This window comes from Planktothrix tepida PCC 9214 (assembly GCF_900009145.1).
GTDB lineage: Bacteria > Cyanobacteriota > Cyanobacteriia > Cyanobacteriales > Microcoleaceae > Planktothrix > Planktothrix tepida.
Genome location: NZ_LN889815.1, coordinates 173,014 through 230,684, shown reverse-complemented (window position 1 = coordinate 230,684; position 57,671 = coordinate 173,014). Strand labels below are relative to the sequence as shown.

The following is a 57,671-nucleotide window of genomic DNA, read 5'->3' as shown; positions in this document are numbered from 1 at the left end:
TAATTGTTGTCTTGCCCACACCGCCAGCTTGGTTGAACAGCGAAATCACTTTTGTCTGGGTCATCGGCTATTCTCCACTAGCACGCTCATGTTGCGATTTAAAAAGGAATTTAGAGCTACAGTTAGGATTATACACATATCGATTTAAGATGAATATTTCAGAATATTTTGCTGGAAAAATATAATAAATTCTCCGTGAGTGTTAATAATATCTCATATCCTGGGAGAAGATGTTGAAGCGAATCGAAATTTTTAGATTTATAGTCATTCAGAACATTCTAAAGGCGGGATTTTGGTTAATTTTTTCTTTTTAAGCTAGGGGAAAAGAATGAATTATTCCATCTGCCCTATTTCTGAATTCAACTCGGGTAGGTTTAGTCCTGAAGATGGACTAGGAAAGCTTGTCGTCGTGATAGGTTGAGGGATGAGCCAATTATCGGGAAATATAAGATTTATGCTGACAAGGCAGATGCAGCGATTTTCTCCCCAATCGATCTACCAACTTCAACAAATTGGATTAGCCTTTTTTGAAAAAATTGCAACGGATTCTAATTTGGCTGGAGAAACTCAAGATTTTTATCAAGGATTACTGGTTGGGTTAGATTGGGGTGTTAAACTGATCGATCAAGAGCAGGGGATAGAAACTCTAAAAGACTTAGAGGCTAGAGTTGCAACTTTTATCAACCTAGATAATCCTCCCAGCCAACAGCCGAACCCTTCAACGGCAATTCATCGATTATCCTCAGCGTCTATTGCTCAACTGCAACAAAAAGGACGGTCTACAGATCTTGATGAAAATGTATTAGCTTGTGTTCCTGCTACTGAAACTCAAGATTTCTATCACGGTTGTCTAGCGGCTTTAGATATTTCTATATCTTTATCTAAGGAAAAATATGCTTATGCTCAGATTAGTTTGCTTAAGACCAATGCTGCCCATTTTATCGAGTTATCTTCCCAAAGCGATCGCCAAGTTGCTCGTCCTACCCTTCAAGATCTATCTTTGTCTCAATCTCGAAAACCCAGAAGATTTAGTTCTCTCCTACCAGTTTATCAGTCAGGAGTAGCAACTCCAGTTTCTCCAGAAACTAACTCCGAAGCACTCATTGAGTCGGGAATAAATGACTCAGACTATGCTGAAGACTCCGAGCAAGTTAGATTAGAGGATGATCCCCAAGATTCAAAAGAGGGAGAAGGTTTGATTGAAGTTGGCAGTTCCCCTGAACAACGATTAGAACTGGAAAGATTATTGGCGGATCTTTTATTAAAAGAGCATCATCAATTTAAGGGATTAGAACGGTTAGAGTTTATGGAAGATTGGACAATATTATCGCAGCAAGGAGAATCAATTCGAGTGGTTTCTCAAGTCGATCATCACTTGGTATTCAAGATTAATTTAGAGGGTGAAGTTCAAAATCCTTTATCTAATTTAGATGCAGAAAAGTTAAAGATAAAACTCACTCAGGAAGCACCTGAACTGTTGAGTGAAGTTCAAGTTTTAGGCAATAATTCCAACTCAACTATTGAACCGTTAATGTTTACTTTAGAGCGTGAACAAGTTAAACAAGCTGAATTGATTTTACCAATTGCCCAAAAGGTATTTGAATACAAACTGAACTTAGGGGATGAAGGGGTAGAAGAAACGGATGATTTGACTATTATTTCCGTTGCCGAGGTTTACCAGCTAATTGTCACAAATGTTGAAGGGGTTTCTGTATCTTCTTTGAGAGCATCTGGTAGAGGAGAATTGCTGAGAGTGCGTGGGGAGCATTTAGTTCTAGCTCAAGGAATTCGATTTGAAGATGTTGAATTTTGGCGTCAAATGGCAGACGATTTGAATACTGTTGAATCCCAACCTGCCCAACACTCAAGGGAAATAGAACTTTGAGTTTTGGCGATCGCATGAATCCTTAAGCCTAGAGAGGTTGATATATCCCTCTTCTGTCACTCTCCGAAATCAACAAGTAATAAAAAGTAGAGTTATCCATTGGGAAAATAAGATTGAAATTGATTAATATTCTCAATTAATTTATGAAAACCCACTAATAAATGGCGGTCGGGAAAAATATCTAGCCACGGGACAATCAACCACAATATAATAGTAGGCTGAATTATTAAACGCAGATTATTTAAAACATTTTTCCATCCCTCTTTGTGATTCCATTGTTGATGAGTTGAGCAATCGGTGGTGTTTTTTTTGCTCTCAGATTCTCGGGGACTGCCTTGACTTAAAGACCGGAAAACTTCGGAGTTGAAACTAATCATTAAATACACACAGAAAATGATTTCCCACCATTTTTCTATATCTGGAAAATCCGTCAACCGATAATCAGTCCAACCCAGTTCTTGTTTACATTGTCGAAATCCATATTCCACCCATGTTCTTAACCCGTATAAATTACCTAATGTCTTTTTCATCTGGCTTCTCTTCTCTGTTAAATTTGTCATGACAAACGAAGTTGATGTTTCTGGCATCGTTTCTGGATCTGTGGTAATTTCCCAATAGGTTCTTGTACTTCTTTTCCCAAATATGATTTCTCTAATATATCTGGTTTCTGATTCTTGATTGCTAAAAATCCTCTCAAATTTACACCATTTGTTGGCTCTAACTTTCTGCTCGCTTGACATCCAGACTCCATGATTACTTCTTATTGCTAGTACCCAAGGAATTTGAAATTGATCTAATGTACTGATAAACGAACTACTTTCACCATAAAGGCTATCTGCTAATACCAATTCAATCTGAAATCCCCAATCAACCAATTCTGTTAGAATTTCTGATGCGATTTCAATCTTAGTTTTGTAGACATCTCCTTCTTTTAATGTTCCTTTGGGTTTAAATACTCTAAACACTAAAGGAAAGGTTATATTTTTATAAACACCGTAAGCATTAACTGATACTATTCCCCGATCTGTTTTGCCCACACTTCCCAAGTATTGTCTAGCTATATAGTCGGTTTTTTTTCCCTTTCTCCTATCTCCTGTCTCATCAATTATTACTATAATCTTCTCTCCTTTCAATGCTTTTAGAGTTCGGGCTAATCTTCTTTCCTTTAATTCCCTTGCTGACCAAGGCGAATTGGCTAAGAAATGATGCAGTGATTGTGGCGACCTAATTCCTACTATTTTAGCAATTTCCGGTAAAGATTTTCTCGGAATTGGTGAGATAATTCCTAGATGTAAGTATTTAAAACATTCGTAACTTCTCACTTCTGGGAATAGGTCTTTATAACCTTGACAATATTCATCAATCACTGAAACTGTTGGTTGTGCATCTCGGGCTAAATGTTTGATCATCTGTAATTCTACATCCATTACCCTATCCCCCTTCTAGCTACCCATCTGGTTTATTTTCTAATTTTACTCCTCGGAGACTGACAGAAGAGGGTTAGGTAAGGGGGATTTGATTTTTTCGGATGGGGGAACAATGTTGCGTTTGCAAAGTTTGTATGTGCGCTCAATTCAGGAGTTGTTACCGTCTCAATTGAGAGGTGCAGTTTCTCCTTCTCTAAAGCCTGACAATTCTAAACCCTTATCTTCAAATTCTCAAGCTGAAAATAGAGTTAGTTCTCCTCAAGCTAATTTTAAATCTCCTGCTAATTTGATCAATTGGTTGAAGCACACGCTGTATCCAGATTCGTCCGATTATACGGTTTATCAATTTTTAGATTCTATTGAAATTCAAGAGATTCTTCCCCAATTAGAACATCTGGATTCGGGTTTAATACCCAATGCTTCTGGAATTTTTATTTTACATGATGCGGATTTGTTGGAGATTTTTGAATTTCATACTCGTGAAACCTTACCGAATATGATTCCGAAAGGAGTTTGTGTTTCTCTATTTCGGTGTGCTGAGAATGAAATTGAGGCGTTTCTTCAACAGTTTGAGCAACAAGTTTGGGGAAAATCGACTGAAAGTTTGCCTTCTGTCAGAGATGGAAAGTTATCCCAAGGGTTGAGTGAGTTGACTCGTAAGGATTGGGCAATTTATAATTATGCGGTGAGGATTTGTTTGAAGAATCAAACTCCTTCCATGGCAGATCGGGATTTTTTATCGGGACGGGTTGCCAGTAATTTGACGGATTTATATGACAGTTGGCAGCGATTGGAAGCCAATGGATTAGGGTTAATTGATGGCAAGAGTTTTATTCCTAATTTACCTTCAAGACCGAGGGATTGAAGAATACAGCTATAGCAATTTGCACTTAGGTTGTAATAATTTTAAACGTCTATGAAACAGCCAAAACTATTGACCCTATTGCAAGAGTGCCTATTACCCATTACCCATTACCCATTGCCCATTGTCTATTGCCTATTGCCCATTCCCTATTGCCTATTCCCTATCTGTGAGAAAAGATAACGGATTACTTGGATTAGCAGCGAAACCTAGGATGCCGGGATCTCGATGTTCATAGAGTAATTCCCCTTGATTATTAAAAAGGAAAGTGGCTCCCCGTTGGGTTAGATAAGCTGAATCGGGAACGTAACTTTTCCAGTTTCTCAACACTTCTGCCATATTTCGCAGTCGCAACGTGGCTAACTCAAAGGGGCGCTGAAAGCCTTGCCCTCCTGCTAAGTTGAAGAATGAACCTTTCAATGGGGGTAAAGGAGGAGCTTGAACAATTTCTTCATCCCCAATTAATTGAGGGGCTTTTTTATCACCCCGATATCCCCGGAACACTTCCGCTAGAGTCCCAGGGCTACCCATTCCAGCACACATGAGCATTAAGTTGAGCCAAGCGTTAATACCGGGTGATAGACCGGGGAATTTGAGGGATAAACCTGGATAAAGATTTAGGGTTCGGTGCAGTTCGGCGGTGGGGTCAACAAATAAAGAATCTGGGGGAAATCCTGTATAGTCACAGAATCGCTGTCCTGAAGTGCGGTTGCCAATTCCTATGGCTCGAATTGCGATTCCTTTTGCTTGCAGTAGTTCTGCTTCTCTTTTTAACCACCAAGCATATTCTAAGCTATCGAAATCTCCCAATTGGGGCCAGATTAGCACGAGTTGTCTGGGTGAGGATTCACAACCGCTTAATAGAGAGGTTACGGCTCCATCACTGACCCGTTGCCGTTGAGTTTGACTTAAGAGGGTATAGATATCCATCTCGCCTACCGATTTAATCACCGAATGAGGAGAACAGAAAACGAATACGGTTCTAAAAAGTTCAAACCCGCCTCGTGAATTCTCCTAACTGTTGAATTTTACCGTAATTTATCGATTTCTCTAATTCTTGGCATTCAGGAATCTGTTACTAGGCTCAAACTAACGCGCTAACGCGCCGATTGAGGGTGAAAAGTCAGGAAAAAACAATGAGTGAAACCTTAACCAAATCTGAACAGATTGCTCGTCTTAATGATCAATTGCGCGCTCAGAATTCACAAGTCGGGGCTATTCATTTCTCTCGTAGTGTTGGGCTTCTACCTCCCCAACAGCAACAACAGCTTCTCCAATTGCTGAAAGAGTTTAACTCGTTTTCACCGGATAATGACCCTTACGGGGAACGAGATTTTGTGACTTTAGAATTAGATGGCGAGCGCTACTTTTTCAAAATTGATTATTTTGAGAAATCTGCTTGGCTTAACGGAGAAGAAATTGGCGCCAACACTCCTGAAGATGTTAATACCACTTGGAGAGTTGGAACTTTAATGGAGAGCAACGAGTATTAATTCCTGGTGCCTAGGCCTTAGTCAAGCTCCCTGCTTGGTTTTATCAATCTTTACCAGATCTGTGACTTGAAGAAGATTCTAGCCAGGTTTAGAAGAAGAAATTGGCCAGGTTAAAAGCCAAAAGACTTATTCCATCGTTAAAGCAGAAACAGAGTGAGCGCTAGTTCGGAAGAAGAAAATGACCATAATCCCAAAAAGGGAACCAGAAAGTGGGGATATAAATAGAGTAAAATTAGAAAGAAAATCAAACTGCAAATCAATGCTTACAGAAGAAGAATTTGAGCAAAAGTTGTTGATGATTCATTTGGGTTGCATCAGGATTTGTTTCACTCACCGGAAAAATGCACTTCTTTCTACAGTTTTGGCTCTTGCTTAGATTTTTTCTATGATCTGTTTCATTACTTAAATATTTCTCCTAGCCAGGTTTTCCTTTAGTTTGCCTTCATATCATTTACTAGATTTTTTGGGAACGTAAAGTTGGTTAGCTAGTTTTGGAACGTAAAGTTGGCCACCCTGGCCAATTTCTTCTTCAAGTCACATGATTCGCTCGATTTTTGGCTTAGGCTTCTGTATCTCCTTGGGTTTCTTCGGGTTGGCTTCCTTCTGAACCGCTCATTGATTCAGATTCAACTAGGGCTTCTAACTTCACCAGTAAAGCTTCTACTTTTTTCCATTTCTTGGGGTCTTTCCAAACTTCCGAACGAGATACCTTCCGAACTACATCTTGTAAACGCCCTTTAGGAGAATTAGCAATGCTAAATTGAGTTGGCTTCGTCAGTTGAGCAATTTTTTCTTTAATTTGGTTTAAACTTAGTTTTTGCTCAATCGCTGATTGGAGTATTTCCCCCCGTAGTTTTTCATCTTTAATCCGAGCAATCGCAGTAGCTTTTGTATAAGCGAGTTCTCCATTTTGTAAAGCCTCAAGAATCTCAGAGGGAAGTTTCAATAAGGGCAAGCGACTACTGACAAAGGACTGCCAACTGATCAAATTCAATTCTTCAAATCCCGTTTGAATCGCGTCACTCAATTCACTAACCAAAACGTTTTGGTTAACTGCCCCTTTAGCTACATTATTCATCTGATACAGCGTAGACTTTACCTCTTCGACTGACACTCCTACTCGAACAGCAAGCCAATCCAAGATGCCCAATGTTTCCTCAAAGGGATTAAGGTCTTCCCGATAAAGATTTTCTTCTAAAGAAACCAACAATGCTTCTTCATCCGTAAGGGTTAAAATTCTGACCGGAACTTCACTCAACTGAATCTGTTGAGCCGCACGATAACGGCGCTCCCCCGCTACTAATTCATAACGAGAAGGATTCGATGGCTGCTGGCGAACTAGCAAAGGTTCCCAAATTCCATGCTGTTGAATCGAAGTAGCCAGTTGTTCCAAAGAAATTGGATCAAAATGACGACGGGGCTGATGATAACTAGGCAAGACAATTTGCTCTAAGGCAAGCGTTTGTGAGTCAGAAGCCGATGGTTCCGACTCCGAGCCAAATAGAGCCTCAACTCCTCGAATTTTATAAGGTTCAGTTGGACGTTTATTCATAATCTCCAAGGTTATTTTTTCCGAGAGCGAGATGGAGTCGAGATTGGTGAGTCTAACAAGGATTCTAAGCCAAAAACAATCTCATCAAATACTTTAAGAGATGGATGTTTGCTGTTCAAGCACGCCAGGGGTAAATGCTGTTGAGAGGCATCGGCAAAAGCAACCGACCTAGGAACCGGAGAATAAATTCTCCCTACAGAAGCCAATGAATCACTAATCGAGTGTAAACTCGAAGCAGCTTGTCCAGTGCGACTATCATAAAGGGTAGGGACAAAACCCGCAATTTTTAAATGGGGGTTAGCTCGTTTGCGAACGCGCCCAATAGTACCGAGAAGTAGTTCAGTCCCTTTGAGAGCTTTATATTCGGTTTGAATCGGAATTAAAACATGAGTGGATGCCACTAAAGCAATGTAACTGAGAATTCCTAAGCTGGGCGGACAATCAATTAAAATAAAATCATAGTCTGCTTGCACAGGCTCAAGGGCTACTTTTAACCGAGTATCTCGCATATCGGCTACCACTAACTCCAGTTCAGCCCCACTTAAATTAATATTAGATGGCAGCAAATCCATACGATGCAAAGCATGGTGTAAGGGAAGAGACTCACCTGCCATAATGGCTTCATAAACCGTTTGATCTAGATCCGCCGGTTCTAATCCCATAAATGCAGTTAAGCTACCTTGAGGATCTAAATCAACCAACAAAACTCGATAATCTTTTTGAGCGAGATGATAGCCTAAGTTCATCGTTAACGTTGTTTTGGCTACACCACCCGATTGATTGAATAAAGAAATAACTACACTCATCTTTTATTTGTGAACCTCATCTTTGAACACCTGACTGTTGCTTAGAATGGTGAACCTCCTGAAGTTGTTGCAATCTAGCTTTCACTAAAGGCTGCACTTGGGTTAGAAAATGTTCAACTTCTTGGGGTTGAAGACCATAATGTTGCAATTTTTCCAGGGTATCAGCAATTGGCAGAGGTGTATAACAACCCCCTTCATATTTAGCCCGCATTTTGGGAACAGAGGAATCAGTTTCTCCTCGACTGTAGAGAAGTAGTTCTGAACGAGCCGTATCCCAAACGGCTGTGTTAGACTTGCCAATGGCGATCGCTCCTGTGGGAGTAGGTTTTCCTTCTAAATATAGAAAATTATGAACAATTTCTGCGATCGCTTCAGTGCGTTGAGCTTGCAGAAATTCAAGTTCAGCCTTGTAGGAAGGCGGTAAAGGAACAACAGAAGTTGTAGGCGGAACTGAGTTATGAACTTCTTTCACCATCGATCCTCCAAGCTTAGATACAACAAATGAAGGTAACTTAGGCAAAGATTCAATTCGTTCAAGGTAAGTGTTGGGTTGTCCAGAAGCTTGAAGCAATTCACCACATCGCTCAAGAAGGGGTTCTAAGACAGAGAGAGGTACTAAATCAGGTTTCATAAATACAACTTCATAACCTCGCTGCCGTTCTAACTCAACCCAATCGGGATCAAACGCTTCTTCCCATTGTACTCCTTGTGCAGAAAGCCATTCTTTCGTTGCAGGGATCAGCCGAGCATCTACAGATAACCCCAAAGCAGGTTGTTCTTCCACTTGCCCATTCGCTGTTGTCCATTCATAGTCTTCCTTGAGAAATAAAAGAGGCGGTAATTGGGTGAGCTTGGTGCGAAATCTTCGAGAATCCTGTAATAAGGGAGAATCACTGTTACATTGATCAGCTTCAGGAGCTAACTTTGTCCAAGATTGAGGATAGACAACCGTATCAGGGTCAACGGTAACAGTTGCTGTAGTAACATGACTATTAACCACAGCATTTGGGAATTGTTGACCCTCAACCAATAACCCAGCTTTTGAGAGAACCTGTTTACTTTCTTTTTGAGTCAATACACCCAGAACTTTCCCTCCCTTCATTAAAACAGGTTCAGGCGATCGCTCTTTAAAACCCACCGTTACAGCAACGAATTGATCATTAAATGAGTGTTCCCAAAAAGATTTAGAAAGCTTATTAATCCGAAAAGAATTACCCAAAGCCGTTGTCGCAATTAAGTAAGAACCATAACCTTTCCCTTGACCCTGAAGACTAACTTCAAGGGTTTTACCGTCTACTAACCGTCCTGCCGCCTCAAGAATATGAATAGAGGCTTGATCCAATTCCCCCAAAATTTGATGACCCAGTTTAATAACCGGAGTGGGTTCCGGTTTAATAAACGAAAGTGTTAATGCCGCCGACTCATCCCTAAAGGTTTGGTTAGCAAAGCTATGCTGTTGAACTTTACCAATTTGAATCGGTTGATTAATTCTCGGATCATTGAGTTGAACAGAAAGAGTATGACTGGGATTAGCTTCAATCGAAGCCAGTGCTTGAGTTCCAATCGGTAAATGAGCACTGCGAGATTCCAGGGGAGCAAATTCTTGACCCTCAACAACAACCAACGGACGATTGTATCGGGGATGATCTGAAGGTAAATCTTGACGGACAAGGATTTCTATCGGCAACTTTTGAGTAGAATCCCATACTCTTCCATAATGTTGATTGGATTCGGCTACATGAATTCCTGTTACTGTCAGATTGGTGAATTGTAACTGTTGAAGCTGTTCAATCACTTGCTCAGGGAAAGCTGCAAACGAGAAGTTAGAAATTTTATACTCAGGGCGATTACCCTTTTCACCACTGTCACCCCCTTGATCTTCCCCTCCCCGATTAGTACCCAAGTGCCAACACGCGGCTGCCATCGCTCGTTTTTGCTCTTGAGGGATAGTTTGGTTAAACTCACCCAGAAAGTCATAAGCTTTGCGAAACATCAACTTGACTTGTCTTTGAGATAAAGGCGATGCCACCTCAACAGAAACATTTTTAGTAATTAAACCTTCACCTGACTTAATTCTGGCTAACGATTCTTCATTCAACAAGGATGTAAGAATTTGGCGAGAATGCTCACTGAGAGTTCCCAAAGGTAAAAATTGTGAACTCTCATCTGAAGCAACCTGACTCGACTCTTGGGCTAAAACTTTCCAACGATGTGTTTTTTGATGCAGTCCTTTTTGATTTTCAATAATCTTAATATTCAACTGAGACAATGACGGATCTAATTTTTTAAGTTCACCATTCGCACCAAATAAAGTAGGATGCTTATATTGGGTTAAGTTGCTAACCTCAATTTCTGTTCCTTTCTGAGTTTGGATTCGGAGAATTGGGCCTTTCTCCGTTTTGAACTGAATAATAAAATCTCGATACTGCTCCTTAATGGGGACAGGAGACTCGTGATGATTTTCTTGAGCTATTAGCTGAAGGTAATGCTGACCTACTGTTTGTACATAATTTTGCTTCTGAGACCCTGTACCATACTCTCGAAATAAATCAATTTCAGATTCTAATGCTTCAAGAGCAGTGGCATGATTATTAATCACACCTACAGAAATCCCATCAGCCATAAAAATCGCAATTTCTTCAAAGGACTTATCCGCAGGAAAAGAGGCTTTGGCTTCTTTTTTAATCGGATCATAAGCATTCTCAGGAAGATTACGTCGCCCTACTTCTTCGGTAAAATGGGGATAACGTTTAGCGGTTTCTGTACCAATCGTATCCCCATCAAAGTCTCGTCCTTGTCGTTCGGATTCGGTTTCAGTAGGTACAACTTCATCCGTTGTAATTCCCGCATTTCGTAAAGCTTCAATCCGTTGAGCAATGCGTTCTCTGGTTTCATCATTGACAACCACAACCCCAATAAAAGGTTTACCCTCCGGGTCAAAGGCATCAGCAACATATTTATTTTGGGAAATACACATCCCATTAGAGTTTAAATAAGGCGAACGAAAATTTAACAGTTCCTCTCCTTCAGGGAACCGCAAATCACAAATTTCACCATTGATTAAATCTTTGCTTGGAATAATCATGGCTCGATTAAATTTTAAACTTTTCCCCACAGCCAAATCTCGCCATTGATTTTGCATAAATCGTTCTAACTCATCAACAACTTTTTGAGAAGAAAGCAGTTGACAGTGACCTTCCAAGTCAGCTTTAATCAATCGATACATCAGTGGATCTTGAGATTCTTCAAATTCCAACTCAGAACCCTCTGATTCTTCAGTAATATCATCAAGGCTTTGCTGGCGATTTTTTTGAAATTGCTCATAAGCATTACAGTAGTGCAGCGCAACTTGCCGAGGATCTTTTTGAATCTCCGCTAATTCGAGTGCCTCCTGTTCAATTTGACGTAAAAAATCTTTAATGCCAAAAGGCGCACAATCAAGCGTTTGAGAAATTGCAACAGTTCCCTGTTGGGAACGGTCTTTTTCACCAAGCCAAACCCTCTGATTCGTGTATAGTCCTGGTTGAATCGGGTTATTTTTTTTGTCGCCCCCTTTAAAGGATGAGGTGGGTAAAACTAGATCAATACAAGTCTTGTCCTGGCTAGAACGTGGCAAATTATCAAGATGTTTAGGCGCGAGCGTCCCTTTGCCAAAGCGACCATCAAGTTCTCCCCCTAAACATCCCAGCCGATGCTGAAGAACGTGGGACACAGACCCACTCAGTTCTCTTGCTAATTGGGGAGAAATCTTGCCATGACAGTCTCCAACTAAACGCCATGCCACATCATTAGGAAGAATATTGCCGTTTTCGCCGGTTTCATCATTTATAATTAGAATGTTGAGTGGGCGCAGAATAGCATTTTGGCAAGCACCAATAAAAATACTTCCATAGGCTCCTCGGTCTTTGTGATCGGGACATAAAGCTTCAATTTGGCTTAAATATTCTTGAGGCCCATAAACTAACCGACCTCCACTTGACAATAATAAAATATCACCTTCAGGATGATTATATAAATCCTGAGCCGCACTATTTTCATCAAGATGACCGAAGGAAAAATCATTTTCTGCATTAGGAAAAAAGGCTTCAAGTAAAGTATTATCCAGTTCTTCGGTTAAAATCCCACTTGGGTCAGATGGATTTTTAATCCATTCGTTTAATCTAGTATCAAAGTGTCGAAATTTTAGTGTCATTGTAGGAACCTAACTTATGAGATCTGATTTTTCAAAACCTTTTGAAAGAGAGTTAGCATTAGATCAAAAACTTTCTGAAGATTACATAGAGAGTTTAGTGATGCAAGGCTATTCCTCTAATCAAATTGTTAGACAAGCAGAAGCTTTACGAAATGGAACCCCTTTAGATGAACTTCCTTTAGATCTTGATCCAGATGACTATTATGACTACCTCAGTGGGGGATGGAATGCACAAGAAGAAGAGTGTGAAACTGAACCAGACTGGTTAGAGTATGCGGGTTTTGATCCCAATGCTCCCGATGATTTCTAAGCGTGGTGGCGACCTGCAAAGGTCGCTTAATTTTTGGTAGGAATAGTTGAATAATGGCTTAGTCATCCCCTTGGCAGAATCGACATATCAAAGATACTCTTATGCTCATGTTGAAGCTGAATAGAAGTTGCTGATCCATGACTGGTAAATTAATAAAATATTCTTCCCTTTAAACTGTCATTAAATCTTTCAGTTATCATCTTCCAGCAGTAACATAGCTTTTATTACTTTCTATATAAATTGGGTGTTATTTATCAATTTTATATAGAAAGATAGATGCAAAAAGAAGTGCGGAGTTCAGAGTGCGATGTGCGGGGTGCGGAGTGGAGATATAATACACTTGTTGGCACATATAGCTTTTAACTCTCATGACTCAGTTAGTCATTAAACGTCAAGTTCGGCGGGGTCGGATTTTTGATACCACACCTTTAACCCCAGAAGAGATTAACAACTGGAGACAAGAAGGTGAAGAACTTCACCAATCCTGTTATCCCGTTTTTGAAAAACTCCGTTCTCGATTGATTTCGACTCACTATAACTGGTTCATCGCGATCGCATCTGAGGGAGGATACTATCTGCTCGACCCCAATTTTAAAAATCTTATGCACCGTGTTAAAATTTACTGTCCCAAAGAGAAATTGATGACTTTTAGGATTAATGAAACAGGAATCTGTGGGCAGATATGATTCAGGGAAAATTTGGGGAAGATGGTAATCAAAAGAAAGGGAATCAAGATATTCAAGATTTCTTATCGGGTAAGCCTGACTTACTGCATCGGATTTTTAGACAAGCTAAACAACCGTTAAAAGATGCTACAGCAGTTAATTCAACTCGGTGGTCATTGTTTAATCGGTTGAAAAAAATAGGTTTACCTGTCACAACCGGAAGTGGAGGGTTAACCAAATTCAATCGAACTCGATTAAATCTACCTAAAACCCATTGGTTAGATGCAGCTTGTGTTGGGAAAGTTGAGACTTTAAAGGTTTTAACAAATAAACCTTTATTAATCCAGGCAACAGGGCGTGGCACTCGTCAAATGTGTGGTACTGATAAATACGGATTTCCAACACGACATCGCTCACGGATACAGATTCATAAAGGTTTTCAGACGGGCGATATTGTTAAAGCTATTGTTACTAAAGGCAAGAAAATAGGTTGTTATTTAGGTCGAGTTCTTTGTCGTGCATCTGGCAGTTTTGATATTGCTACACAAAACGGTAGGGTGGCAGGAATAAGTCATAAATATTGTCAATCAATTCACAGAAAAGATGGTTATTCTTATGGATTCCAAAAGAATTAGGGCGGTTAAAACCGCGCTTAGTCGGTTTTCCTCGTCGCTCTAAAGAGACCAGGCTTCCTACCTTTCCATGTTTTTCTAGTGAATTAATCTTTGAAGTTGAATTAATTACAAGTCAGGGCGAAATGATTCCTGTAGAAGTGTTATTAGACACAGGATTTACAACGGGCTATTTAGCAGTTCACCTTCAAGATATTGAAGCTTTAGGGTGGTTCAAAATCTGTTCTAAAGTAGAAATGAGAACGGCTCAAGGAATAGGATACTTTGATATTTATCAAGGTTCGATTATAGTAGATGGACAGGAATTTATGGTTCCGGTTCATGTTGGAGAGGCGCTACCTGATTTGTTAATCGGTGCTCAATGGCTGGATTGGATACGACTGGAAATTAACAAAGCAGAAGGCATTTTAACCTTAGAAGTTAAAACAATTCCTAATTAATTTTGGCTAATCAAGGAATTTTCTTTTTTCCGGTGGAGTCACCCAAAGAAAACAGTAACCACTTACAGCAGTGCGCGACCCCCACTTCAAATGAGCATTTAACTCTTGAGCATCTCGTTCACAAGCTTTTTGTCTAAGGTAATCTCGATTCCACTCCATTAAATTACGAGCAAATTTACCTTCAGAAGACTGGGCCCAACGTAAAACTTCAGCCTCTTGCTGCGTTAACGTTTTGCTGGTGTAGCCACCTTGTAAAAAAGCAGGAACAGTTAACCCCAGAAAAACACCAATGCCAATAGCACCGAGTAATACGCCAGCAGCCGGAACCAAACACGCAAACAAACGCCTGGGAGGGGTTGATTCTGTAGAACGAACTAATTCCTTAGCAGCATCGGCAATTGCTGATTTCTGGCGTTCCACGACTAGCTTCTCCGCTAAATGCAAAGCTCGTTGAATCTCTGCGGCCCACTGTTGAAATAGATGGTCAAAGGAAGCTGGAGCATCCTCCAATAGAAAAGCTAAGTTCCCCGTTAAAATCGCCATAATAATGGCAGGATCATCAGGGCTTAACTCCGTGAGTTGAACATAATCCAATACTTTGCGTTTAAATGCTTCGTCCTTATCTGCTAGCAACCGATCCAAAAGAGTTTGTTGTAGCTCCGAAGCTGCTGTTGTTTGAGATTGATTTATACCCATAATTGTGTACTATCCAATGCAACTGATGCTTTTTTGAGAAAATCGACAATACGTTGCCGTGACCAAATTGGCCAAGCTTTATAACCTTCTGGCGTTAAACCATTTGAAGACGGCTTCACAAGAGTCTGAGCAAACGTTAACTCCTCCCGGTTCAAGCGATTTCGCTCTTGAGTAGACAAAGAAGGTAAGTCAATTTGTAGAACTTTTTTAATGGGTAAACCATGTCTATCTTTGATTTGAACATCATCACAATTAGAGGAGGATGATTCTTGCGGCTGAGTTGTATTTGAATAGCTAAATCTTTTTAAATCCTCACAATCTTCCAGCAACTTCCAATTACTGCTTAATCCATAGTTTCGGACTAAAATATGTTGTACACATCCTCCGAAATAGTTTAAACTTTCTAGGAAAAGATTTAAACTCGGCTGTTCTCCATTGCATAAATACCAGTTATAAATTTGGACATTGACTTCAGGACGAGCATCACCCCTTAAGGAAGCATTTTCTACAATAATAGGTACAAGTGTTCGGTCTATCCATGCTGTCACGAGTTCATGCACCGAACCTGGTAAATTAATCAGGACAGGTAAATTTCTTTCCATAGCCCATTCTAAAATAGCATCAGGTTCATTTTCGGTTTCTCGATTTTCTGAAAAAAATACTCGTTCGGCTTGTTTATAAACATTAGAGACATCAGGATTTGTCCGATCACAATCAACTAAAATAATCGGTTTTCCTTGACTTTCGCAGTAATGAGCTACCGTTTTCACAAAGAAACTTTTCCCATCCTTACTGCGATGACTACTGACAAAATGTAGATTGATTGAAGGAATATCAGACTCTATTTCTGTCAAAGAAGGGTTAGAAATCATCTCTGTATTCTCCAATTTTAAACTATCTGTGTTAACTGAATTAGACAAAGCAGAATTCGATTCAGTGAAACTGTTATCATCTGGTGTACTATCATTGTCCTCGTTTAAAAGAAAGTGATCTTCTTGTTCACTGCTAATATTTTTGTTGTAACTACTTCTTTTTCTAGTCATAGAACACCTCTTAAGTTTCAAGATTTGTCTAAGATTAAGATGCAGACTAACGTTGGGAATAGGGTAACTGATAGGAACCCGTTTTTTCATTTTTAAACATCACAACACCACAGCCATTTTGATGAGAATCACAACTCAAAAAATGCCCAGCTTTTACTTTTGGCGATTTCGAGGGAACTTTTACCATGAACTTGTCACACTGAGGACACTTAATCTCAGTAACTTCGTGAGTTTTGAGTTTAGGAATAGAACGAACAGGTGAACTAGATTGAAATTGGGAAAGTTTAGCGATCGCTTGTTTTAAAGCAGGAGCAAAATACTCCCGATTCCAATCGATTAAATAACGCTCCCAATTCAGTTTTCCAGTGGCTATTGCATCTAAATCCTGCTCCATCTTTGCCGTAAATTCAGCAGTAATTAAATCCGGTAAAACTTTCTCTAAAAAAGCATCCAATTCTAAACCTAATGGAGTGGGTTGTAATTTACTTTTGAAGAGTTGCACATATTCACGTTCCTTCAACGTTTTAATGGTAGGAGAATAGGTACTGGGTCGGCCAATCCCCTTTTTCTCCATCCATTGCACCAGCTTAGGTTCGCTATAACGAGGTGGGGGTTGAGTTTGTTTTTGCTCTGCACCTACTTCTTGTAAAATCAAATTCTGCCCTGATTTAATCGCAGGTAGTTGATGATCCGAACTGATATTATTCCAGTAAACGGTATAACCTGGGAAAACTAAGACTTGACCCCGAGCTTCCCAAAATGCAGAACCCGATTGAGTAACGATGCGAGTTTTAGCCAGTTGAGCCGGACGACATTGAGACGCGACTGCTCGATTCCAAATTAATTCATACAACCGCACCTCATCAGCGCTGAGTTGGTTTGAGAGAGATTCAGCTAATTGCTGAACCTGGGTAGGACGAATTGCTTCATGAGCTTCTTGGGAGTTCTTCTGAGAACGATGCCGAGCTACTTGATCAGGTACATTATCAGGATCGTGCTGCTCTAAATATTGCCGCACGGTTCCACAAAATAGTTCTGATAAGGCTACCGAATCAGTCCGCATATAGGTGATGTAACCCTTTTCATACAAGGATTGAGCCACTTTCATCGTCAATTCTGGAGAAAATCGCAACTTGACTCCGGCAGATTGCTGAAGGCTGGAGGTTGTGAAAGCAGGGGGTGGAGATTGATGAATTGTTTTTTGCTCAACTTGAACGCTTTTGTGGGGATAGGTTTTAGCGATCGCCACTAATCGCTCTTGCTCCTGGGCAGAAGTTACTCGCTCTGATTCTACATAAGGTTCCGGTTCGGTTTTGGCATCATCTGGTGTATCTGCCTTTTCTGCCGTTGTGGGGTTCAAACTACTACGATAAAAAGCTTTAAATCCTTCTGAATAAACAACCCAAATTGACCAATAATCTTGAGGTACAAAATCCCGAATTTCTTGCTCTCGCTGACACAGCAAATGCAGGGTTGAGCTTTGCACTCGCCCCATTGATTTAGCACCATTATTTAGAGCCCAAACCAGATGTTTGCTGCCTTTATAACCCACTAACTTATCCAGACAATCTCTAGCACGACCTGCGGCAATTAAGTTGAGGTCTAGAGTTTTAGGACAGGCGATCGCTGCCCTAACCGCATCCGGCGTAATCTCTGTATAAGTCACTCGGTAAGGCTGTTTTAAGCGCAATTCCTGTTGCAAATGCCAGCCAATGGTTTCCCCTTCTCGATCCGGATCAGTGGCGATATACACCTCTGTGGCTTGTTTAACAGCTTGCCGAAGTTCCTTAAGAATGGCTTGAGTGCGGGAACTTCTCAATTGATAGCGACAATAAATACACTCGCCATCAAGCTCAAACCCTAGAGCATCTTCTCCATCATTAGCTAACTCCCGAATATGCCCCAAACTCGCTTTAACAATCCAACCTGAGCCTAAAATTTGACTTAGTTTTTTGAGTTTTCCTGGAGATTCTATCAGTAAAAGTTTAACCATTTTTCCTCTTTGTATTCAAAAAATTACAACTCTAAATGATTCTGATTTTTGGAGTGCTGAGATTTTGTGGCTAATGATGCAGGATGAGAACGTAACTGTTCTAAAGCCTTCTCAAAGTAATTAAAATCTTTTTCACTCATTTTGCAAAAGATTTGATGTCCTGATTGAGATAAAATTAAATCTCGACCATCTTTAGCCCGAATTTGTACCTCACCATTCAATTGAGCCACCCATTGATAGGAAAATTGGCCATCTAGGGTGACATCTTGACCTTGAGAATGGGCATACTTCAGCAGTTGAAAGGCAATTTTTTTAGCTCGAATATAAGATTCAATTTCTGCTACTGCCTCTTGAGTTCCTAAGCGAGAAAAAGCACCAGTCGGTTCTTCTCCTCGGCGTTGCTGTTGAGCGAACTGTTTCAAATCTTTAGCAGTTTGGGAGTTAATGTTAACCGTGCTAGATTGAATTGAAATCCCTAAAGAATTCATCTGGAATTGCATGATGGCTTGACCTGAAGAGTTACTTAAAGTAAAGTATTTTCCTTCTTTTTGAAGGCGATACTGGTTAAATTGAATTTCTTGATATTCCTTAACCGGAGATTGAGTATAAAACCGATAAAGACTAACGGCAGCTTGATGCTGTTGTCGCCAATGCTTCCATTGTTTCCAAGTTGAGTTAAACGCCAGTTTAGCTTGTTGCCACCTGGAGGGACGGTGAGATTTTGCCAAACGCTGCTGTTGAATTTCGTGGCTGAGGGAACGTAAAGAATGTTGTAAATCGTGAATTTGGTTTTGTTGAGACTCAGCTAATTTTAACAACGTTTGCAGATCTTGTGTGTAAGTAGAAATTAAGCGTTTTGTGGGACTATCAGGGAATTCTTCTAAACTGCGTTGAACACGCTCAAATCCTCGTTCTATTGACGGACTCGACTCTGGTTTTTGAGAAGAAAAATTAGAAGATTTTTCAGCTTTAGATTGTTCATCTGCTTTAGTCAATGAAATTGGAGAAGCTGACCCATTTCTACCTTCAGCCAATTCTTGAGTTAATCTTGACATTTGCTCAGGAGTTCTCGACTTGAAGTTGAGAGGAGGTGTTGAGAGGGGTGGGTCAGTCAAGCCTGCAAATCCTTTCGCTAACTCTTCTACTTGGTCTTTCATGGGATTAGGGCTATTTTTAGATGAGATTGCAGAAGATCCATAAAGCTCATTAATCATCACTTTTCCATCAGCATCCGATTGTAAAATTACACGCCCTTCCAATTCAACTCGTAGGGAAGAAGCACCCTCCACTATACCTCCAGAAGGAGTATTTTTAAGTTGCTCTAGCTGTTGTAGCAAATTCGGATGAAGTAACTGCCCTTCTAACCCAGTTATTTCATTCTTGAACTGGTGGTCTTGATTTCCATAAATTAGTTTTTCTTGCTTAAAAATTGAAAGACCTACAGCACGTTTTTCTTTAAGTTGATTTTCAGTTGTTTCAATCAATTGTTCTAACAAACGTAGAAAAGAACTCTGCAACGCTGTAGCTTCCCCTGGGGAAATTGTACCAATAATTCCTGTCATTTTTAAGCCTCCTTATCTTGCTTTTATAAAGATTTGAGGATTGAGTGCCATTTGAAACAGTCGATCTACCAAAATTTGGTCTTTAGTGTAAAATAAAGCTAATTCTCCATCTAAGTACCAAGCGATAAATTCACTTTCCAGATTTCGAGGACGTTCTTCTTCATAAGGCACACCAAATGCTACTCCAAACAAAACACCAAATTGATCGATCACTTCAATAACATTAGGTAGATAATCCTGTTTGAAAGCAGGTAACTGACTGGCTTTTTCAAGTTCTGTAAACCAAAGAGAATGTTGGGCTAAAAAACTCATGCGAATCTCCTAAAATATCTCGGCTAAATTAACGGTAGAACTGGAGGATGAATTCTCTTGAGGTAATGGAAAAAGTTGTTCAGCTAAAGCTCTTCTTTCCTCAAATTGCCTTCGGCGTTCATCCTCTGCCATTGATGATTTATGGGCAATTAACCGAGAACGAATTAAATCCCATTTCGACTCAGACCATTTCATTTCTTCCTGATCAGATGCCGGAATTTTAATATTTTGATAGAGGGGAATATAAGCCTCCTGACCCCGTTGATAGGCAGGGTTAATAATCACAGCCCGTCCTGTAGACATCTTGGCAAACTGTGCAGGTTCAAGAAGATAGCGTTTTTGATGATGGTCATTGAAACTACGAGAACTGCCTGTCTTCCCCGTACTGCGACTTTTAGAGGTAAATTTAATCTCGGTTTCTCCGAGGAAATCAGCGAATAACTTGGCAGATTCAGGATCTTGAGGATTAAGAATAAACTTAGTTGCTGTTCCTCCTAAGATAGCACGGGATAATTCTTTCCCGTAAGCTTTCTCTAATTGAGCAATATTTTGATATCCTAAAATCCCTACAAATCCATCTTCACGATTTTCATTCAACCAATTGACTAAAGCAGGTAAATAGAGTGTGGGTAATTCATCAAGAGCTACAACTAAGGGATCTGTTCTAGGAGTTGTTCGTGAAACATTACGAGTGATAACCATGTGTAAAATAGCAGCCAATAAAGGGCTAACAATGTCTCGGTTATTGCGGTCAAGTCCAAAAATAATTAGTTGTTTACCCTCCAAATCTAACGGTAGAGTGGTACGACCACAAAACGCTCCTACAAAATCTCTTTTCAGAAAACGTTGAAACATTCGTTGAGCCGTTCCCACAATTCCGGCAACCGTTTTTTCAGAATCTTTAACACTCATCAGTTGAGATAAAGGTCGAGTTGTCCAAACTTTTAATTGACTTTGAGAAGCTATTTGTAATCGGGTAGGAAGGTCAGACAAACTTAAAATAGCCTGAGCCATCATTAAATCACAATATTGATCAGTTTCGGTTAATGACTCAATCGCTTTTGTCACTAATAAAATTCCTTCAACCAAACTATCCCCAGCTTCTTCAAAGAACTTATCACTGCTACCTGTACCGCCACTTCTATCAAAGTTTTTACTAATCACTTGTGCCAATTGACCTGCTGAAATTGCATCTTCTTCATCTCGAATTAAATCTAATGGATTGCACACTTCAGACTCAGGAAAACCAGGCGCAAAAACCCGTACTGTATAGCCCCGTTTGATTGCATAAGCAACGGATCTTTTAGTTTGAGCAGGATACTTGAAATCGTATAAGCATAAGGGAAAACCTTGGTCGAGTGCCGAGCGAATCAAAGGGTCAATAACAGAAAATGTTTTACCGCTTCCGGCTGCACCAATCGCGGCAATGCCCCGTTGCACATCGGGTATCCATAACGTCGGTGAAGGCTTGAGTAAACCTGAACACTTCTGTAAAAAAGATTCTGTTTCCACAGGCATTCCTGCTTTCTGCCATTCTTGTTTTAATTGTTGGTATTGAGAACGAGGAGTCCCAATATAAAGAGCAACACTGTTTCGAGTGGGTTTGAGAATTTGTTTTTTCGCTTGACGGGTAGCGATCGCTTTTTCTTTACCACCGCCCCAATAAGATGTTGCTAGTTTTCCTTTTTTTGAAGCATGACTTGAAATTTGCAACACCGCCACACCCACTAAACAGGCTAAAAGCGTTAAGCCGGATTGCGTTTTGAAATAAGATAATAGTTGTGTTCCCGTATTTTGAATCGTAGGAACTTGAACAGTGATGGGTTGGGAGACTGTTGAGTTATTTTGAAATAAATTAGACATTTTTAACTCCTATGTTCAGTAATCCAGTGATTAAAAAGAGTAAATTCTTCCCTAGAATAGCAATACAGATTTTGCGAGATTAAGGATTGAGAATTACCTCCTTTATTCAAAATAGAAGAGAAAAGTTGATTACTTTGATTTTGAGAAATAGGTTGGGAGATAACCAAACAAGGGTAGCCGGACAACGTTTGAGAAGAAACGCTAAATAAGGGGACGTTTAAAGAAGATAAGGGGGACAACAGTAACCGAAGAACCGATTTTCCAGTGGCAGTATATACAGCAAATAAGCAACCTCCTCTTCCACATAAATCAGGACTGCGAAAATCAAAAACATAAAGTGGTTTTGACTGAGTGGAAATGGGAAGAACTTGGATTTGCTTCAAAGTGGTTGCATTCTCAGCAACAGGATAATTCTGTCTAACGACAAGGCGAAGTAATTCCTGCGGTGCAGCAACAGTTGCTGATTGCCATGTAGCTAAATTAGGCTTTTGAGCATTCATTAATCCCACCAATCCAACACTCAAGCAGATCAAGCCTAAACTCACGCCGATAAGAAGTCGGGTTTTGTTTCGATTCCATCTAAAAATTAATGAGGGTAAAACCATTCTTTGTTCCTTATTCTTTATAGAGAACAGCCCATCATTTCTAGTGTTTGTTGATAATTAGCAGCCGTTTTTGAGCCATAACTTTTGACCGTTAAACGGTTAAAGAGATCGCTGGCACTATCATCAATCGGAATAGCAGGCCCGCCGAAGTGCATTTGAGCCACCCGCTCAATTAACCGATTTCCCTGAAACGGTTGCCCGGTTGTTGGATCAATTTCCTGAGCAGCCCGATTAATCAAAGCGTCGGCATCCTTTTTAAACAACGCCTCTTGTTGAGTCGGAGAAAAATACAACAGCATTTCATCATCATTGACAGAAGCACCCTGATCCAATTTGGAGAGGAATTGTTTGCCACCAGGTTGAGCCGCAATCAAGGTTCTGACATCCGAGCGATAGGACATAAATTGCTTAGAACCTAACCCCCGACCGCAAGAGCCTGCCGCGTCACAGACATAAGCTCCCACGGATGTATAATTACCTTCAATTTCTGAAATCGCGTTGGATAAGGCATCTAGCACAACCCCAGCATCAGTCTTAGAGCAATCCCTTGGAGTCTGAGGCAACAAATAGGATAAAGGATTGCTACCACTGTCGGTTCTGCTAGATTCGGTGTTGAAAGTTGATTGATTGCCCCGATTGAGGGCATTTGTTGGGGTTGAAAGACTAGCACTAACTCCAGGCTCTATCAAACCTAAAAAGATAGGCTGCATTTCTTTAACCTGCATAAAGGGTACAGGGCCAATAAAGTAAGGTGTGCAACCCAACACATCAACGCAAACCCGAAAGAATAGTGCTAAAGTTGCTGTGCCTTCTGGCTCGGAGATATCCCAAACTACAACTTTGAATCCATTCCCAAACGGATGACGTCCTGTGGGTTCCATCCCTCCATTAATGGCTGCTAATGCCCCATGTCCACCGCGAACTTGTTGGGATTTGCCAGAAATCCACTGCTTACCCAATACGGTTGGGTTGCCTGCCAATTCGATGTGGGCGCATCCCGTCTCACAAGAGACGCTAAAACCTTCCACATCTGAACCGCTAATTGTGCGATCACGCTGTTGTTCAGCAGTACCAAAAGCAATGTCTACAGTTCCCACGGCTGTACCCACAGCACTAATCGGATTTGGGAACTCAGAAAAAGGGACATCTTTGAGTCCAGGGATTCCATCAAGACTGACAGCTTGCCAATTTTGAAAGGCTCCCAATGGGGTTGTATCTAAACCAGGAATTGCATCAAGTCGATAGGAGTTCAAATCTAAAGCCGAAAAATCTATTTTTCCAATCAAAGGCGCTTGCTTTAACAGATCACCTAACGTTTGATTAAGGTCAAAATCTGTTGTCAGTTGAGAGCTTAATAAATCCCGCAGTAATGGGATGGCTTGAATAGGCATTTCCTCTAAACCTACTATAGCTTTTACTAAACTTTCTAAGGTTTGAAAATTCAACAGTTCAATTTGGCTGAGTTGGATTGAACTTAAATCTAAACCTACAAATTGAGCTATGGTTCTCAAATCAAAATTCTGTAATTGAAAAGAAGTTTGGAAGTTACCCAATTTCAAAAATTGATCCGGGGTTTGTCCTGCATTCCAACTCTGAGAGGGATCATAATTCAGTTGAGACGTTATTTCAGTTGGAGCTTGAAAAGAACCACTTGACATAATAGCAGGAAGACTAGAAAAACTGATCTGATTCCAATTAGGTAAAGAAACATTTTGCCAAGGAACCATCGGAACGAAGTGATCAGTTGAGGGATTAGAGGGGATTGCTAGAAGTGAAGTTGGATTCCAATTGGAAAACAAAATAAATCCTAACAATCCTGCCCGAAGTAATCGTTTAAGTCGTTTAAACAATCTCAAAACAATCTCACCTCCTCAGTAGACACTGTTGAATCAACAGAACTTCCTAACTCATATAAGCGGTTAATTAAAGCAACAGAAATTTGAGCATTAACTTGGGCTTGTTTCAAAGAAATTCCCCGTTTAACTTGCTTAATAAAATAGGCAATTCTGTCCGCGATAGGAGAGTTACGCTGCATCCATTGATGTTTTAGAGATACCTGTACACCCCGCTCAATACGTTCAAGGATTGTGGAGTCAACTTGTCCACTTTCATTGAAACGGAAGCTAAATTGTTGTTCAGAAGCTGTTGCACTAGCAGAGGGAATCGAAGAAGGCGGAGAGGAGCGAGTATTAACGACTTCTAAGGTGTGATATTGGGGGGTAGTTTCTGAAGTTGAAGCTAATTGAATTCGGAAGACATAAACCCGCCGAGATTCAGAATTCCGAGTGATAACTGTTAAGAGTGTAGATTGATTAGGAGATTGTGCTAACCCAGGAAAATCAAGCTCTTGAATGCGTCGTAAGTGCAGAACAGTTGCCCCTGTCGTATTACAATTTCTGCTCAGTCCTTGTAAGCAACCATCAGCATCAACGGTCAGCCAAGAGGGGTCATCTAACCACACTTTTTCAATGGTTTCACCCAGAGGAATAAAACTAATATTTAAACCATAGCCTGGTGTAATTTCTAAAGTAACGGGTGTCCCTGAATTTCCTGTGGCTGTTTCCCAAGAGATACGTTGTACTGCTGAATAAGCAGGTGTAATAAGAGAAAAAAAGCTAATTCCACCTACCACTATACTCCCTAAAAAATGTTGCAAAATTCTATTCATTTTTGAGCCTCATTAAAGATCAAAAGAACGATTGATAAAAATACTGACTTTCTGATTCGGTTTGATATACCAAAGTGGCGGACGAGATTGAATTTCTGCGATCGCTTGTCGATTTCGCTGTTGAATTTGTTGTAATAGGGGTGTTAATCCTCCTTCTAAAACTGCACCTAAAAGATTAGGATCACCTTGTTCAATCCGAGTAGACTGTTGAGAACCTAAAATGGAATTCAAATTATTAATTTCTTGACGACGGGGTTGGTTTAAAACCCTTCCCACATTGGCTAAAGAACCCAGTAGAACTGTACTTGCATCCCTTTTAGCAATTTCTGAACCTTGGCTGTCATACTTTTGAGCCATTAAAGGATTGCCTTCGATGCCTCGAATACTAATGGCATCAGCAGGCAAAAGATACTCATTACCATCAAGAATCAGAGCAACAGCATTGCAGTCCACCATCCCACTTTGATGAACAGAGTTCACTTCAAAAACGACTAAAGTTTCAGGTGGTAGTAACATGACTCCAGAAGCATCGACTAAAGATTGATTGAGACGAACAAGAAAGCGTTCTGCATCGGAATTAGAAAGAGATGACGGATTAGATTTTTGAGAGCGATTTGCCGAGTTATTCCTCGAATTTGTCATAGAAATTACTGGGGTAATCAGAGTTCCTTCGGCTTGCTGTCCAACTTGAAAATTTCTCGATTCTATAATAGACACCCCAGCAATAATGTTTTGTTCTTCCTGTAAAAAATCCTCCTGAATTTCTGGTTTAGAAATAGAATTTTTTCCCTTTTCTATTGTCAGATAATCAGAACTTTCCCGCTTAACTGGAACTGCTTTAGGTACCGTTGATAAATGGGAATATTGAGATGGGATCATTCCCCATTGCTCCGAGTTAGAACCCGTTGTAATAAGCGGTTGATTTTCATCCCTTGCTACCTGTGCAATTTCAGTTTGCTCAGGTGCAATTTCCCCATAACTTCCCAATTGTTTTAAAGCCATCCATTGCTCCATCGGATCAATCGGTGGAGCGATATTTGCTTCTTCCAATTGGGGAGTTTCCCGTTGAGGAGTTGGAGACACTGGTGATGGTGCTGAAGGACTTGGGGCTGGAACAGGAATAGGACGAGTGATGTACCGAGTTTCAGGAGATGTAGGACGAGGCGATAAAGTTGATACAGGGCGATGGCTTGATGTTGGCGGTGAGATTGGCACCGATTGAGTTGCCTGTTTAGACGGGGATTTAGGTGGCTCTAATTTTTGATTTTTCGGACTTTTTGAACGATTTAAAGCCGCTAATTGTTCAGCTTGAGCCGATAAAGCTAACTCAGTTTTAAGTTTGGCTGTTTCTGTTGCTTCTTCATCAGGTTTTGTCAGGGGATGAGGAGGTTCCGGTGATTGCTTGGCTTGGGACAAAGGAGTAAGATTGGTACTCATAATGTTATGTAAAAACAGTCCTCCAACAAAGAAAATTGCAAATGTCCCTAACCCAACTAAACCAAATTTGGCGAGGGGATGACTTGAAAAACTAGGTTCAGTTTTAGCTCGAAGCGGATCAGATTCAACTTCTGATTGAAAGAGTTCGGATTGAGAAATTACATTACCTTCTTCAGCTTCTAAAACCTGATTTTCCCCAGAGAGATTTGCCGAATCATTTGCAGTTGAGTTCCGTAATCCTAAAAGTTCAGCCATTCTCGCTTCATTCCACTGTGTAAACGGAATATTATCGTCAATAGATGGGCTATCTGGAGCCGTTTTTTGGCTAGAATTTGTAGAATTTCCCTGAGAAAATTCAGTGGTTTTAAAGTTAGACATGATTACAAATCCTCCTGTTCAAGATCTCGAATTGCTGTAATTTCTAATCCACTAGCTCGCACAGCATAGATAACAGTAGTAATTCCTGTGGTTTCAGTGGGGGGATTAGGAGCTTCAACAGCTTGGACAAACACTTCTTTATTAAACGGAATAACGCTGCCTAAGTTATCACGACGGTCAAAGACAATGAGATTAGCTACCAATTTAACTTTCCACTTCCCCTCAGCAATTTGTTGTGGTGGTTGAACAGTTAAAGGCACTAAGGTGACTTGAGTATTGCCATTAAAAACACCCGTAGGAGTCAACGTTGCTAAAGTAGTTAAGAACTCTTTGCGGAAATCTTCACTTAAGGCAAAACTGGCTTGCCATGCTGAGTTAGAAACTTTACTTCGACCCGCTTTTACTCCAGGATCAGGTTTGGGATTAGCTGCTTCTTCTACTGTTGTGGCAGGTAAAGTTCCTGACCAATTCATCAGGAGGGTTAGGGTATCAACCACAAATTTCTGCACTACTTTAGGGGTTCGTTCATCACTGCCAAGAGGAGCTACAGTAATCGATTTACCTGTTTCTAATTGCACTAAAGTTGGCGTTTTCTTACGAACCAAATTCGAGTAATTCCCATAGAGCAGAAATAATCCAAACAGATTGATTAACAGTAACGCAAAAGTAGCAACAGTAAACAACGCGAAGACATCTTTCTTAGAAGGTTGTGCTTGTCGCTCTAAAAACCGTAACCGTTTATCTTCAGCCGATTCTTCATGGGAATAATCAAAGTTTTCTGGCATTAAAGTCACGATAGATGGCTCCTCAATTCATTGAAGTTATTAGGAGATAACTGCCACTTTAAAATCCTTTTAGTTTTCCTTGCCAAACTTTAAAAACTGTGCTTAAGCCGAGTGTCGAAACCGTTGCTAAACTGTTAAACACTGCCATGCCTCCTCCTGCTGCGATCGCCACGGATAAAAGGGGAGCAAGAAGCCCAACAGCAAAGGCAAAAATCATGGGGTCAGAGTCACTCCCATTAACAACCAGGGTGGCAACTAATCCAGCAATAATATTGAATGAAAGCTTTACCATGCCAACAGAAAAGAAAGCAGTCAGCCAAGCAAAAATTGCTTTTTGTCCCACTGGAAGCAGTGATCCACCCACCGCTAAGGGGCCTAGTAATCCTGTTAGGAGCATAGAAATTTCAATCATCCATTGAAAGGCAATACTAAAAGCAATTAACCAACCCCGAACCGATAGCCGAAACATTGATGCCACACCTTGAACAGCAGCAGTAACAGGATTGAAAGAATCAAAAAAACCGCCTTGTTGAGAGGGAGGAGTATTGCTCAAAATCTCTTGTGCTTTTCGGTTGGCATCCTCAAAACATTGAGCTTGTTGCTGGGCATCAGTTAACGATTGGCATTGAGACAACAAAGCGGCAATTAAATCGGCTTGACCCCCTCTCAGTTGAGCTTCTTGATAAGCTTCTTGAAGTTGTATACTGCCAGCAGTAGATGTTAAAACCCGTTGATTAACTGAATTAATGACTTGCCGTAAACCTTGGGTAGCTGTTGCTAAAACTGCACCGTTATTATGTAGTAGAAAGATGATCAAAATCGGCCAAATCATTTCAGAAAAAGCAGCCGGATATTCATGCTCAACCAAAGCTTTAAACCATTGCACCAAAAAAATCAACAAAGTGCCCACAGCAAAGGCAGATCCAACTTGAGCTAAAGCTGCATATAAACCGCCACCTAGTACGTCATCCCAAAGCGCATTAATCTGCTCAATGACAGCTTGGGAACCCGCAGCACTATCAGAAGCAATGCGGTTCGCTTCCGTTGAAAAATCTGCAAAAGCTTGGGCAATTAAGGGAATAGATGACAACATAGGTAGCGAATTTAATTGAGTACAGATTTAAAACAAAATGGCTCCCGCAGAAATTCTGTAAGATTCCATTCCCGCCCCCACAACTTCAGATTGCCGCACTTGATTTTGACCATCTAAAGTACGAGAAATATTCGTGAGGTTGAGGTTAGTTAGTTCTTGACGTTGTGCGGTTTGTAAGGAATCTTTGCGTAGACTTCCCAAGAGGGAAGACATTTGAACATTTTGTTGAGCAATTTGCTTCATAACATTTTGAGTCACCACTTCAGAAGCCGCTTGGGATGCTTGCTGCTGCACTGCATCTACAGAATCCTGGGTAATGGCAAGTTCTTCTGCGGTTTGTTGCTGTCCTTCCGTTCCCAACACAGCAGCAGCAGAAGCTCTGGTAATTTGGCGATCAGCTTCATTCGTTGCTTTTTCTAAGGGATTAACTGCAATATCGGTTTCAGATAAAGTGCCTTCAATTTCTTGACGGGCGGCGATTGGATCGGGCAACCCTAATGCCCCTTTTGCTTCTTTAAAAACCGATTGTAAATCTGCCTGAATCATATCTTCCAAAGGTTGAATTTTTTCACTGATTACTTGATCGATGTACTGTTCTGCATGATCAATAAACTGTTGAATTTGTGCTAAAAAATCCGATAAAGGGTTATTTCCCAAAAAATCTAGCGGTGCTGCTTGCACGGATTGGGAAGACAAATTCCATAAGAAACTGCTGGTTAAAATAGCGACAATCAGTCGTTTTTTGGGTTGAAACTTGAGCATAAAAATCTCCTAAATTGAGAGAATTAATGTTTGGCAGCCAGTTGGTTGGCATAATCTGTGAGAGCTTTAAATTTGTCAGGGTGAGTTGCCATAACTTGGGTGCGTGCTGCTTGTTCATCGGGATTATTAGCAACAACACCTAAAAGCTGAAGGGCAGGGTAATAGCGACAGCTTGTGTAAATTCCGTGATCATCCAACAACCATTGAGAATACATCCCCGCTTTTTTGGGAAAGAAGCTCTCGGTACAGTTGCGACTAATAATTTCTGGAGGATATTTAAGAATCTCCACAAAGCTGTCAACGGCCGTCGGTTGAATGCGACCAATTAAGCGAGTCGTCAAATTTTGAAAAATCTTAGCCCCACTTGGTGACTTGGTGATGGTGTCAGGATCTTGAGCCGATAAAATCACTCGAATTCCGGCTTTAGCTCCATTTGCACAGAGTCTCCCCACTAAAGCTGCAATGGAATTATATTCAAATAAAATCGGGGATTCATCAATGAAAAAGACACTGCTTTGTGCTGCTAAAGCTCTTCTTAAAGCCGCTGAATAAGCGGATAGGGAAAGAATTGCCGCATCTTCATCATTAGAGAGATTTCGGAGTGCAAAAACTAATAATTTAGCATCGCTACGGAATGTTGATGGAGAAGAAATTGCTTTACCCACTCGTGATGATAACCAAAACCGTAACCGTAGTTTAATTAAGGGAAGTGCGGTTTCAATATCACCTCCGATTAAATCAAGCTGTAGCCGTTCTGAGGAACAGTAACTCAAGAAATCTGCCAATGTGGGAGTTGCAGTCCATTCTGGAGAACCTAAGCCATTAACGAACGCTTGAGCATAGCGATCGCGAATTTGCCAATCTCCAAAAAATTCCTCCAGAGCCAGTGCTAAAATTGAGCGAATCGTATCAGCCAAAGCTGGGTTAATACTACTGCCTTGATTTCGGGAAGTTCCTAATACCATTGCCATCAATGCAGAAGCTAGAAATTCTTTGTAGTCCTCAAATCGTTCTTGTTGAAGTTTAGGTTCAAGGGTACTCAGATCAGGAAGTTCAAACAGGTTAGAACATTCTTTACCAATATCAAAATAAGCCCCGTCTGAACCCATAAAATGGGTGTAATCTGTGAAGGTACTACTGCCATCGGGTTTTGGATAATCCATCGCCACAACAGGCATTCCTTCCGCTAAAGCGTGAGTCAAAAGACCTGCGGCTAAGAGGGATTTTCCACACCGGGTTGTCCCTAATAATCCCACATTTTTATGCTGAGTAAACAGATTGAGAAAGACGGGTGTGCCACCTTCTTCAGCCATTAATTCAAAGCCATAATCATCTCCAGAACGAGTTTTTACTAAAGGCATAAAACCGAGGGCTTCACTACTCAAATAAGGTAGGCGTCGATTAAACGGAGTGGTTAACAATCTGTCCCAACAGATCGGAAAGGTTTGCAACCAAATTTTCCAAGGATATTCCGTTTCCCGTAATACCCAAGCTGGACGGAGAAACAAGGAGGAAAGAGTGCTACAAGCCGAGTCAAGTTGGCTACGGCTGTCTCGATACACTAAAAATACGGCGGCGGTATGAATGGTTATCGCCCCTCGATAAAGTTCAGCTTGGGCTGCAACCGCATCTTCAATTTTGAGTAAAGAAGCCACATCAACGGAGTTGTGTTCTTTAGCCAATTGTGCTGATACGTTGGACTGTTTTGTGATGCGTTGCATATTGGTTTTCACCAAGGCATCGTTAGCCCGCATCATCTGACAGTAGATTTCGGTGTCGTAGACATCCTCCCGACGCATGACCTGATCCCAGAAATATCTCAGTTGAGATTCCTTACTGACCCAACCCCCCGGTTTATCGGCAAAAGTCAGCACCCCAATGTATTTATCTTTAACATTGACCCAACGACGGTCTGCAACAGGCACACTTTTATGCGACTCCATTAACAAGGTCACAGGGTGAACAGGAGAAAATACATCTTCACGCAGTCCATTTTCGTCAAGGACTAATAGCTGCGGGATGGGAATGGGGGAAGAATTGTTGAATCGTTGCCACAAATGCAGCCATAATTCTTCTTCAGTAAAAGGTCGGATATCCAATCCCATTTTGTTGGCTAAAAGTTGTTCCCAAAGCTGATATCCTTCCAGAAAAGATGAATAAATCAGCTTGGATAGCCGAATATATTCAAGTTGCTGAAATTCTCCTGTAAACTTCTTCCATCCTCGCTCAATTTTGGCTAACACTTTTTCAATTAAATCGGTTGTTCCTTCCGTATCTGGTTCAACCGTATAGGTTCCATACAATCGTAAGAATTTGGGTTTACGAACTCCCGAATCTGTTAATTGCTGTACCCGCACTCGCTCACCCATTATTAAATATTGCAATTCAGGATTAGGCGCGCGATAATACAAATTTTGAAGTTGATTTTGTCGAACTTTATCACAGGTAAAAGACCCCAAATGCAGGGTTAAACGTTCCCCACTAGGTAAGTCTTTCAAACTAGCTTCAAGGGCATCAAAAATTGGGTCAACTTGTTCGGCTCTTAAAAGGGTGTGAATTCCCCGACAGTCAAAACCAAATTGAAGCATGAAACCATTTTCGCCTTTTCGCAGCAGATAAGCCCCAATGCGTTTTCCCCTGAGTTCAATCCGAACCATTGATGCTAATTGAAATTCATCTTCAAGCGGAGTGGCTCGGACTTTTGTTTCTCCATTACTAATTGATTTCTTACCAATTTTAGGTTTGAACGCTTTAAACTTTGGCTGTGCCGTTTTTCTTTTCTTCTTAAACACAGTTTTCACCTTCTCCGTTGTGGTTGAAATGTTTTGAACTGAGGGTATAGTGAACTGTTGAGTAATCGCTGATATCGCCCGTAACCTCTTACCCAAAAGGGTACGCGAAGAAATTTAGATAGAAATTTCCAAGCGTAATGTCCGGTTAATATCCACCAAGTTGAAATTCCCCATGCTGTGATTATTCCAGTCCATAACCAGGAAAAGCCCAGAAGCATTTTACAAACCCAATAGCTGACTAAACAAATCGCAGCCCAAGGCAATACTTGATTCCCAGGAAATGGCCCTAATTTGGGAGCTTTACCTAGAGTGGGATTAACGGGGCGAAATTGTTTGGGAAGTTGTTCTTTCATCCTTCACCTCCCCCATTAACCACCTGTGCCACCTGTGCCACCCGTAGCACCCCCAGTAATCACTGAAGCGAGGATATCTCCCAACGTTACAGTCACTAGAATAATTAGGGGGGTTCTTGCTAAGGACTGCCAATCTTCATCATTACGAGCCGCAGCTATCACTCTCACTAGGGATATTGCCAAATAAAGGACGAAAATTGCTCGTAAAGTATTGAAGACAATGGTGTAAATATCGACTCCACTTGCTCCTGCCGCCCCACCCTCAAAGGGAAATGCTTGTCGCAACCAGTCTTCTGTTTGAACGAAGAATTGGGCGTGAGCCGGAACAGTGGTAATATCCAGCCACCACAAGGTGACAACTGCTGTACAAAGTAAAGGCAAAAGGTTGATTTTATGCCGTTTTTGCCAAGCCAAAAACTTGTTCAGTAAATGGATAACTTCCCGATGCCATAGAGTAAAAACTATCCAAAAGATGCTCAAGACAAATATCAGAAAACTGGTAAAACTCATATCGATTAGCAAGTCTATCGTTGCTAAAATTGATGCAATTGACATTAAGACATCAATAGGGATTTTAGCCAGCAAGCTCGGTTTTTTCTTGGTTTTAGGGGAAGTCGGATAATACCCAATGGGTGATTTCATAGTTTGTTATTTCTCCCAATTAGAGGTAGAATTAAGGCTTGACATTGGTTGTCTATAGAACTCCTGAAGATTTAAAGGTTAGGAGTTAAAAAATTGAAAGGTCAAGGGAATTACAGAAGGTTTCAAGAAAGTTAACTGTTGCTTTTTTAGTAATAGCGTTTACTTCCTTTGACTCTCATCTCTCAATAGATGCAATTCCGAAATTTCTAAATTATTTGAAAAGTAATAAACCTTCTCTATCTTTAGATATAGATTATTTAATGGGTTTAAATTTTTACTATAAAATTGAGTGAATAAACGACTTTTTCAAGAGAAATGTTAAATAAAAATAAACCAAAACAGAACCTATTTGATGTCATTGCTAGTGTGGCAGCAGTTCTTCAAAAGCTACTTGGGTGGGTACTCATGGCTCTTTTACTCTGCATCGGAATTGCCCAGATTTCGGTGGGATACCTCAGCAGTGGGTTTGCTATGGTGGGGTTAGCTGTATTAGTCTGCCCTCGAATGCCACTGCAAGAAAATTGGCGCTTGCTAGTTGTGGCAGTCATAGGATTCCTAATTCTTTTCTTACTGAATTAAACTCATTAATATGGATTGGAAAGATTTAGAATTTTTGTTAGAAACAGTTAAAGTTGTTGCAATTCAATGCCCTGTTATCGAACAACCTAATCTATTGAAATGGCTTGGCGAACAACTGGCAAACCCAAGAAACTTACCCCTATATGTATGGAACTATGGGCAAGAAGTTTTTCACTGTCACTCTCCCAATTCAGTTGAGGTTTGGGATCAATTTCAGCCTAAAAATGATTGTTTAATTGAACTGCTACCCTTTTTACAACACTATTCTGGCTCAGGGTTATTTGTTATTGAAAATTTACAATACTTTTTAACTGCACCGCAACAAGCTGAGTTAGAAATAGGCGATCGCGTAAGTGCTAACTATCGGTATCACAGCTTAAAACTAGCAGACCAACTCAGAAGCCTTTTCTATTATTGGCAACAGAAATCCTTGCCCCAATACCTCATTTTATTATCCACGACTCAATCAGAACTTCCTCCCTATTTGAAGAATTTGATTCCAGAATTACGAAAACCTTTGCCTACATCGGAAGAAATTTTGTGCCTCGCCAATGAAGTCTTGAAGGAGTTTAATTTAACAATAGAAAATCTTGATATTAATGCTTTAATCTTAGCAGGGTCAGGGCTAACCTACTCAGAAATTAAAACCGGACTTCGCCTTGGTTTAAAGCAATCCGGTGGAAATGGAGAGAATGGGTTAGCATTTCTTTTAAGTTATAAAATTAATCGACTGCGCCATTTGAATTTAGAGTTTATTCCTAAACCAGAAGTCACTAATTTTGGAGGTTTAGATTTACTCAAACAAGCTTTTGTTGAGCTCAAAAATAAATACACTCAGGAAGCTCGAAACTGCAATCTCCCATTACCAAAAGGTTGTTTACTTGTTGGCCCTCCTGGGACGGGGAAAAGTAGAGCCGCCAAAGCTTGCGCTGCTTGGCTAAATTTTCCGTTAGTTATGTTGGATGTAGGAACTCTTGTTGCTGGGGGTTTAAAGTTTTTAAAAGAAGTCTTAGGTCGGGTGGAAGCACTAGCACCTTGTGTAATGGTATTCGATGAATTTGATAAGTTATTTGCAGCTTCAACTCATTCAGGGGAGGACATGGCAAATCGACAAGTTCTCGGTACATTGTTAACCTGGTTACAAGAGAAAAAAAGCTCAACTTATGTGATTGCAACGCTCAATCGTCTGAAATCTTTACCTCCTGAATTAACTCGTGCGGGAAGATTTGATCGAAAGTTTTATGTGGGTTTACCCCAAGCAATTGAGCGAAAAGAAATTATTCGTTTACACGCTTTGAGGTATGATTCTCGCTATGGTGAAGCTGAAGAACCGTTAAGTGAAAGTGAATGGAGAATGCTTTTAACCACCGCAACCGTTAATTATAGTGGAAGTGAATTAGAAGCACTGGTAGAACGTGCGGCTTCCCAAATTTTTCAGAAAGCTTTATTAGAAAAACGCCAAAAGATACAAGCAAAAACTGGAGATGAATCAATGATTACTCTGAAAATTAATGCTAGTGATTTAATAGAAGCAGCTTCAACTATTCATTCCCTTTATTCAATTGATCCTGACCGAATTTTAGCAATCCAAAATCAATCTAAATATTTTTGCGAACCCTCCAGTTCTCCTGATACGAGTCAGTATGCTCCTCCACTCCAAACCTTTTGGGGTCAAACTGTTTCTTCCTAAGTTAAACACCCCGTTCTCGGAGAATCCGACTTTTTACTTCTTCAGGAGTTTTTTCACTTGCTAATAACTCATCGAGTAAGGGAGAATTTTTGCCGTAGGCGTTAGCGATCGCAACAACAATAGCACATTGATTAGCAACAGGAATTTGTTGTGAAGTTTGTAGTAAGTCTTCCCGAACTAAATCTTCTAAAAAATTGGCTTTAAATTTAAAAATATTATGGAGTAACCCTGTAATTATTAAGTTATCAATTTTCTTACTCACATTGACTTGTCTGAGAAGAGCGCGAGTCATCTCTCCAATGCGCTCAATCTCTTGAACTTCATTAAATTTTATCATTTGATTAAGAGAAACAAAGGCATTATATGTGACCATATTAAGCGTCTGAATCTGATTTTCTTGAAGAAGTCGGTGTGTTAAGTTCAACACTGCTTTTGTTAAATTAGAGTCACTTTGACGAGAGCCTGAAGGATGATTCCAAATACAGCAGTCTGCTAAAATGTACATTTGCTGTACAACTTCTGGAGCCGGTTCATTAGCTAAAATCTGAAAAACTTGCAGGGCGAATTCTATATCTGCACTGTTTTTCCAATTAAATTGTTCAATTAAAGCTTTTAAGATATTTTGACGAACTCCAATTACACGAGATTGAGCTAAAATCGGTAAACACGAGTTATAGTCAAATTGAATTTTTTGTTCACTTAATCTTAAAATTGCCCAAGATGCACTACGAGCAACATCAATAGAACTATCTAAACAAAGGCTCAATAGTTTAGGAATTGTTTCTTGAGATTCTTCTTGAGCCTGACGTAGATAGAGTTTAACTAACGCCAATCTGCTTTCTTTCAATTTAAAATTTTGATATAAAAATGGTTGAATTTGAAGCGGAACTGTATCGAGTTTTGTTAGAATTTGAATAACTTGTTGTTGAGGAAGATGAGGAAGTATTTTTTCTAACGTTTGACTTAACAGTTGCTCAACTTGTGGACAATTAATAGCTAAAATATCAAGACTCCGAATAAGTTCTACTGGGTTTTGTTCAACATGGGGTATGATCCAATTAGCCAGTGCTAGTTTCACATCATCCGTTATTGGATTGACAACAGCTTGCTCCACATTGCTTAATTTTCTCAAGATAAGAACTAATGTACATAAGCGATTGTTAGGAATGGTTGGAATTGAAATTTCTTGTAATATTGTTGCTACAGCATTACTCGCTCCTTGGGCAATTGCTGCTTCAATAGCAATGGTATTACATCGATTAAATTCCGAAGATGAATGAACGGATGTCTCAATCAATGTACTGCTTAAAAGTTGTCGCATTAAATCAAAATTGGATGAAGCTTCAATTCCAACCGCAGAACTTAATACTTCACACCAACGTTTTTCTATAGGAGCGTGTAAAACTTCAAACCAGCTTTTTCCCAGAAGACAATTTCCTTCTTTTAATTGATTTTTTAAGAGATTAAAACATAATTTAATTGCATTTTTCTTTTCATGAAATGAGTTGGAAGGGGGTTGTTGAATGATCAGCAAAAATAATTCTTGTTGTAAGGCTATTGGGGCTTGAGATTTTAAGTAAAAATTAATCACACTAGCACGGGCATGGCTACCCAGTTGGAAATAAATATTTTTTAAATACAAAAGTATTTCGGTTTCAATACTTTCTTGATTTAAAGCTTGTAATCGCTTATCATATAATGATAGAAATTGACCATAAATATGACAAGCTATTTTATCATCTAAATTATATTTTCTAGTTCGTTCTTGTAAAGATATTAGGGCTTGATTAAAATAAAAGCTCATGGGGGGAGGAAAGCGACATAAAGACTCACAGGTAATTTCAACTGTTTTATTAATTAAATCTTCTCCTACGTTTTCCAGTAATCCAATTATGACTATCCAAACTTGGAAAAGGTGTCGAGGAGGGGCGGAGTTTGCTGCGGTTAACAAAGCGTCTTGAAAGGTGTAGTTTTTACTGAGAGCGATCGCTAATAAATCTGATAGAATTGAAGCAGATTCTAATTCAATCCGAGAAACACAAGCTAAGGCTAACGCTCGAAAAGGTAGAATCTCCTGTTTATTGAGATCCTGATAAATTTGATAAAATTCGGCGAGTTGAACCAAGGTGAGAAGTTGACGAAAAATCGGCCAGATATAGTAGGTACTGGGATTAATTTGAATTTGGTTAATTTGAGCTTTTAGTTGTGTTTTTGCTTGTTCTCCTTCTGGTGTTGATTCAAACCAACGGGCGATCGCATATTCTAAAAAAGTTTGGTGAAAGAAAATAATTCTTCCGCCTCCTACTTCGACTAAAACGCCATCACTTTTGAGTTCGCTGTAAGCGATAAATTCTACATCACTGAATTGTAGTTGACTCTCATATACAAAGTCCCGTAAATGTTCTTGGGACTGTTCATACATCTGTTGAGATAAATTTAAACAAAGCACCTTTTTAGCTTGACCGAGACGAGGCGCATCATCTCGATTTTTACGGCTTTTGGCAATTCTAAAGTTCCAGTATTCCTCATAAAGTTGACTAATGGTTAAATCTTCAGGAATCGTTTTTTCATTGGCGAATAAATCGCACAGTAAAGCTAAAAGTAGAGGATTATGGGTAATAGCAGATAATGATTTACTATCTGCACTAAGGCGAATAATCTTTTCAGCAAAAACTTCGGGTAAGTCTCCAAAAATAACATCTTCTCGACTCTGCACAAACGCTATGGCTGCCTGTTTAACTTCTGCATCATTAAACTCGCGGATGTAATGGCGCTCAACCTGGGGATTAAACCCAGCAAAACTTTCATGGTAAGGCTCAAAAAAGTCTTGAAAATCCTGCTCTCTACAGGTAAAAACAACGGTTGTCCCAATTTCTAATAATTTTGCAAATAATTGTCGAAGAATGGGAACTAATCGCTTTTCTAATACTAAATCTAACGTATCAATGAGCAAGATGCCTCGCCCTAGATGTTCGCTCAAACTCTGAGCAATCTCTGTAATCGGTTTTCGAGTACCACTAACTTTTTCTCCCAATTCTAAACTAAAGTTTTCTAAGGATTCAATTAAATCATTACACCGAACTAAAGCCACCCAACTCGATTGAGACTGCTTAAAATTTTGGTAAAGTTCATCATAGATATTGCCTAAAATTGTACTTTTTCCATATCCCGCAGAACCTAAAATGGGCATGACCAGGCGCTTTTGTTGCTGAACCCCTAAATTAATGGATTTTAGACATTTTTCTAAGAGAATATCTCGGCGGATACGGGGTAAAATATAGGGATTTAAAGCTTCACGGGTGCGATTTGAGGTGCGTTCAATTTCTTGCAAATCTTCTGGAACTTCTAGGTCGGTTTCTTCTTCCCCTTCTTCAAAAGTTGAAAGGGCAATTTCTTGCCAATCTAAATCTAAAAAATGGCAGATTTCTTGAAAGATGCGACGAGAGACGTTTTTACCATTAAAAAAATTGTTAATCGGTGTCCAAGAGGCGATCGCTTCTTCATTCGCTAAGGCAAGTTGAGTTAAATTTTTTCGCTCAAGGGCGCGTTTGGCTTTCTGTATTCCATCTTTTGAGGCTGTGAGCGATCGCTTACTCATTGCTTTTGCCTTCTTTCTTCCTTAATCTGGTTTTATCTGAACTTATATAATTTGTCAAATAACTTAGATCCGTACCTATATAGACGCTTCAGATAATCAAGTTGTAGGCACTTAACACAACCTGCTATGGATTTTAGCCTAGAACGGCTTTGGGCTGCTTGGCGAATTGTGCGGATGAGGAGTCGGGCGGCGGGTGTGGATGGGATGACTGTTGATAAGTTTGCATCCGTCGCAGAACAACAGTTACGCCAACTGCAAGAACAACTCCAACAAGAGTGCTATGTTGCTCGTCCCGCCTTGGGATTTTACTTAAGGAAAAAAAGTGGGGGGCGACGGTTAATTGGCATTCCAACAGTAAAAGATCGCATTGTCCAACGGTTACTACTTGAGGAGATGTATCTCCCCTTAGAAGATACGTTTCTCGATTGTAGTTACGCCTATCGCATTGGTCGCAATATTCATGATGCGGTACAGCATTTCTGTCTTTATTACCAACAGCAACCTGCTTGGGTTTTGAAAGGTGATATTGCAGAATTCTATGACCATCTCTGCTGGGCTTTACTCCTCACCGCACTGCAACAATTGGAATTAGAACCGATTGTTGTACGTCTTGTTGAACAGCAATTTAAGTCTGGAATTTTTTTGCGGGGTCAACGAATTAATCCGGGTCAAGGAGTGATTCAAGGTGGGGTTTTATCTGGGGCTTTAGCTAATTTATACCTAACGGAATTTGATCGGCGGTGTCTCCAATTGGGACTGAATTTAGTGCGCTATGGGGATGATTTTGCGATTTGTTCCACGAGTCAAGCCGCCGCAAATCAAGCCCTTGAACAAGTGCGTTTGGGGTTAGGAGAAATTTACCTGAGTTTGCAAAGCGATAAAACTCGAATTTATTCACCCCAAGAGGAATTTGTTTTTTTAGGATATCGGTTTGTGGCGGGTGAGGTGTATGAACCGGAACCTCCTGAACGAACTGTTGCAGGGGAGTGGGGGATTTCTGCTTCTGGCGTTCCTTATTTCAAACCCAAACGTCGTCCGGCGGCTAAAGTATCTCGTCCTCCAAAAGGATGCAGTTTGAACCAAGAAGTTAAACCAAAAACCAATTTAGCTCATTATTGGATTGAAGTTATGACGACACTTTATGTAACGGATCAAGGCGCTTACCTGAATGTTTATCGCCAACAATTTCAAGTTTTTTTTGAGAAGGAACTGCGAATCAAAGTTCCTGTAAATCGGGTTAGCCATATTGTGTTATTTGGGTGTTGTAATTTATCTCATGGGGCAGTAAGTTTAGCGTTACGCCGACGGATTCCGATTCTCTATTTATCGCAACGGGGGCGTTATTTTGGTCGGTTACAAACAGATGGTCACGCAAAGGTTGAGTATTTAGCTCAACAAGTTGAACGAGCTTTAAATCCTGAATTTGTGCGACAACAAGCTGAGGCAATTGTTTTAGCTAAATTGCATAATTCTCGTGGGTTGTTAATGAAGTTAAATCGTCGTCGTAAGAATAAAGTTGCTACAGAGGCGATCGCAGATTTAGCAGTTTTAATGGAGAAGTTATTGTTTGCAGAAAGTCTGGATGGGTTGCGGGGATATGAAGGAAAAGCGGCAACGATTTATTTTCAAGCATTAGGATCTTTATTTACGGGATCATTTACTTTTGAAAAGCGCACAAAACGTCCTCCCACTGATCCGATTAATAGTTTATTGAGTTTGGGTTATACGCTATTGAGTCAAAATGTTTGTTCCTTTATTGAATTAGCAGGATTACATACTCATTTTGGCAATTTGCACGTTCCCCGTGATAATCATCCGGCTTTGGTGAGTGATTTAATGGAAGAATTTCGCGCTCAAATTGTTGACTCGTTTGTGAGTTATTTAGTTAATTCTAAAATTTTGTTGCTTGAAGATTTTACGTCTCCTGATGAATTGGGTGGGGTTTATCTTCAGCCGGATGCACTCAAAAAGTACCTCAAACACTGGGAGGAAAAGCTATATTCTGAAGTGACTCATCCTCAAACAGGATACAAAGTTAGTTTACGACGTTGTATTGAGTTACAAGTCCGAGAGTACATTGCGGCTTTGATGGGAGAGGTGGAGGTTTATCGTCCGATGATTTGGAAAAATTAAGGATACAATTTTGCTAATAGCAGGAGAAGGTTAAGTTGCTGAGGGGGTCTGGGAATTGCTGAAATCCTTATTATTTCGTTGACCCCCTCAGATTGCCCTCTCTGTCTCGGTTTCAAGCATCGTTTATTGTTGTTTATTGAGAATAAGTAGCATTTATTGAAGGCGAAACTTGACGCCCTCAGATTTAGGGGTTTATAATCCAGTCAGAGTAAGGCTTCTACGAGCCTAGACTTTAGACTAAGAAATTAGTCGTATTAATGGAAACTTGCTTACATTAAGAAGCGGAATTCCGCATAAAATAGGCCTTTAGACTAAGAAATTAGTCGTATTAATGGAAACCAAGAACATCAATATAATCCGGAACTGTTGAAAATAACTTTAGACTAAGAAATTAGTCGTATTAATGGAAACAGTACCTATTTATTTTTAGGCACCCAATTTTGACTGAGACTTTAGACTAAGAAATTAGTCGTATTAATGGAAACAAGTGTATTTGCTATAACCTATTTTAATGGTTTTAAACTTTAGACTAAGAAATTAGTCGTATTAATGGAAACTATAAAGTCAGCCGGAGGACGATCGCCCTCCGAAAAACCACTTTAGACTAAGAAATTAGTCGTATTAATGGAAACCAGACACACTCAAATTTTCGGTGCTAACGACCACATCTTTAGACTAAGAAATTAGTCGTATTAATGGAAACTTTTGCATGTCCATTTTTTTTGATGGAGAATTTGAGTAAACTTTAGACTAAGAAATTAGTCGTATTAATGGAAACTGGAGTCTCTGGAATTTCAAATTTCCGACTAAACTCCTTTAGACTAAGAAATTAGTCGTATTAATGGAAACAAAACGAATTACCCTCAGTTAAGTCCTCCCACTCGGTCTTTAGACTAAGAAATTAGTCGTATTAATGGAAACATATTTGATGTTGGTGTAACAGAAACTTTAGCACTGTAAAAACTTTAGACTAAGAAATTAGTCGTATTAATAGCAGCAAATTGATGATTTTTTAACCATAGCGGTGTGCAATCGTATGGATTACAGAAGTGCCAGCGTCCTCGCTGGCTGTTTTTTTATAAAAAAGAGCCTCTGTAATTCACGCGATACCACAAAGCGACGGCTACGCCATCTAATACCGCTATAAATCAATTAAACTTTGATTTGTCCGGCTACTTAACCAGTAGTTAAATCTTAAAATTTATCTATATAAACTCATCAAGGGTTAGAAAATCTTTGGGAGTAATAATCTGATAATGAGTTTAAGATTCATCAGCCAGTAATTCTTCTAAGATGTCTTCGGTTAGTCCTTGAGCTTGAGCATTTCTGCCAAAAGTCCCACAAACACTCAGTAAGTCTTCATCTGGATTTTTGGGATTCTTCTGGATTTCTTGAATCAGTTGTTCTTGTTCTTTTGCTGTCAGTTGGAGGACAAGATTAAGAATTTGATCAAAGGTTAGAGGAAGTTGATAAGTTTTTTGATTCATAGTGAGTTATGGGGTTAAGGAATGGCAACTCGTCTAATGCCTATTTTACCTGCAACAATGAATACAATATTATATTTTACACGATTTGGAACAAATTAATATGAAATACCAAAATGCCTTAAAAAAGAAAGATATATAACTTATATACAAAGTCATATAAACCTTGATTTTACCTAGATATAAACCTATATAAAGCTCTGCAAAAATTAGCTCAAAGGAAAAAACAAACCGTAAAAACTAATTACTGTTTACGTTTTTCCTGAGTTTACCCTTGAGTTAAATTGTGTTTATGCCAACAATTTATGTCATTCATCCCGGTTCCAGCATTGAAGTTCGCTCTCGTTACCTGCAAGTTTTTCATAAACAACAGTTGTGTTTAGGAGTTCCCATTAACCGAGTTACCCAAATTATTCTGTTTGGTATTTGTAACCTCTCCCGCCAAACTCAAGTTTTAATTGCAACTCGCCAAATCCCCGTCTACTATATTAACGTTCATGGGGATCAATTAGGAAGTTTAGAACTTACTCCTCAACGTTCTTTTAAATATCAAACCCATCAGTTAATTTGTTCTCAAGATCTTGAATTTGTGCGAGCGATCGCAGAATCAATTACTTGGGCAAAACTGCAAAATGAAATCATTGTTCTCAAACAATTACAACCCAAATCGGATCACTGTAATATTGAGAACACCATCAACTTTTTGCAACTTTTAGCTGATGATTTACCTTCAGCAAATTCCATTGAAGAATTATGGGATTATCATGCAACAGCCACCAGCTATTATTATCCTATTTTAGCATCATTAGTCCCCCAATGGTCAAACCGTCATTCATCTTTTCGTCTTGACCTTAGCCATCCGGTTCTTCAAATGTTGAAGCTCGGTTATACCTTTCTGCATCAACAAATGGCGCTGTTTATTCATGATTTAGGCTTAGATCCTGAAATCAGTAATCTCCATACACTCAGCCAAACGAACCAACCCTTAGTTGATGATTTAATTGAAGAATTCCGTCCGATTTTAGTTGATAGTTTAGTCGTTAAGTTATTGCAAACGGGCACAATTACTTCCTCAGATTTCGTTCCTCCGAATGGAAGTCGAGGAGGCTATCTTCAACCGTCTGCGCTCCAAATTTTTATTAACCATTGGGAAGAAAAACTCGCAACCCATATTCAGCATCCTTTCGCGGGAACAATCAGCTATCGCCAGTGTTTTGAACTGCAAGTTAAAGAATATATTGCTTGTTTGTTAGGCGATATTGAATTTTATCAACCTTTGTTGATGCAAAAGGAAAAAGGCAAAATCAAAAAGATGTATGCCAAAGAGTATCTAACTCAAAAGAATGTTGTTCAAGTTTTTAGCGGAAAAGACTAAAACCCTTATTTTTTCCTAAAATTAGATCCCCCTAAATCCTGTTTGGAAAGGGGGACTTTAACCCTCCAGTTTTCCTGTCCTATGTTTTATCTCATTTGTTACGATATCGTTAATGATCGTCGTCGAAACAAAGTTGCAAAACTGTTAGAACTTTATGGATGGCGAGTTCAAAAATCAGTATTTGAAGCGGTTTTAAATCAGGATCAGTATGAACGACTTCAAAAACATTTGCTTAAATTGCTAAACCCCATTGAAGATCAACTTAGATTTTATCCCCTTTCTCAACGCAGCCGAAATAAAGTTTTAATTTTGGGATTTAAACCTGAATTCAAAATTGATGATCCTGTTTTCATTGTCTAATCTTATCTCCGTTCAATTGATCCAACGAATAAAATGGCACATTTCAAAAGTACGTTGTTGCGCTTTAGCGCGAAAAAACTTATTGGTGCTAAAGCGCAACAACAGATTTAGTATTCAACCAGACATGATATGACTTCACTCCAGAATGAACTTAAAACTATTGACTGGAGTTCGTAAACTATTGTTTTTAACCATTCTCAAAAATCCGGGCATTACTAAAGCACAATTGTGTGCGTTTAGCCAAGCTAGAGGAGGTAATTTACAACGAATTGGTCACCATCTAATGGGGTTAGAGTCAGAAGGGTTTATTGAGGCATCTTATGTCAAAAAGCAAGGAAAATTTGGCTATTTCATCGCTAAGGGGAAAGGAAAGCGGATGCTCGAATCTTTGCAAATTTCAGGTCAAATTTTAAACCAGGAAGATAATATTTATGAAAAAAAACACTAAACCCAAAAAATCAACCGTAAAACTCAATTATTCCTCCAGACCCTACGGAGATCCTTCACTTCGTTCAGGATGACAGTTAAGCTGTTCAGCATTCAGGATGACAGTTAATAATAATTAAACTGTTCAGCGTTCAGGATGACAGTTAATGATAGTTAAGCTTTACTAGGTTATTCAGTGTAAATGGGTAATCGTTTAACCCTCCCCAAAATGGGGAGAGTTTTTATGTTTTAATTCTCGTTAAATTCCTTTCTCGCTTTTTTATGACTGATAATGTAGACACCCCAAGGAAGACGTACTGCTGTAATTGTTGTTAATTTTAATTGAGCGTGTTCAGGATTAGCAGCATCCAAATCAGCCCAACTCAGATTAGTATGCCATAACTTTGTATGGGCTAGATTTGTGCCACTCAGATTAGCCCAACTCAGATTAGCATCACTGAGGTTAGCATAGCTGAGATTCGCGCGTTCCAAGTCGGCTTGGCTTAAATTTGCACCTTGCAAATTAGCTTTGTATAGAACTGCATAGCGTAAGTCAATCCCGCATAAATTCATCCCCTGCAAATTAATTTCAGTCAAATTTGTATAGCTGAAATCTCGCCGTCCTTCCGCATATTCAGCTTTAAACTTTTCTGTAGAAAGCCGTTCACCATTTTTCAGATCATCCATTGATTGAGTCATAATTTTCTCCTATTTAATCTTGATGTCTACCTATTGCCTATTGCCCATTCCCTATTGCCCATTCCCCATTGCCGAATCTCCACAGTTAACTTGATTTGTAATCAGCTAGTTAGTAGCTTTTAGGAATTCCAAACTTACCACCCCCCGCAACTTTATGGTTCAATTCCCGTTGCACAAAGTTACCCAACAAATCTCCAAAACCGGGTGCAGTTTCCAAGTATTTATGGAGTCGTCGGAAGTCAGGAGTTTTGGAATTCTCCGTTTGGCAGTTTCCAGCTAAAACCCCAACCTGAGCCTGCTGTGCGATGTACTGACGAATGTAGTTGAGGTCATTCATCCATTTACGGACTGTTTCGGTTTCAGTTTCTTCTGTCCGCCGCATCCACTTTTTCCAAAGCGGAGAGGGTTGGTAGACGTGATGTTGGGTAACATCGAGAAGGTATTCTACGCCTTGTAGAAACTGTTGAGTTTTTTCTCGAATGGGCGATCGCAACTCTTGTTCGTCTGTGGGGGTTAAATTTTTATCCTGAAGGGTATTCGCCAATTTCTTAAGATGGAACTGAATCTGTTGAGCCGCTTCGCGGATATCGGTTTGCGCTTGTTTCAAGTTTTGCACCAGAGCATCGCACTGCTGCTGCATCAACACGGCCCCATCCGGTGCATTTTCCACTTCATGCACTTGATCTAGGAGTTGAACTAACTCAGGGTAGTCAATTCGTCCGGTTTGCTTCACTTTATTGATCCATAGGCTTAATAACCGCATCTGGTAATCTAACTGTTCCCCAGCTTGAGGGGTTGGCGGTTGAGGAATGAGGGAGGATGTTGTGGAGTTAGGAACGTGAGCAATGCCATTGAGGGAAGTTGAGTGTTGTCCGTTCATGGTTGAATCTCCAAGGGTTGCTGAGTGGGTGAGGAACTTTGTGGAATGCCTTTACAGGACGTGAAGGAGAGATTTAATCCTTCAGATCGTTGTGTTGTTGGGTCATCAGTTCTCGACGACGGGTTTCTAACCAGATATCGCGCTGGAGTTGAACCGCTTCACTGAAGGATTTTTGGGTATCTTGGCGATAGCTGAGGGCAATGGTGATCACACAGGCACAACCGCTAGTGATCAGGGATAGCAGCAGGAAGAACAGGGGAAATCCTAATCCTGACCAATCTCCCTGGGTCAATTTAGCGATGAAACTGAGAATTGCTAACCGAGAGGCTTCGAGTCCAGAGGACAGTTCACCGGATGGGGTGAAGTGTGGGGTATAAACCAGAGGCATTTTTTGTTGCAGAAATGCCAAGTCATTACCCATCGTGGCACGGACTGCTAGAGACTCTTGCAGTTGTTGTTTAGCGGTTTCATAAGCTTGGTAAGCGTCTTCCCGTAACCGTTCAACTTGAGGACACAAGGGCAATTGTTCTAAGGGGACGTTTTCCCAATTGCGATCGCGTTCTCCCCATGTCCCGTACAATTGCACGAAAAGCGACTGCCACCGGGGGTGACTTTTATCCAGTTGGCTTAACTCTTGTTCTCCACTTTCGCATCGCGCTAAAGCATCTTTATATTGAGGGCTATCAATTTGTTTGAGGGTTTCTACACGGTTAATTTGTTCTTTGATTAATTCCTGAGCTTTAAGTTGGCTTAAACCGGATGAATTGAGTAGCAATTCTGTTCCGACTCCAGCTACGATAGACTGAAGCGCGTTGAGACTGAGCATGGCTGCGATCGCCCAGTTTGACCAAGATTGGCTGTGAGGTTTGCGGGCAGATGTTGCCACGGCTGAATCGTTGGTATATTTGAGAATCAGAGCATTAGCCAGCACCGTCATCGGAACTGCTAAGATGCCCAAATCTTTAAAGGCAAAGTAGAGCAGGGGAAAGTTAGTAGCCGCATTGAGCAAGCTACTAATGGACACTAAAGCGGCTGTATATTGGCTATCTTTTGCCAAATTTTCTGAGACAATAGCACGACCATGAAAGTCTTGAGAATTAGCAATTACTAATTCCAACAATTTCTTGATCAGCCCTTGTTTCTCTGGTTGATTTTGGGTATTTTTAGCTGGATTTTTCGCTTCTTCAACTAAGTGGGCATATTCGGGACTTTGCTCAATGTAGAGCAGTAAATCTGTAACGGTTTGAGAGTTTGTTGCTGAGTTGTTAACAGATTCAGAGTTAGAGTTTTGGAAGTTCATGCTGGCTACCTCTTAGTTTTTAAGCCCCGAACAGTGTTCTGTTTGGAACATCAGTTCGGGAAAAAAAAGTGCCCAAAACTTTTAGGTATTGCCAGATATTTAATTTTTATTGAACTGAGATTACCATAGCATATTTAGAACATTTGTCAACCCTTAATTTTAATAAATGTGACTAACTTAGCTGAAATTTTTAAAAGTTTGCTATACATCCTTATTGTATAGAGAGACGCGGCATACCGCATCTCTACTAGCTCCTTCAATTCAGTTTAAGTAAACTGAATTATCAGCAATTTCCCATCCATTTCAACTCCCATTGTTTCTTGCCGCAATTGAATTTGCAGGTAGCGCACGAAGCAAAGCAACAAGGGGAAATGTTGCTGTAACGTTGCTGTTGTGGTGTAGGAACGCACAACCACACTTTTTTCTCGAATCATTCCCCATTGGGAACTTTTGTAAAATCCTTCTTGTTCAGACACACTCGCCCCTCCGAACAATTCAGCCATGAACTGTTTTGTTTGTTCAACATGGAAGGAAGTATCCGCCGGGACGTTAGCATCTACGGTTGTCGGTACGATCACGGACACGCAACGATTGAGAACTTGAATGTTACAGTCCAAACAAGTTTCAGTGTTGATGAGTTGTTGCAGTTCTGGATATTGAGCGAACAGGCTGTTTTGAGCTTGAGCGAGCGCAACAGCGTTTGTTTGTAAGCTTGTCATCTTCCGCAACCCCCCTTGTAGTGTGTCCCCTTCTGGAGAAGGGTTTCGGCTTATCCCAGCCGAAAAAAAGTGGCGTTTGGGATTTGGGTTATGCGGTTAGGCTTCATGCCTATCTCTGTAATATAAGAGGCTGTTTCGGATTTGTCAAGAGGAGGGGGAAAATCAGCATTTTTGATGTTTAATTATTTTTGTAATTTTCTGCGATCGCTGTTCCTTCTTCCTGAATTAATGTGATTAATTTCTCAGGGTTAACAACTTTCACCTGTCTCCCAAATCCTAAAATCCAACGTTTTAAATCAATATCATCCAGTGACCAACAGGGTAAAGTCACCCGAAAACGGTTAGGAAATTTAGGGTCTGAACTGGGTTTTAGAGAAAATAAAGTTTTATCTGTTTCTGTTGCTACTTTATAAGGACGACGAGACATTTTCATTTGACTGCGGTGAAAGCGTTGATTTCCTTCACTAATAAACTTAAAGATTTGATCGGTCATCCACAATTCTACTTGAATTTCGACTGACTTCCGTTCCTTTAAATCGGTACTTAAAAATTTCTGCTGTTCTTCTACACTTTTTCCTAAGTAAATTCCAAAACTAGCTTTATAAAGAGTTGTTAGTTTTGCTAAAGTGGCTTGCTGTTGTTCAAAAGAACGAGATTTATCTTTAATTTTAGCTAAGGATAACCGATCTAACCGTTCAAATTGGAGGAGTCCTTGGCGATGTTCATCTTGGATTTCATAACCTAAATACCAAGCAATATTATGAAATACGACTTGCAACGGGTAAGCGGTAAACCCTTCTAAGTTTTGACCGGGGAATCGACCACTATCTCTAAAAAATTCAAATTCTAATAACTGTCCTTCTACAATTGCTGTTTCTAGCTGTTCTAAGTTTCTTAATAAGGCGGATGAAGGTAAAGTATCCGGGTTAACAATTCCTCGATTTCCAATAACTCTAGTAGGATAAATTGTTTCTAACTCTAGTAATCGACTTGATTCTATTCGCTGCTGGAATAATTCTGTCATTTCCACTGCAACCGGATCATCGAAATGGAATTTTTGAGATTGTAAGAGTCCATAAAGCTTTTTGAGTTCATGTTCAGAGAAAATAGCTGTTCCGATAAAGTAACCTCGCTTTAAACTAAATTGAGGGAAAATCCCATAGGGTTTTAAAACTTTTTCTATATCTCGCTGTAAACTATCTAAGGAATGACCGATCAGATTCGCTTCAGTTTGGAGTTTTTCGATTAAGTCTTTTTGGGTTTTACGTTTTGAGTTTGAATCTGCTTCAACATTTGGATTGGTTTGAAAAGGATGGTGAGCAATATAGCGAATCACTTTCATTAACCGTTCAAATGGTTCAAAATCCGAATAGCGATGCCAAGCTAAATTTTGAGTTTTCAGTTGAGCAACTTCTCCTTCTGATAATAATTCTAATTGTAAATTAGCTTTTGGGTCTGAGATTCCTAAAAATCCATTTTTTTCTAAGAATAATAAATTTTTCCGAATTGCGTCTGAGTGACTATAAACTTCTCCGTTGAGATCAGCCATGACTCCACAAATTTCTTCGAGTTCTGTGTTAAAAGGGGGAACGTGCTTAAAAATTTCTTGTAACTTTTGGGGTGCGGTTTCGTGGAGTTGACCTAACCCTGGATATTGGATAATTAGGGAAATTAAAAAAATTAATCGTTCAAAATCTACTAATCGAGAATAGGGATGGAGGGTATAGTTAGCGGTTCGGCTTTGGCGAGTTTGATAAGAACGAGAGAACCCTTTTAAAATTTCTTTAATTTCAGATAAGGTTAATGATAATTCAGCAACATTAATTTGTTGAATGCCAATGAATCCTTCTGTAATATCGGGAGGAAAAATAGTCAGAAATTTAGCAAATTGATTAATGACATCATCAGGAACTTGACGGTGACGGTTTTGGTTCCACTGTTTGCAGGTTTCTAGGGGAGTTGTTAAATGCCAACCCATCCAAGTTGAGGATTGTTCTAGGGTAATGGCTATTTTCTGTAAAAAATTCAGTCGCCATGCTCGTTTAACATTGGTGGCGTCATATATAATTAATTTTCCTGAAGCGATCGCATTTTTAATCTGCTTTAGCACTTCAATTTCAATCTGTTTCCAGTCCCCCTGGATGGTTTCATCTCCAAACAAATCTCGACGAACATCATCGGTAGAAACGATACAATAGCGTTGATCTAACTGGGCTAAATATTGGGCAAAGGTTGATTTACCGCTACTGGGAACCCCGATCAGAATGTGGTTAACGTCGTTTAAAAACATAAGTTTAAGAGTGTATCCTATACATCTGGTAAGTTTTGTTTCCCATTCCCTGCTTTATCATTTTTACCTTTTTTCTTTTAAATTTTTCCGTCTCAAAACGTCGATAGTATGAAAACCCCTTGCGCTTTTCTCAGCCTCAGCCATAATAACCATAGAAACGCAAGGGAGGCATAAAAGCGGAAGGGAAAAACGAAGAAGTCCAAGTGGCAAGTGAGATATTTTGGTTCACCTAAACGCTTGGAGGAAGCCAAATGAACCACTACTCCGTTACTCCCGTTCTGAATACTCATCCCCAGATTCTACGCGACTTTCCCTTAACGTTGGAGGACTTCCTGAATGCAAATATGGCTGTACCGTCCCATCTGCGAACCCTGGAACACCTAAAACCCCTGGTGGCGCGACTAGAGTTGTCGGAGTCCTTCTGGCGACAGTTCGTTCTGTTCCATCCTGATCGGTATGGGTCGAAAATCATCATTCGTAACGATGACGTTGAGATCGCTCTGATCTGTTGGCTCCCTGGACAAAAATCGGGAGTTCACCCTCATAAAAATGCGGCTCTGAACGTGACGAAAGTGCTGCAAGGTAGCATTACCCAACAATACTACCGTCCCGATCACCAGCGCCAGTTAGTGCTGGATCAGGAGGTAACGGTGAGTGCTGGAGAAATCACTTGGACGGATCGCTACGAGTATCACCAACTGGTGAATAATGCAGAGCAAAACTGCATCACGCTCCATGTGTATACCCCAGTGCGCGAATAAAGGGTAACAAGCCACAGGAAAGGGTTAAACTCACTAACCTTTTCCTCATTGATCACCTGAATTTGATTGTGGGAGGAAGTCTAAATGTCGGAAGAATGTGTGAAAAATGGTTACTATTGTCCTTTTGTTCAAAATCCTCATCAATTGGATCAATATGTTTGTCTTAAGTGTGGAATTAAACGGGATTTGGAAAAGAAAGAAAAGTCAGAGGCGTTGGATTTTATAATCCTTTTCTTAATGGGGATATTAATTGCAATTCTATTGTTTAGGCGTTGATGGATCGGTTTGCGAGGCTGAAGGAAAATTGCTACAATATTGATGGTATCTTATAATCTGTTATACTTGTCATGTCGCCCCTTTATTGAGGTGACGAATTAATGGAAACGGATTAGCATCAGAAGCATTGTCACACTTGGGAGAGGTTGCCCCTTTATTGGGGTGGCGAATTAATGGAAACTCATCCGTTATCAAAACAATATCAGCATTTTTATATTGTTTTGAATTTTCAAGTCGCCCTTTTATTGGGGTGACGAATTAATGGAAACGGTTGAGGGAAAAACGGAACCATCTTCCCGACGCAATAGGTCGCCCCTTTATTGGGGTGACGAATTAATGGAAACAAGGCGTGACTTGTCATGGAGTGCGTGACAAGGCAGTCGTCGCTTTATTGGAGTAGCAAATCAATAAAAATCTAATAAAAAATCCCTGACTTAGCTTTAGTCCAGGGATTTTTTTACTAATAAATTTTAAATTAGGCGTTTTATAATTTATTCGATAAAGTTTGAAGATCTTGTTCAATTGAATTAATATCAGAGTTACTCTCTAATAATCCTAGTGAATGCAAAGCGTTAATAAATGGCTTTTTGACTTCCTCTTTATAAACTTGATAAATATCTTTGGAATCGTCAATATGTTCTTCTGATTCGGGATAGCCATATAAATAAAGCACTACATCTTTTTTCTCAACTCCTCGTAAATTGTGCATCAGTTGATTACGGCGATCATATTCAAAATCTCTTTGATAAGTTCCTATCCAATCTAATAAACTCCAAGTTTGGATAGTTGGATTTGTAATAGCTTTTAGCCATAGCAAAAGTGCATTATTAGCACTTGTACATTTCAAATTTTTAAGTGCTTTTTGATTAAATTTATTCCATAAGTCCAAGTTATCTATAGATTCATTAACAGGAAACTTTAGATATTGAAGAATTTCAATTTTTCGTCTAATTTTCAATCCATTATCACCAATACATTGTAATAACCTTGCCATTTTATTTTGATTATCTTTCCATAGAGCCTTGTCCTTCTGCTGTTGATCATCAAAGAATAACAAACCTTGATTTGTCCAGGTTACAATGTCTGTAGGAGGAAGACGGTAGTTTATCCCCTCAACTGTTCCAATTTGTTTAATCCTGCTTAAATAATTCATAACTGCGGCTTTTAAAAATGTTTCTTGTGCCGCCGATAATAAAGTAATCCCTTGTAAATAATTTTCTTGTTTAAAGAATATTTCAATTAAATCTAAAGCATCGCGCACTCGTTCAATGGCATTTTCGGGTTTAAATTCATCTTTTTTATTATCAACCGTTGCTTTGATATTAAAAGTATCCACCAACTCTTTCAATTCTTTAATCGAATCAGAACTATCAGGAAGTAATCCTTCTAATAAAATTAATGCTGCCCCTGGTAAACCATCCTGAATTAACTTTTTAGCTTTTTCAATTTGCAGTTTTCGTAAATAGTTAGACCTATCAATAATATCAACCGCACTAGGGTTATATTCATTGCTAACTAAAAAGTTAACTTGCTGATTAAATTGGCTCAAACTCACAAATTGTAATGCTGAAGAAATGGCAGGAGTACCCGCTTGATGACTTAGATAAATTATTTCATTAGATTCTACACTAATATTTGTTATCAAAACTTCAACTAAACCAAGTACACTATTCCAGTCATCTAATCCTTTTTTATTTTTTTCAGGTTGAAGAGTCAAAAAATTTAATTCTGTATGTTTAAACCAATCATTTTGCTGAAAATAACTTTTAAAAAAGATTTCATTTTCACAAGTATCTTGCCAATAGGGACAGTTTTTTTCTTTCTTTTTTTGTGGCATGAAAATCGCAGTTTGATCTGTCAAAATTAAAATTAGACGATCTATCTTAATTTGCTTTTGTTGTAACTTTTGAGTAAACCCATCCAATAAAGGAAAAATTAATTTATCATAATGCTGATCTAAATCTTTACCATATACTTTAGCTAAAACCCTAGAAGGAACAGCATATTGCTTTTGGCTTTTATTTTCAACAGTAGAAGGCTTATCTACTTCTTGGGGTTTTACTTGAAAATTACTGAGTTCACTTTTAGCTTTTGTATAAAAGTGATTCCATTTATCGTCAGTATTCAATTGAATATCGCTGCTACCAGTTGTCAGAATCCAAGTATTTTTCATATAAATCTCCCGTTGTTAAAACTTTTTAACACAAATTACACCCCAGAAATCCGGTTTTTAGACAAAAGTTTGAGTTTCAGCCGAAAGACTATTGCTAAAAACTCGGTTTCTGACTTCATCTTAGTAATTCGAGATAGAAGCATTAATGGATTTCGTGCGATTGACGGTAAAGCTTCTATCCCATTCTACCCAGTTACCCTGGATAAAGTAAACTAAAGGAAGTTTTTGTGTCTAGGAACGTTAGAAAATCTTCTGCGTTTTGAAGTTCATCCTCATCAGGAATATTGGGAAAAATGGTTAACAGTTCAATATATTCTCCTGTTGGTTGCAAAGTGTTATCACTAACTTTAATATAGCGAGGATACATTCGATGCCAGATTCTCCCAATTTGATTTAACCCTCCCGTTAGCAAAGTCTCTTTAATCGTTTGAACTCCTAAATAATTGCTATGAAACCACCCTACCGCTTTACTATCAAACTTATTATTAGCAATTCGTCCCCAAACCTGTACATTATCAGGATGCCATGTTTCTCGCCAAGAAACAAAGGTATCAGGATTACTCACTTGCTTTTTCTTGAAGCGTACCCATTTTTGCAGGTTACTTCTGAGTTTATCTAAAAATATTGTAATATCTGTCAGTTCACCCACAGGAACATAATATTTTTCTGAACCTTCCGAAAATTCCCAATGACATCCAATCATAGGATTAACATGAAGATTATTAACACAATTGTTAATATATTTAGGAAATACTAACCGATGATCAACTCGTCGCCAAGATTTACCAAACCCACCTAAAAGCATAGAAAACTTAATCAATTGAGTGATTAAAATTTTTAGCTTTCGAGTAGACTCTTCATTAGGGAAAGAACGCATCCCTAATAAATTCAGGTTTCCTTCTGTTAGTTCAAAAGTTGGTAAACTTGAATTTTTGTAAGGATATTGATCTAAATTTAAGCCCTCAAATTGATAAGAAAAAGCAGTTCCAAGTAAACCCGCAATAGATTTTTTCTGATCTGAAATTCCTCCCCACAATTCTTGAGTTAAAGCTTGCGTGGTTGCTTCGTCCGTAACGCCTGCAAACAAACGTTGAGTATGACCTCGTAAAGCCGCTTTGAATAGATTGGGTCTAAATTCTCCTCGGTCAGCAAAATCACCAGATTTATAAATTAAACGAGATGCTAAACCTTGACCCTTCAGTTTAACTCTTAAGAGCGGAGATTTACCATGATGTTGAGGTTGTCCATAACCTGCACTGGTTCGTAAACCAATGCCTTTTTCTATAGCACGATGCCAAATTTGCCAAATTTTTTCCCATTCGTCACTACAGAGTTTTTTAGAACTAGAAATCCCAAAAACTAATGTAGTTCCTAGCAACGAAATCTGAATAAATGCACTATGGGAATTAGAATTTTTGATTTGCCAATCTTCTTGAGGATGGATTAAATCAACCAGGGGTGTTTTTTTCCAAGTTTCATGCTTAGGATATCCCCCATGAAACCGAAGAATCCCTGGACGAGTTTTTTTCCCTTCTTTTCCCCCACAATAACGTTGTGCTTCTTCAGGGGTACAAGCTCGTCGGAATGTCCCTTTCATACTCGAACCAGGATAATAGGGATAACCTTTAGCAGCAATCACAGGTCGAATAATGTCTTCATCCTGTCCACTATTAGACACCCAACGCCAAGGAATTTTATAGGGTTTTGTTTCGACATTAGCACCAAACTGAGGAGTTTCTTTGAGGGTTCCTTTTAACCATTCATCCACCCAGTCTTCTGCTTGTTGGCGAGGTTCATCTTTTTTAATATACTGAATTTGGCATCGTCCCTCAATTTGAGCTTGAAACATTAAAGGAACGTGATCGCATTCTCTAGTTATCATCATCGTTTTGATCCTCTGGAATTAAATTTTTATAACGTTGTGTCCACCACACCAAACTGTCGCAAAGTTGAATCAATATTGCTAATGCAACTTTGCGTTGTTCTTGGGGAAATGCCCAAAGTCGTTCCGCCATATCTCGAATAGCCGCTGTTTCCCCACTGCTAACATCATCATTGGGAATTTCAATTCCAGCATAACTCATAATTTCAACTAACTTTGTCCAAGTTTCTTGCCAGTATTTAGCTTTATCTCCTTTTAAACGAAATTGTTCTCCCCAAAATCGTTCTAAGCCATAAGCAACGGTCATTCGCATCTTATAAGCTTCTTTAATCCCTTTAGGATATTCTTGACAACATTTGATCACTAAATCATGGGCTTCTTCGTCAACTTTTAAAGAGGTAAATGCCATCGTCTATGCTCCTAAATTCAGGTAAACAGAAAAATTTTTCATCCCTATTGATTAACCTCATTAGTTTGATCATCAGCCGAAGGCTCTAGTCCGTGAATACTGACTAAACAATGACCAAAACCAATAGATTCTAAACCTCCGAGATAAATTTCTGCACTATTTTCTCCATTAAAAGGTTGCCATTTTCCGCCGTTTGGATCATTCCTTAAAGCAATGGGAAAGGCTAAAATTGTATCTTCGGGTAAAGCTTCAGTATTAAAAAATTGACCTTTTTTAGCCCGCTTTTCTTGTTCTTCTAAGGATACACGAGTTTGGCGATATAGAGCCATATCATGAATCATCCCAATTTCGTTATCGGAGACAACAACGGCGGGTAATTCCTCTCCAAAGGGAAACCAAGGCGAGAAATCTTTTGAGTCTTCAATGGTTAAAAAGCCATAGTTAAAAAATAATTTTTCTTCATGATTAATAGATAGCGGTTTTAAAGTTGTTGATCGCGTATATTCCTGGGGAATATCCAAATCTTTTAGCAGCGTTCCATCTTCAGTTTTAATGAACTCACCTGCTATCCGTTGATAGCGTTTTAACAGACGAGGACTACTGACCCAAACCATCGGTTGTCCAGGGCAAAATACCGGAAGCCAGACAATCGAAGCATATTCTATTTTAACAAAAGATTCAGTGGTTTTATCTGATAGTTCAGACTTGGCTTTATTGCCATACCAGTAATTTTCATCAACAGTCGAAATCGGTCTCATTTCACTGCGTAAACGACCCCGAATTGAACTCCCTGGAACGATCCCCGTTTGCGTAAATTGATCTCGAAAAATTAGATTCAGATTTCCGCTTTCTTCCCCTGCGGTTGCACCCACATGAAGAGGAGCTAAAGTTTTAATAATGCCAAGAGCTTTGTTATACATCAGTTACTCCTTGAATTGTTAATGGTAAACTTAAACCGCACCCAACACGGCGAAGACTATAACCTTCTTGAGGAAACCAGCTTTCGTCCCAGTTCCACCAAGTTTGATTGAGAGGTTTATCTAAGACATAAACACTCCCAGGAGGTACAGCATAGCGTCCTCTCCCTAACCGTCCCTGACCTTCTCCTTTGCCATCTCCAGTTCGATAGCGATAGGGAATAGGTTTATCCGTAAGCATTTTAGAAATCGGAAAATTTGATTGCGGATAACGGTAGGAAAAACGGGTAGATCCCCAAACCGCCGGAGTGATTAAAGCAAATGCTTTTTGAATTGGATCTCGAAAAGGTTGAAAAAATATATCATTTTCTGCTACTTCAATAGAGTTAATTTCTACAACATGGTTTTCTCCTCCAAAACGATACCATCCTGATTCTAAAAATTCAGTGGATAAATAAACAATGCAAGTGTC

Annotated in this window: 47 protein-coding genes, 1 pseudogene and 1 CRISPR repeat array (2 of these 49 only partly in view); of the genes and pseudogenes, 14 read left to right on the top strand and 34 right to left on the bottom strand. The window is 39.6% G+C overall.

All coding sequences use genetic code 11. From position 1 onward, the window contains the following. A protein-coding gene (locus tag PL9214_RS27730; RefSeq protein WP_072722538.1) for a ParA family protein crosses the window boundary here: on the bottom strand, positions 1–64 show its 5' end (the start). It extends 704 nt beyond the left edge of the window; the window shows 64 of its 768 coding nt (coding positions 1–64); its start codon is at positions 62–64; its stop codon lies off the left edge, out of view. Positions 65–454: 390 nt separating this feature from the next. Here PL9214_RS27730 and PL9214_RS27725 point away from each other — a divergent pair, with 390 nt between their 5' ends. Beyond that, entirely contained in the window at positions 455–1,885 is a 1,431-nt protein-coding gene (locus PL9214_RS27725; protein WP_072722537.1) for a hypothetical protein, read from the top strand. A 92-nt stretch (positions 1,886–1,977) separates the two neighbouring features. Here the strand turns inward: PL9214_RS27725 and PL9214_RS27720 are convergent, their stop codons facing one another. Further along, entirely contained in the window at positions 1,978–3,312 is a 1,335-nt protein-coding gene (locus tag PL9214_RS27720; RefSeq protein ID WP_072718077.1) for an IS701 family transposase, read from the bottom strand. A gap of 112 nt (positions 3,313–3,424) precedes the next feature. Between PL9214_RS27720 and PL9214_RS27715 the strand changes: the two genes are divergently transcribed. After that, positions 3,425–4,177, top strand: coding sequence for a hypothetical protein (locus tag PL9214_RS27715; protein ID WP_072722536.1), 753 nt, complete (start codon positions 3,425–3,427; stop codon positions 4,175–4,177). A 153-nt stretch (positions 4,178–4,330) separates the two neighbouring features. Here PL9214_RS27715 and PL9214_RS27710 read toward each other — a convergent pair whose 3' ends face one another. Further along, a complete protein-coding gene (locus PL9214_RS27710) occupies positions 4,331–5,104 on the bottom strand; it encodes a peroxiredoxin-like family protein (protein ID WP_072722535.1) in 774 nt (257 codons plus the stop codon). Between the two features lie 206 nt (positions 5,105–5,310). Here PL9214_RS27710 and PL9214_RS27705 point away from each other — a divergent pair, with 206 nt between their 5' ends. Beyond that, entirely contained in the window at positions 5,311–5,667 is a 357-nt protein-coding gene (locus PL9214_RS27705) for a DUF3768 domain-containing protein (protein WP_072722534.1), read from the top strand. 559 nt (positions 5,668–6,226) lie between these two features. Here PL9214_RS27705 and PL9214_RS27695 read toward each other — a convergent pair. The 3 genes from PL9214_RS27695 to PL9214_RS27685 are packed head-to-tail and all read right to left on the bottom strand — an operon-like array spanning position 6,227 to position 12,217. Further along, the gene (locus PL9214_RS27695; protein WP_072722532.1) at positions 6,227–7,219 is read right to left on the bottom strand and encodes a ParB/RepB/Spo0J family partition protein; all 993 of its coding nucleotides are present in this window, start codon (positions 7,217–7,219) and stop codon (positions 6,227–6,229) included. Positions 7,220–7,230: 11 nt separating this feature from the next. After that, positions 7,231–8,025 (bottom strand): ParA family protein, encoded by a 795-nt coding sequence (locus PL9214_RS27690; protein WP_072722531.1) that lies wholly within the window; start codon positions 8,023–8,025, stop codon positions 7,231–7,233. 16 nt (positions 8,026–8,041) lie between these two features. After that, on the bottom strand, positions 8,042–12,217 hold the full coding sequence (locus tag PL9214_RS27685; protein WP_072722530.1) for a hypothetical protein: 4,176 nt from the start codon (positions 12,215–12,217) through the stop codon (positions 8,042–8,044). 16 nt (positions 12,218–12,233) lie between these two features. Between PL9214_RS27685 and PL9214_RS27680 the strand changes: the two genes are divergently transcribed. The 4 genes and pseudogenes from PL9214_RS27680 (at position 12,234) to PL9214_RS27665 (ending at position 14,264) form a co-directional block, all read left to right on the top strand. Next, entirely contained in the window at positions 12,234–12,527 is a 294-nt protein-coding gene (locus tag PL9214_RS27680) for a hypothetical protein (RefSeq protein ID WP_072722529.1), read from the top strand. Positions 12,528–12,895: 368 nt separating this feature from the next. Next, the gene (locus tag PL9214_RS33315; protein WP_072722528.1) at positions 12,896–13,213 is read left to right on the top strand and encodes a hypothetical protein; all 318 of its coding nucleotides are present in this window, start codon (positions 12,896–12,898) and stop codon (positions 13,211–13,213) included. Between the two features lie 26 nt (positions 13,214–13,239). Beyond that, positions 13,240–13,827: pseudogene (locus PL9214_RS27670) on the top strand (RNA-guided endonuclease IscB); the annotation flags it as partial. Continuing rightward, on the top strand, positions 13,773–14,264 hold the full coding sequence (locus tag PL9214_RS27665; protein WP_245824389.1) for a hypothetical protein: 492 nt from the start codon (positions 13,773–13,775) through the stop codon (positions 14,262–14,264). The pseudogene PL9214_RS27670 and the gene PL9214_RS27665, both read left to right, overlap by 55 nt. Positions 14,265–14,270: 6 nt before the next feature. Here the strand turns inward: PL9214_RS27665 and PL9214_RS27660 are convergent, their stop codons facing one another. The 16 genes from PL9214_RS27660 to PL9214_RS27585 are packed head-to-tail and all read right to left on the bottom strand — an operon-like array spanning position 14,271 to position 33,248. Beyond that, entirely contained in the window at positions 14,271–14,960 is a 690-nt protein-coding gene (locus tag PL9214_RS27660; RefSeq protein WP_072722526.1) for a DUF6753 family protein, read from the bottom strand. Then, complete coding sequence (locus tag PL9214_RS27655) at positions 14,951–16,003, bottom strand: P-loop NTPase family protein (RefSeq protein WP_072722525.1); 1,053 nt, start codon at positions 16,001–16,003, stop codon at positions 14,951–14,953. Before PL9214_RS27655 ends, PL9214_RS27660 begins: the two co-directional genes overlap by 10 nt. A gap of 46 nt (positions 16,004–16,049) precedes the next feature. Further along, positions 16,050–17,996 carry a type I DNA topoisomerase gene (topA, locus tag PL9214_RS27650; protein WP_072722524.1) on the bottom strand — a complete coding sequence of 649 codons (1,947 nt, stop codon included), beginning with the start codon at positions 17,994–17,996 and terminating at the stop codon, positions 16,050–16,052. Between the two features lie 23 nt (positions 17,997–18,019). Continuing rightward, positions 18,020–19,558, bottom strand: coding sequence for a hypothetical protein (locus PL9214_RS27645; protein ID WP_072722523.1), 1,539 nt, complete (start codon positions 19,556–19,558; stop codon positions 18,020–18,022). Positions 19,559–19,570: 12 nt separating this feature from the next. After that, positions 19,571–19,870: a hypothetical protein gene (locus PL9214_RS27640; protein WP_072722522.1), complete on the bottom strand. Its 300-nt coding sequence runs from the start codon at positions 19,868–19,870 to the stop codon at positions 19,571–19,573. Positions 19,871–19,879: 9 nt separating this feature from the next. Then, the gene (locus tag PL9214_RS27635) at positions 19,880–21,733 is read right to left on the bottom strand and encodes a type IV secretion system DNA-binding domain-containing protein (RefSeq protein ID WP_072722521.1); all 1,854 of its coding nucleotides are present in this window, start codon (positions 21,731–21,733) and stop codon (positions 19,880–19,882) included. A gap of 2 nt (positions 21,734–21,735) precedes the next feature. Next, positions 21,736–22,338 carry a hypothetical protein gene (locus PL9214_RS27630; protein WP_072722520.1) on the bottom strand — a complete coding sequence of 201 codons (603 nt, stop codon included), beginning with the start codon at positions 22,336–22,338 and terminating at the stop codon, positions 21,736–21,738. A 17-nt stretch (positions 22,339–22,355) separates the two neighbouring features. Next, on the bottom strand, positions 22,356–24,194 hold the full coding sequence (locus PL9214_RS27625; RefSeq protein ID WP_139295184.1) for a hypothetical protein: 1,839 nt from the start codon (positions 24,192–24,194) through the stop codon (positions 22,356–22,358). After that, on the bottom strand, positions 24,191–25,006 hold the full coding sequence (locus tag PL9214_RS27620; RefSeq protein WP_072722518.1) for a hypothetical protein: 816 nt from the start codon (positions 25,004–25,006) through the stop codon (positions 24,191–24,193). The genes PL9214_RS27625 and PL9214_RS27620 overlap by 4 nt, the downstream gene beginning before the upstream one ends. A gap of 12 nt (positions 25,007–25,018) precedes the next feature. Further along, positions 25,019–26,821 (bottom strand): TrbI/VirB10 family protein, encoded by a 1,803-nt coding sequence (locus PL9214_RS27615; protein ID WP_072722517.1) that lies wholly within the window; start codon positions 26,819–26,821, stop codon positions 25,019–25,021. Positions 26,822–26,823: 2 nt separating this feature from the next. Continuing rightward, positions 26,824–27,615: a hypothetical protein gene (locus tag PL9214_RS27610; RefSeq protein WP_367400253.1), complete on the bottom strand. Its 792-nt coding sequence runs from the start codon at positions 27,613–27,615 to the stop codon at positions 26,824–26,826. Positions 27,616–27,664: 49 nt separating this feature from the next. Further along, complete coding sequence (locus PL9214_RS27605) at positions 27,665–28,699, bottom strand: hypothetical protein (protein ID WP_072722515.1); 1,035 nt, start codon at positions 28,697–28,699, stop codon at positions 27,665–27,667. A gap of 27 nt (positions 28,700–28,726) precedes the next feature. Then, positions 28,727–29,461: a hypothetical protein gene (locus PL9214_RS27600; RefSeq protein WP_072722514.1), complete on the bottom strand. Its 735-nt coding sequence runs from the start codon at positions 29,459–29,461 to the stop codon at positions 28,727–28,729. 23 nt (positions 29,462–29,484) lie between these two features. After that, the gene (locus PL9214_RS27595; protein WP_072722629.1) at positions 29,485–32,253 is read right to left on the bottom strand and encodes a putative type IV secretion/conjugal transfer ATPase; all 2,769 of its coding nucleotides are present in this window, start codon (positions 32,251–32,253) and stop codon (positions 29,485–29,487) included. Between the two features lie 5 nt (positions 32,254–32,258). After that, positions 32,259–32,606 carry a hypothetical protein gene (locus PL9214_RS27590; RefSeq protein ID WP_072722513.1) on the bottom strand — a complete coding sequence of 116 codons (348 nt, stop codon included), beginning with the start codon at positions 32,604–32,606 and terminating at the stop codon, positions 32,259–32,261. A 15-nt stretch (positions 32,607–32,621) separates the two neighbouring features. Continuing rightward, positions 32,622–33,248 (bottom strand): hypothetical protein, encoded by a 627-nt coding sequence (locus PL9214_RS27585; protein WP_072722512.1) that lies wholly within the window; start codon positions 33,246–33,248, stop codon positions 32,622–32,624. Between the two features lie 405 nt (positions 33,249–33,653). On the opposite strand from PL9214_RS27585, the gene PL9214_RS31655 reads away from it, so the two are divergent. Together PL9214_RS31655 and PL9214_RS27575 are read left to right on the top strand one after the other, a co-directional pair. After that, on the top strand, positions 33,654–33,827 hold the full coding sequence (locus PL9214_RS31655) for a hypothetical protein (protein WP_186440481.1): 174 nt from the start codon (positions 33,654–33,656) through the stop codon (positions 33,825–33,827). A 10-nt stretch (positions 33,828–33,837) separates the two neighbouring features. Then, positions 33,838–35,517 carry an AAA family ATPase gene (locus PL9214_RS27575; RefSeq protein ID WP_072722510.1) on the top strand — a complete coding sequence of 560 codons (1,680 nt, stop codon included), beginning with the start codon at positions 33,838–33,840 and terminating at the stop codon, positions 35,515–35,517. Position 35,518: 1 nt separating this feature from the next. Here the strand turns inward: PL9214_RS27575 and PL9214_RS27570 are convergent, their stop codons facing one another. Beyond that, the gene (locus tag PL9214_RS27570) at positions 35,519–39,115 is read right to left on the bottom strand and encodes an NACHT domain-containing protein (RefSeq protein WP_072722509.1); all 3,597 of its coding nucleotides are present in this window, start codon (positions 39,113–39,115) and stop codon (positions 35,519–35,521) included. Positions 39,116–39,241: 126 nt separating this feature from the next. Here PL9214_RS27570 and cas1 (PL9214_RS27565) point away from each other — a divergent pair, with 126 nt between their 5' ends. Then, a complete protein-coding gene (cas1, locus tag PL9214_RS27565; RefSeq protein WP_072722508.1) occupies positions 39,242–41,248 on the top strand; it encodes a CRISPR-associated endonuclease Cas1 in 2,007 nt (668 codons plus the stop codon). 230 nt (positions 41,249–41,478) lie between these two features. Beyond that, a CRISPR array of direct repeats spans positions 41,479–42,246; the repeat unit is 35 nt; unit sequence CTTTAGACTAAGAAATTAGTCGTATTAATGGAAAC. A gap of 264 nt (positions 42,247–42,510) precedes the next feature. On the opposite strand, the gene PL9214_RS27560 is transcribed toward cas1 (PL9214_RS27565), so the two are convergent. Next, positions 42,511–42,735: a hypothetical protein gene (locus tag PL9214_RS27560; RefSeq protein WP_072722507.1), complete on the bottom strand. Its 225-nt coding sequence runs from the start codon at positions 42,733–42,735 to the stop codon at positions 42,511–42,513. A gap of 289 nt (positions 42,736–43,024) precedes the next feature. Here PL9214_RS27560 and cas1 (PL9214_RS27555) point away from each other — a divergent pair, with 289 nt between their 5' ends. The 3 genes from cas1 (PL9214_RS27555) to PL9214_RS27545 all read left to right on the top strand — a co-directional run bounded on the left by cas1 (PL9214_RS27555) (position 43,025) and on the right by PL9214_RS27545 (position 44,915). Further along, positions 43,025–44,107, top strand: a complete 1,083-nt coding sequence (cas1, locus tag PL9214_RS27555) for a CRISPR-associated endonuclease Cas1 (RefSeq protein ID WP_072722506.1) — start codon at positions 43,025–43,027, stop codon at positions 44,105–44,107. 81 nt (positions 44,108–44,188) lie between these two features. Then, positions 44,189–44,467, top strand: coding sequence for a CRISPR-associated endonuclease Cas2 (cas2, locus tag PL9214_RS27550; protein ID WP_072722505.1), 279 nt, complete (start codon positions 44,189–44,191; stop codon positions 44,465–44,467). A gap of 145 nt (positions 44,468–44,612) precedes the next feature. Then, positions 44,613–44,915, top strand: coding sequence for a hypothetical protein (locus PL9214_RS27545; RefSeq protein ID WP_072722504.1), 303 nt, complete (start codon positions 44,613–44,615; stop codon positions 44,913–44,915). 227 nt (positions 44,916–45,142) lie between these two features. On the opposite strand, the gene PL9214_RS27540 is transcribed toward PL9214_RS27545, so the two are convergent. The 5 genes from PL9214_RS27540 to PL9214_RS27520 form a co-directional block, all read right to left on the bottom strand. Beyond that, a complete protein-coding gene (locus tag PL9214_RS27540; protein WP_072722503.1) occupies positions 45,143–45,592 on the bottom strand; it encodes a pentapeptide repeat-containing protein in 450 nt (149 codons plus the stop codon). Positions 45,593–45,701: 109 nt separating this feature from the next. Next, a complete protein-coding gene (locus PL9214_RS27535) occupies positions 45,702–46,472 on the bottom strand; it encodes a hypothetical protein (protein WP_072722502.1) in 771 nt (256 codons plus the stop codon). A 73-nt stretch (positions 46,473–46,545) separates the two neighbouring features. Further along, complete coding sequence (locus PL9214_RS27530) at positions 46,546–47,772, bottom strand: hypothetical protein (protein WP_072722501.1); 1,227 nt, start codon at positions 47,770–47,772, stop codon at positions 46,546–46,548. 266 nt (positions 47,773–48,038) lie between these two features. Continuing rightward, complete coding sequence (locus PL9214_RS27525) at positions 48,039–48,491, bottom strand: hypothetical protein (RefSeq protein ID WP_072722500.1); 453 nt, start codon at positions 48,489–48,491, stop codon at positions 48,039–48,041. Between the two features lie 178 nt (positions 48,492–48,669). Beyond that, positions 48,670–50,781: a WYL domain-containing protein gene (locus PL9214_RS27520; RefSeq protein ID WP_072722499.1), complete on the bottom strand. Its 2,112-nt coding sequence runs from the start codon at positions 50,779–50,781 to the stop codon at positions 48,670–48,672. Between the two features lie 251 nt (positions 50,782–51,032). Between PL9214_RS27520 and PL9214_RS27515 the strand changes: the two genes are divergently transcribed. Beyond that, a complete protein-coding gene (locus PL9214_RS27515; protein WP_072722498.1) occupies positions 51,033–51,542 on the top strand; it encodes a cysteine dioxygenase in 510 nt (169 codons plus the stop codon). 760 nt (positions 51,543–52,302) lie between these two features. Here PL9214_RS27515 and PL9214_RS27505 read toward each other — a convergent pair. The 5 genes from PL9214_RS27505 to PL9214_RS27485 form a co-directional block, all read right to left on the bottom strand. After that, on the bottom strand, positions 52,303–53,991 hold the full coding sequence (locus PL9214_RS27505; protein WP_072722496.1) for a hypothetical protein: 1,689 nt from the start codon (positions 53,989–53,991) through the stop codon (positions 52,303–52,305). 193 nt (positions 53,992–54,184) lie between these two features. Then, positions 54,185–55,876 (bottom strand): hypothetical protein, encoded by a 1,692-nt coding sequence (locus PL9214_RS27500; RefSeq protein WP_072722495.1) that lies wholly within the window; start codon positions 55,874–55,876, stop codon positions 54,185–54,187. After that, a complete protein-coding gene (locus PL9214_RS27495; protein WP_072722494.1) occupies positions 55,863–56,282 on the bottom strand; it encodes a hypothetical protein in 420 nt (139 codons plus the stop codon). The genes PL9214_RS27500 and PL9214_RS27495 overlap by 14 nt, the downstream gene beginning before the upstream one ends. 44 nt (positions 56,283–56,326) lie before the next feature. Next, complete coding sequence (locus PL9214_RS27490; protein ID WP_072722493.1) at positions 56,327–57,202, bottom strand: RAMP superfamily CRISPR-associated protein; 876 nt, start codon at positions 57,200–57,202, stop codon at positions 56,327–56,329. Continuing rightward, positions 57,195–57,671, bottom strand: the end of a protein-coding gene (locus tag PL9214_RS27485; RefSeq protein WP_072722492.1) for a CRISPR-associated protein. 576 nt of this gene lie beyond the right edge of the window; the window shows 477 of its 1,053 coding nt (coding positions 577–1,053); the start codon falls outside the window, past its right edge — the gene reads right to left on this strand; it ends in the stop codon at positions 57,195–57,197. Before PL9214_RS27485 ends, PL9214_RS27490 begins: the two co-directional genes overlap by 8 nt.

Excerpts from the sequence above, each read along its gene's own strand:
- PL9214_RS27725 (WP_072722537.1), top strand. The coding sequence starts at position 455 with ATGCTGACAAGGCAGATGCAGCGATTTTCTCCCCAATCGATCTACCAA.
- PL9214_RS27720 (WP_072718077.1), bottom strand. The coding sequence starts at position 3,312 with ATGGATGTAGAATTACAGATGATCAAACATTTAGCCCGAGATGCACAA.
- PL9214_RS27715 (WP_072722536.1), top strand. The coding sequence starts at position 3,425 with ATGTTGCGTTTGCAAAGTTTGTATGTGCGCTCAATTCAGGAGTTGTTA.
- PL9214_RS27710 (WP_072722535.1), bottom strand. The coding sequence starts at position 5,104 with ATGGATATCTATACCCTCTTAAGTCAAACTCAACGGCAACGGGTCAGT.
- PL9214_RS27705 (WP_072722534.1), top strand. The coding sequence starts at position 5,311 with ATGAGTGAAACCTTAACCAAATCTGAACAGATTGCTCGTCTTAATGAT.
- PL9214_RS27695 (WP_072722532.1), bottom strand. The coding sequence starts at position 7,219 with ATGAATAAACGTCCAACTGAACCTTATAAAATTCGAGGAGTTGAGGCT.
- PL9214_RS27690 (WP_072722531.1), bottom strand. The coding sequence starts at position 8,025 with ATGAGTGTAGTTATTTCTTTATTCAATCAATCGGGTGGTGTAGCCAAA.
- PL9214_RS27685 (WP_072722530.1), bottom strand. The coding sequence starts at position 12,217 with ATGACACTAAAATTTCGACACTTTGATACTAGATTAAACGAATGGATT.
- PL9214_RS27680 (WP_072722529.1), top strand. The coding sequence starts at position 12,234 with ATGAGATCTGATTTTTCAAAACCTTTTGAAAGAGAGTTAGCATTAGAT.
- PL9214_RS33315 (WP_072722528.1), top strand. The coding sequence starts at position 12,896 with ATGACTCAGTTAGTCATTAAACGTCAAGTTCGGCGGGGTCGGATTTTT.
- PL9214_RS27660 (WP_072722526.1), bottom strand. The coding sequence starts at position 14,960 with ATGGGTATAAATCAATCTCAAACAACAGCAGCTTCGGAGCTACAACAA.
- PL9214_RS27655 (WP_072722525.1), bottom strand. The coding sequence starts at position 16,003 with ATGACTAGAAAAAGAAGTAGTTACAACAAAAATATTAGCAGTGAACAA.
- topA (WP_072722524.1), bottom strand. The coding sequence starts at position 17,996 with ATGGTTAAACTTTTACTGATAGAATCTCCAGGAAAACTCAAAAAACTA.
- PL9214_RS27645 (WP_072722523.1), bottom strand. The coding sequence starts at position 19,558 with ATGACAGGAATTATTGGTACAATTTCCCCAGGGGAAGCTACAGCGTTG.
- PL9214_RS27640 (WP_072722522.1), bottom strand. The coding sequence starts at position 19,870 with ATGAGTTTTTTAGCCCAACATTCTCTTTGGTTTACAGAACTTGAAAAA.
- PL9214_RS27635 (WP_072722521.1), bottom strand. The coding sequence starts at position 21,733 with ATGTCTAATTTATTTCAAAATAACTCAACAGTCTCCCAACCCATCACT.
- PL9214_RS27630 (WP_072722520.1), bottom strand. The coding sequence starts at position 22,338 with ATGGTTTTACCCTCATTAATTTTTAGATGGAATCGAAACAAAACCCGA.
- PL9214_RS27620 (WP_072722518.1), bottom strand. The coding sequence starts at position 25,006 with ATGAATAGAATTTTGCAACATTTTTTAGGGAGTATAGTGGTAGGTGGA.
- PL9214_RS27615 (WP_072722517.1), bottom strand. The coding sequence starts at position 26,821 with ATGTCTAACTTTAAAACCACTGAATTTTCTCAGGGAAATTCTACAAAT.
- PL9214_RS27605 (WP_072722515.1), bottom strand. The coding sequence starts at position 28,699 with ATGTTGTCATCTATTCCCTTAATTGCCCAAGCTTTTGCAGATTTTTCA.
- PL9214_RS27600 (WP_072722514.1), bottom strand. The coding sequence starts at position 29,461 with ATGCTCAAGTTTCAACCCAAAAAACGACTGATTGTCGCTATTTTAACC.
- PL9214_RS27590 (WP_072722513.1), bottom strand. The coding sequence starts at position 32,606 with ATGAAAGAACAACTTCCCAAACAATTTCGCCCCGTTAATCCCACTCTA.
- PL9214_RS27585 (WP_072722512.1), bottom strand. The coding sequence starts at position 33,248 with ATGAAATCACCCATTGGGTATTATCCGACTTCCCCTAAAACCAAGAAA.
- PL9214_RS31655 (WP_186440481.1), top strand. The coding sequence starts at position 33,654 with ATGGCTCTTTTACTCTGCATCGGAATTGCCCAGATTTCGGTGGGATAC.
- PL9214_RS27575 (WP_072722510.1), top strand. The coding sequence starts at position 33,838 with ATGGATTGGAAAGATTTAGAATTTTTGTTAGAAACAGTTAAAGTTGTT.
- PL9214_RS27570 (WP_072722509.1), bottom strand. The coding sequence starts at position 39,115 with ATGAGTAAGCGATCGCTCACAGCCTCAAAAGATGGAATACAGAAAGCC.
- cas1 (WP_072722508.1), top strand. The coding sequence starts at position 39,242 with ATGGATTTTAGCCTAGAACGGCTTTGGGCTGCTTGGCGAATTGTGCGG.
- PL9214_RS27560 (WP_072722507.1), bottom strand. The coding sequence starts at position 42,735 with ATGAATCAAAAAACTTATCAACTTCCTCTAACCTTTGATCAAATTCTT.
- cas1 (WP_072722506.1), top strand. The coding sequence starts at position 43,025 with ATGCCAACAATTTATGTCATTCATCCCGGTTCCAGCATTGAAGTTCGC.
- cas2 (WP_072722505.1), top strand. The coding sequence starts at position 44,189 with ATGTTTTATCTCATTTGTTACGATATCGTTAATGATCGTCGTCGAAAC.
- PL9214_RS27545 (WP_072722504.1), top strand. The coding sequence starts at position 44,613 with ATGAACTTAAAACTATTGACTGGAGTTCGTAAACTATTGTTTTTAACC.
- PL9214_RS27540 (WP_072722503.1), bottom strand. The coding sequence starts at position 45,592 with ATGACTCAATCAATGGATGATCTGAAAAATGGTGAACGGCTTTCTACA.
- PL9214_RS27535 (WP_072722502.1), bottom strand. The coding sequence starts at position 46,472 with ATGAACGGACAACACTCAACTTCCCTCAATGGCATTGCTCACGTTCCT.
- PL9214_RS27530 (WP_072722501.1), bottom strand. The coding sequence starts at position 47,772 with ATGAACTTCCAAAACTCTAACTCTGAATCTGTTAACAACTCAGCAACA.
- PL9214_RS27525 (WP_072722500.1), bottom strand. The coding sequence starts at position 48,491 with ATGACAAGCTTACAAACAAACGCTGTTGCGCTCGCTCAAGCTCAAAAC.
- PL9214_RS27520 (WP_072722499.1), bottom strand. The coding sequence starts at position 50,781 with ATGTTTTTAAACGACGTTAACCACATTCTGATCGGGGTTCCCAGTAGC.
- PL9214_RS27515 (WP_072722498.1), top strand. The coding sequence starts at position 51,033 with ATGAACCACTACTCCGTTACTCCCGTTCTGAATACTCATCCCCAGATT.
- PL9214_RS27505 (WP_072722496.1), bottom strand. The coding sequence starts at position 53,991 with ATGAAAAATACTTGGATTCTGACAACTGGTAGCAGCGATATTCAATTG.
- PL9214_RS27500 (WP_072722495.1), bottom strand. The coding sequence starts at position 55,876 with ATGATGATAACTAGAGAATGCGATCACGTTCCTTTAATGTTTCAAGCT.
- PL9214_RS27495 (WP_072722494.1), bottom strand. The coding sequence starts at position 56,282 with ATGGCATTTACCTCTTTAAAAGTTGACGAAGAAGCCCATGATTTAGTG.
- PL9214_RS27490 (WP_072722493.1), bottom strand. The coding sequence starts at position 57,202 with ATGTATAACAAAGCTCTTGGCATTATTAAAACTTTAGCTCCTCTTCAT.